The organism is Neobacillus drentensis NBRC 102427, from assembly GCF_001591445.1.
GTDB lineage: Bacteria > Bacillota > Bacilli > Bacillales > Cytobacillaceae > Neobacillus > Neobacillus drentensis.
Map to the genome: position 1 here is coordinate 1 of NZ_BCUX01000034.1, position 50,884 is coordinate 50,884.

A 50,884-nucleotide genomic window follows, 5' to 3' on the forward strand; every position below is an offset into this window, starting at 1 on the left:
ATTCCGCCAAACTTGTTAGTTATTCCGCCAAACGTGGACTGGATTCCGCCAAACTCCCCTATTATTCCGCGAACCGGATTTCCAGCCCCAATTCTGTGAACATTCCTTGACTTTTTCCAACAACTCCACTATAGTTACCTAGGTAACTAATTTCAAAGGATATTGAGGTGTGCTACATACATGAATAGCCACGAATTATTTCATACTCTGCATCAGCTCTCACGCCATCTTACCAATACGCTTAATGAAGCATTAAAACCTTTAGGCTTGTACGGATCACAATGGTCCGTCATTTTTGTTTTAAAATCAAAAGGCTCTTTAACCCAAAAAGAACTTTGTGAATACTTATTTGTTGAGGCTCCCCCGATGACCCGTACCATTCAACGTCTTGTTAAACAAGGTTACGTACTTCAGGTCCCAGGTAAAGACAAACGAGAGAAGCTGATTCAATTAACAGATGTGGCATTAAAGATGTTTCCCCTATGGGAAAAAACAGTCATTGAAACGAATCAATCATTAATGAAGCATTTTCCAGAAACCTCACAGGAAAAGCTTTTTCATTTGCAAAAAAGTTGGTTGCAACAACTGTTATAAAGGAGCGGATTATATGAATAAACCAAAACTATGGACGAAAAGTTTTATAAGCATTTCTTTAAGTAACTTCTTTCTATTTTTAACCTTTTATGTTTTACTCGTCACCTTGCCTATTTACGCGATACAGGAATTCGACAGCAATGCATCAGAAGCGGGATTGATGACCACTGTCTTTTTAATATCTGCGATTATCTCCCGCCCGCTTGCAGGTCAATGGCTTGAAAAAGCCGGCCATAGAAAGGTGCTGCTTGCCTCACTGATTATTTTTGCAGGTGCATCCTTGTTATACTTTTTCCCAAAAACAATCATTGGTTTTCTAGCCATTCGTTTATTACACGGGATTGGTTTTGGGATGGCGACTACGGCTGTAGGGGCAATCGTTGCTGACCTGATTCCAATTTCGCGCCGTGGTGAAGGCATGGGCTATTTTATTATGTCGACAAATATGGCGATGGTGCTAGGGCCATTTATCGGCTTAACCGCCATGCAACAGTGGGGAGCGAAAACCCTATTTATCATCAGTGTCGTTGTCGCGATTGGTGCTCTAATTACAGGTCTAAGCGTACATGTTAAAGAAACCGAGCAAGCAGATCACCCGGTTGTCCACTCTGCTTTTTCATTTAAGAACTTAATCGAAGTTTCCGCTATTCCGATTGCGGTTGTCGGATGTTTTCTTGCAATCGTCTATTCGGCCCTACTTTCTTTCGTTTCCGTATTTGCAACGGAAATACACTTGAGCGAAGTGGCTAGTCTATTCTTTGTGGTCTATGCGATTGTTTTATTGATTTCAAGACCTTTTACTGGAAAATGGTTTGATCAATATGGTCCGAACGTGATCGTTTTTCCATCCATCGTATTGTTTGCTATTGGGATGTTTCTTTTAAGTCAAAGTAGTGGAGCAGTCATATTTCTTGTTTCAGCAGGGATGATTGGTTTAGGCTGGGGAACGCTGTTTCCTACCTTTCAAACGATCGCCATTCAGGATGCTGCGCCTAGAAAAAGAGGGTTAGCAACGGCTACCTTCCTCTCAATCTATGATATTGGGATTGCATTAGGCTCGTTTGTTGTCGGCTTAGCAGCCGCAAAAATGAATTATAGTACTCTCTATTTCTTATGTTCCTTCTATGTTCTTTTCGGCATTGTTCTCTATTATTTCCTTCATACACGGAAACAAGCTTCTTCTAAAGAACATCAAAGATCCGCGGAATTAAATAATTTACACTCTTAATAAAGTTTTTCCCCCAAATAAACTAAAGAACCATCATTCCCATTAGGGAAATGATGGATTTTTTTATTTAGTCAGTTAGTTTAACTGGAAATTCGGTTTAAACGTTAGCTCAATTTTAAGCAAATACATGTCTTGTTCCTTGTCTTCGTCTTGCAAGACGATCGTCCAGTTCTTAGATATCATTTCACGGAGTGTCTGAAGATTTTCACCTGTCATTTTAACAGTGTTTAAAAACTCTCCTGTATCAACGAAATCTTCGCCTTCCTTCATTCCAAACTTAATGGATAACAAGGATTTAAGTGCACCTTTTGTCAAAAAAGAAAATTCATACCCGGACTTGATGGCCTGGTGGCATTTCACTTTATTTCCGTTATAATAGTCGACCATCGCTTTCCATGTAGGAATTCCTTCCCCGATACTTTCAAGTAGTTCTTCATCCCCTTTATTTAAAAGAGCTACGATGGTTGAGTTATTGAATCCTTTTGCTTTCATCATTTCAAGCATAAGAGCATAATTTAACGCTAGCTTTACCTTTTCCATTTTATCTGTCCGCCTTTTTTAATATAAGTGACATGCCACGAGATGCTCACCATCAACTTTTCTTAGCTGCGGGTCTACTTCTGCACAGATTGGTTTAGCAAATGGACAGCGCGACCGAAAGCGGCAGCCAGTATCCATCTCAATTGGACTTGGAAGCTCCCCTGTTATTATTTCTCGCTTGCTATTCTGCGCCTTGATTGGGTCCGGTATTGGAATCGCAGACAATAGTGCTTTCGTATATGGATGCAACGGTTTATCGTATAGCTCCTCACTCTTGGAGATCTCGACTATTTTACCGAGATACATGACACCAATCCGGTCAGAGATGTGGCGGACCATGGATAAATCATGTGCCACGAATAAATAAGTAAGGTTCATCTCACTCTGTAAATCTTCTAACATATTAATTACTTGTGCTTGGATGGAAACATCCAGTGCAGATATGGCCTCATCACATAAAATGAAATCAGGATTAATGGATAACGCCCGGGCAATACCAATTCTTTGACGCTGTCCTCCACTAAATTCATGCGGGAATTTTTCCAAATCGTCCTTTTTCAGGCCCACTTTTTCAAGCATATCGATAATGACTTCTCTTCTTTCATTTTTGGAAAGAGAGGTATGAATTTCCAAGGGTTCATCGATGATTTCTTCCACATTCATATAGGGGTTTAGTGATGAGTACGGATCCTGAAAGATCATCTGCATTCTTTTACGATACGGTTGGAGTTCTTTACTCGTTAAGTTGGCGATATTTTTGCCATCAAAAAGAATCTCTCCTCCTGTCGGGTCGTACAAACGATTAAGAGTTCTCCCCAATGTGGATTTTCCACACCCGGATTCTCCGACAAGACCAAAGGTTTCCCCTTTATATATATGGAACGAAACATCATCAACAGCCTTCACAACTTGTTTATTCTTGCTGAACATAGAAGTTTTTAATGGAAAGTATTTTTTTAGATTTTTTACTTCAATGAGTTTTTGCTGTGTCTCAGTCATCTAGTCGATCCTCCTCCCCTGCTAAGAAGCACATACTTTTCTGGGTTGCTGAGAAGTTTTTGTATTCCGGTACCTCCATGAAACATTTTTCCATAGCGTGCTCGCAACGTTCGGCAAATGGACAACCGCTCTTTATACTTTGAAGTGATGGAGCCGTACCTTTTATAGGCTTTAATCTCGTTTTCTCCCCGTCTACTCTTGGAATGGAATTCAACAATGCTTTTGTATACGGATGTTTGGGTGAATAAAATATTTCATGCGCGAGCCCCTCTTCCATCACCATTCCTGCATACATAACCAAAATGCGGCTGCATATAGTCGCCACAACACCAAGATCATGTGTAATGAACACTACCGACATATTGTTTTCCTGCTGCAGCTTTTTTAACAGTTCTAGAATTTGTGCTTGAATGGTGACGTCAAGGGCAGTCGTTGGTTCATCAGCAATTAATAGCTTAGGATTACAAGCTAACGCCATTGCAATCAATACCCGTTGTCTCATTCCACCTGAAAATTCATGGGGGTATTGATTAACTCTTGTTTCAGGAGAAGGAATTCCTACCATTCTCAGCAGTTCAACAGCCTCAAGTTTAGCTTCTTTCTTGTTCATACCTCTAACTCTTATTAGTAATTCAACAAGATGATCTCCTGCTTTTTTTAATGGATTTAGAGCTGTCATTGGATCTTGAAAAATCATCGCGATATCGCGACCCCTTATGGCCCTTTTTTCTTTTTTAGATAGGCTTTCGAAATTCTTCCCATCTAAAATAATTTCTCCTGCATCGACTTTTGCGTTACTCGGGATAATGCCTAGAATCGATTTAACCAAGATACTTTTTCCGCTCCCCGATTCACCGACAATCCCCAGTATTTCACCCTTTTGAACAGTAAAGTCTATGCCACGGACCACCTCTGTTTTCGAGTTGCCGTTGTAAAAGCTTGTACGGAGGTTTTTAACATCTAGCAAACTATTTTTATCCTTTACGTTATCGCTCATTACTTCTGGCCTCCTATTTATTTCCCACTGGTCTTTGGCTCGACTACTGCCCGAAGAATATCACCTAGTCTATTAAAAGAATAAACGGTTAGTACGATGAGAAGTCCGGGAAGTATTGCCATATATGGTGCATTGCCTAAATTTCCTTGTGCATTTTGAAGCATGCTGCCCCATGAAGATAATGGCTGTTGAATCCCGAGCCCAAGAAAGCTTAAGGCTGACTCCATTAATATTGCATTGGCAATACTTACCGTAGATGCCACGATGAAAGTAGGAAAAACGGCAGGAATAATATGTTTCAAAATTACTTTTCCTAATGATTGTCCCGATGATTTAGCATATAAAACATATTCTCTTTCTTTTATCGAGAGGGTCTCAGCACGAACTAACCTAGCCGTGCTCATCCATGTGAAAAAACCAATAACAAGAATAATGGCTTTTAAACCCGGTGTAAGATAAATGCTTACAACTGTCACTAGAATCATCCATGGAATGGAAGAAATCACATCAACGGTTCTCATTAGAAAGTTATCAACTCGGCCGCCAAAATAGCCGCTTATTGTCCCTATTAATACTCCAATACTTGTAGAAATAAGCATCGCTAAAATCCCAACTGCAAGGGAAATCCGCCCACCGTATAAGGCTCTTGTTAGATAATCTCTACCAAGCTCGTCGGTACCAAACCAATGCTTCGCACTTGGTCCTTCAAGAACACTTGTTACATCGACCTTATCAGGTGGATATGGAGACAAAAAGGCGAAAATCGATATAAATAAGATAAGAGTAAGGAAAATAAGGGCAATGGCCGCCGTTTTATTACGTTTAAGCTCTTTTTTAAACTGTTGCATTCTTCTATTTTTCTTCCCGGCCAACTTCTACTCCCCCATTCCCTTAATTCTTGGGTCGACAATACTATATAAAATGTCGGAAACCAAATTCCCAATAATGACAAGACTTGCTGAAAGCAGCATGATGGCCATGACCACTGGATAATCAAACCCTTGAATCGCTTTTACAAAATACGTACCAATTCCCGGCCATCCAAAAACTGTTTCTGTTACGACTGCACCAGTTACTAACATTGGAAGGCTCATTCCTACAATAGTTATGATAGGTAGCAGGACGTTCCTCAGTACATGTTTAAATACAATCGAAGTTGGATTGGCACCATATGCCTGTTGAACCATGACATAATCTTCAGATAGCTGCCCAATTGCAGATGAACGGACATAGCGAACCAGCTCCGGTATGAATGAGAGCATTAATACCGTACATGGCAACACCATATGACTGAGAAGATCGAAAAAAGATTCTTCGTTCCCGATGGTGTGCATCCCGAGGATTGGAAAAATATTTAGACGATGGCCAAAAATAAACACAAGTATCATTGCCATCCAAAAACTAGGAATGGCAATCCCAAATGAACTTAAGCCATCAATGATTTTATCCGCTAATTTCCCTTTGTTAGCACCAGCTAATAATCCAAGAATTATCGAAAAAAACAAGGCAAGGATGTAAGCGGGAAGAACTAATAGAATAGTATTTGGTATTCTAGCTGAAAGATCATTTGTTATACTTTCATGCGTGACAATGGAATACCCCCATTCACCGCCTATTATCCCTTTAACCCAATAAAAATATTGCAAATAGGCAGGCCTGTCTAATCCATATCTGGCTTTTATCAGTTCAACGGTTTCCTTCGTCATGTTCGGTGTCGTCATTGCATCCACCGCATCATATGGAGCCAATTGGATAAGGGTAAAGCAAATGATTGATATAATGAATAGCAAAGGGATCGCCTGTAAAATCCTTTTAAAAATATACTTTAACAAAAATAACCCCACTCCTTACGCTTCTCTTATAGAGGACATGTCTACCGGAAACGAATTCTACTCTACCATTCAATTACTTTTGGTGGTAAAAAATAAAGATAAACAGTGGACTGTTTATCTTTATCTTAAAATAAGCAATTTTATTAATAGGATAGCTTCGACATATCCTCGAATGTGTAAACAGGTACTAGACCCGCTTCTTCGATGCCTTTGACTCTTGAATCAATTGCAAGAATTCGTTTGTTTTCTGTTAGTGGATAGAAAGCAGCATCTTCGATAATGAGCTTTTGAATTTCTTCATAAATAGCTTTACGCTTAGCTTCGTCTTTCTCAACACGGCCTTGATTAAATAATTCATCCACTTTTGGATTGCTGTAATGCATGTAGTTTGCTTCGCCGTTCGTTACAAACAAGGAATTAAAAGTGTCCGGGTCAATTCCCATGATGTAACCGCTAAGATACATATCAAAGTCAGTTTGAACGCTTTGAAGTTTCTTGCTTAACGCAGTAGCATCCATTCCTACCAATTCAACCGAAATGCCTGCAGCTTTTAAGTTTTGTTGAATGACAGCGGCTTGCTTTTGCTGGATTGGATTATTGGCAATAAACGCAAGTTTTAATTTTAGATTGGAAACTCCTGCTTTTGAAAGTAAGTCCTTAGCTTTTTTTGTATCAAATGTATGTTTTTCTACTTTGTCAGTGAAATATGTTGCTTTCTTTGGCAAGAATGAATAAGCAGGCTTAGAATAATCAGTAGAAATATAGCTTGCTGTATTGATTTCATCACGATTTACTCCGAAAGCAATTGCCTGTCTAACTTCTTTTTCCTGCACTGCTTTTGAGCTTAAGTTAAAAGCCAGGTAACCAATTCGACCTTCATCATAAGGTTTAAGGGTTACATTTGAACCTTTTAATTTGTTTGAATCTGATGGCTGAATGGCTAAAGCATTAATTTCTCCTTTTTGGAGAGCCATTGTCGCTGTATTAGGATCCATAATAATACGATAAACTACCTTTGCAATCTTTGGTGCACCTAAGAAATAATCGTCATTCTTTTCAAAAGTAACACTTTCCCCAGCCTTATATTCTTTTAATTTATAAGGACCAGTACCGACTGGAGTAGCATTCTTTGTGCTATTCGCAATGTTTGTTTCCCCGTCGTAAACATGTTTCGGCATGATGAAAATATTACCTAATGCTTCCAATGCCCCCATGCTAACTGTTGGTAACGTGAACTTTACTGTATAATCATCTACTTTTTCGACTTTAACCGGTTGATTATTAAATAATAGCTGGCTTCTTGCCCAACCACCATTTTCTTCTTTTAACATTTGCTCATAAGTGAATACCACATCATCGGCAGTAAATGGCTGGCCATCATGCCACTTTACGTCTTTTCTTAATTTTGCTGTATACGTTAAGAAATCTTCTGATGGTGTCATACTTTCGGCTAAGAAGTACTTTACATTATCTTTTCCGTTATACATATATAATGGAGAATAAAGAGTTTTAATTTCCATTAAACCATAACGGTCACCAGTTGTGATGACGTTAACGGCGTTCCCGGGATCTCCGTCTATTCCATAAACAAAGGTATCCGGTTTATTGGCAGCTTCATTTTTAGAGCTTGACTTATCTGTCGACTTTGAAGAACAGCCGGCAAGAACTAGAAAGCTACTTAATAAGATAGCTACAAGAATATTTACATTTTTACGAACCATTTTGTCTTCCCCCTACGCTAAAAATTTTATTAAAGAGTAATAGAATAATAGCAGTTTAATAGAATACGTTTAATTCCTACTAATCTTATATGTATTACCGTAAACCATTTTACATGATACCCTCACAATAGTAAATAATAAATGCTTACCATACCTTCCATTAACTTCAGTATATGAACGATTCGACACTGGATTGTAAAAAGTCAGTTATTATTTAGCGGCAACCTGCAATAACTTCATAAACTTCTGTCTCTCTAAATATAATCTTTGCGCTTCCTCAAGTGAAACCTCAGTGAAGCTAACAGTGGTGTCAGGCACCGCTTGAGCAAGCAGCGGGATATCTACTGATATAACCGTACCTATTCTTGTGTAACCGCCGGTTGTTTGCCGGTCTGCCATAAGGATGATGGGCTGGCCGCTGGCAGGTACTTGGATTCCTCCAAGCGGAATCGGATCGGAGATGATATCCGATCCTAGCTGGTGCTCGAGCTTGGGTCCCTTCAATCGATACCCCATTCTATTCGATTGTGGGGTCACGATGTATTCTTCGGAGAGAAATTGCTTGATGCTCTTTTCAGTAAACATCTGTTGATGGGGACCAAGGATCACCCTGATAGTAAGCTGTTTATTAAATTGCGGAATTAACTCGGGATGCAGCTCTTTCCACGGCTTCCTAATCACCGGCTTCCCGTATAAAAGATCAGATTTTTGTAATGGACGCCCTTCATACCCTCCAAAGCCTCCATTTAAAGAAGTAGATTTGCTTTTTAAAACAACAGGAACATCGATTCCACCCGCAATGGCAAGATAGGCCCTGGCACCTTGCTTATAGGAACCCATAGAAAGGATCTCCCCTTTTTTTAAAGGAAAACTCTTCCACATCAGGACTTCCCTTCCATCCACTTTCGTGGAAAACTCACCCCCACAAATGGCTATGACCATGTCACTGCCTGCTTCTAAAACAGGTCCTAAAAAGGATGCTTCTAGTACAGCCTCCCCTTGATCATTCCCTACAAGTATATTAGCCAACTGCATTGAGTAAGGGTCCATCGCACCTGAAGGACTGATTCCGAATTGTTGATAGCCATATCTCCCTAAATCCTGAACAGTCGTAAGCAATCCCGGCTTTATCACTTTAAAAATAGCTGTTCTCATCGTTCACGCCAGCTTTTTCGTAGAGTAATATTTCCTTGCTCCAAAGCCTTCCTTAATTCCTTTACGAACTCGACTGCCTTCGGCTCATCGCCATGCACACAAATTGTATCGGCCTGAATATCGATATTTGTTCCGTTGACCGCTTCCACTTTTCCCTCATTAATCATCCGAATCGCTCTTTGAATTGCCTGGCCGGTATCATGGATGATTGCGTTTTTTTCTGTTCTTGATGTCAGTGTCCCGTCAGTTTGATACGTACGGTCAGCAAATACTTCCTCCGCTACCAGGAGACCTTTGTGGCTCCCTGCTTTTACCAACTCACTCCCGGCAAGGCCAAAAAGGACAAGATTTGAATCGAGGTCAACAATCGCCTGGGTAATCGCATCAGCCATTTCTCTATTCTTCGCCGTCATATTATACAAGGCACCGTGTGGCTTTACATGTGAAAGTGTCGTTCCGCTGGCTTTGGTCACAGCTTGTAATGCCCCGATTTGATAAATAACAAGATTGTAAATTTCACGAGGTGAAAGATTCATCTCTCGACGGCCGAATCCGGCTAGATCAGGAAAGCCTGGATGAGCACCAATTTTAACGCCATACTTTTGTGCAAGCCTTACCGTCTCGAACATGACATTATGGTCACCGGCGTGATATCCGCAGGCAATATTTGCGGAAGAAATGTATTTTAATACTTCTTTATCGTTTCCAAGGGTATATGCTCCATAACTCTCGCCTAGGTCACTATTTAAATCCACAACAAACATCCGTTCAACCCCCTTCTTTTAAATAGGTAGATAATTTGTATTTCTTTTCGTCGACTAAATTCTTTATCCTTTGATATTCATTCCAATTGATAGAGAAAAATTTAATATAATTTCCAGCTGAGATTAAATTTGGATTGGGTTCGTCTAGATCAAATAGTTTAACAGGCGTGATGCCAATGATGCGCCAGCCTGACGGAACCTCAGATGGGTAGATCCCCGTTTGGTCTCCACCAATTCCAACCGAGCCTGCTGGAACTTTAGGCCGAGGATGTTCAAGCCGCGGAACAGATAACTGCTGGGATAGTCCGCCGAGATAGGGAAAGCCCGGAACAAATCCAATCATATAAATTAAGTATTCCTTATTGGCATGAAGATTGATGACCTCTTCCTCACTCATTTGGTGATACTGTGCAATAAAAGGGAGGTCCTGGCCCGTTTTTCCGCCATAATAAATGGGAATCTCGTAAACGATGGGTCGAAGAATATTTACATCACCTGAGGTGTTACAAATATTCTCCATTTCCGCTACTAATTTAGTGTAGCTAATCAATTCTGGCCGATAATAAATGGCAACCGAATTATAGGCTGGCACGCATTCCACAATTCCGTTAATTTTTGAAAAATGAAGCCTGGAAGTAAAGGATTGAACTCGCTTGTGAATCGTTTCGTTAATTCCCTCACCAAAACAGACCCGAATCGCTAAATCACCTAACGGCTGAATATCCATAACCACTCGCGCTCCTATTTCTTGATTACTGCTTATTCTAGCGTAATTTGTTTATTCGAAAAGTTCAAATATTATTAACATTTATGGGCAGTTGATTTTACATATGTTTCTATTTAAGCTAAGCTTATTCTAGCTTTAATTTTATTAAAAATGGAGGTTTTTGATATGTTTGATGTGTTAATAGTTGGTGCAGGTCCTACTGGAGCAAGTGCAGCCCTTTTTACAGCAAAAGCTGGGAAAAAGACAGTGGTAATTGATAATGATAAAAGTGTTACCAAACGGGCTTGGATTGAAAACCATTATGGAGTGGCAGAAATTACTGGACCAGATCTAGTTGAAACTGGGAAAAAACAAGCAAGCAAATTTGGCGCAGAGATCGTCCAAGCGACTGTGTCAACTATCAGTAAAACTGAAGGTGGTTTTAAAGTAGAAACGGATCAAGGTGAATATGAAGCTAAACATGTAATCCTTGCAACAGGCATGTCAGCTGATCTTGCAGAAACAGCTGGTTTAACAACAAAGCCAGGTACTGAGCCAAGAGTCAAGACAGTTCTTGACGTTGATGCTTCAGGAAAAACAAATATTGACGGGATTTGGGCTGCCGGGACAGTTGCTGGTGTAAGTATGCATACCATCATTACCGCTGGCGACGGGGCTAAAGTGGCTATAAACGTGATTAGTGAACTAAACGGCGAACGCTATGTTGATCATGATGTTTTAAAGGCTTAACAACTTACATACATTAAGGGAAATCAAAATGCCTGTTAGGTTTTAAAGAAAGGGACTCAAGTTGACTTGAGCCCCTGTTCGTGTCTTTAGAAAGTTCGGCTTTTTATTTAAAAATTGACAGTCGTTATCCTTCCTTTTAAAATTGGCTTAGCATTGAATATCAATTATAAAAAATAACACTTTTAAAGACTAAGGGGAAATTCTATGATCAAAAAAGACACGAATCTTAAACCAGTCGTCGCTGGTTTACTGTTGGCGATTTTAATGGCAGCTATGGACAATACAATCGTAGCTACAGCGATGGCGACGATTGTTTCAGACTTAGGCGGTTTTGATAAATTTATCTGGGTCACCTCTGCCTATATGGTAGCAGTTATGGCCGGAATGCCTATTTTCGGGAAGCTTTCCGATATGTACGGACGAAAACGCTTTTTCATTTTTGGACTTATCGTCTTCTTAATTGGCTCGGCATTATGCGGGATTGCTCAAAGCATCGTTCAATTAAGTATTTTCAGGGCCATTCAAGGTATAGGCGGCGGGGCTCTGATGCCAATTGCCTTTACGATTGTATTCGATATTTTCCCGCCCGAAAACCGCGGAAAAATGACGGGCTTGTTAGGGGCAGTTTTCGGTGCATCCAGTGTGTTAGGACCGTTACTTGGCGCCTATATCACTGATTATCTCAGTTGGCATTGGGTTTTTTATGTAAATGTACCGATTGGAATTGTTTCGATCTTTTTAATCGTTCGATATTATCATGAATCCTTGCAGCATTCCAAGCAAAGGGTTGACTGGCTAGGGGCGACTACACTGGTCATATCAGTTGTTAGTTTAATGTTTGCGCTCGAACTCGGTGGGAAAGAATACGCTTGGGATTCGACTCCAATTATTGGTTTGTTTGCAAGTTTCTTCGTCTTTTTTGTTGCCTTTTTCATTGCCGAAATTAAGGCTGCTGAACCGATTTTACCGCTCTGGTTGTTCAAAAGACGGTTATTTGCCACCTCGCAAATCTTGTCGTTTTTATATGGGGGAACGTTTATTATCTTAACTGTGTTTATCCCAATCTTCGTTCAAGCGGTCTACGGCGGGTCGGCTAAGAATGCGGGATTGATCTTGACCCCAATGATGCTCGGGTCCGTTGCCGGGAGTTCTGTGGGCGGGATTTTCTTAACGAAGACTTCCTATCGTAATTTAATGATCGTTTCAATTATTTCATACGTTGTTGGCATGTACTTGCTTGGCACGTTGACGGTGGATACCGCTCGCTGGCTGCTGACGATTTACATGATTTTAGTTGGTTTTGGGGTTGGTTTTTCCTTTTCTTTATTGCCGACAGCATCTATGCACAATTTAGAGCCGCAATACCGCGGGACGGCCAACTCGACGAACTCATTTTTACGGTCTTTTGGAATGACACTTGGAGTAACAATTTTTGGAAGCCTGCAAAATAATTTGTTTACCGATAAACTCAAAGATGCGTTCAAAGGCATGCAGGGGGCGGGAAATTTTAAAATGGGCGATCCGCGCCAAATTTTCCAAGCAAGTGAGCGCTCGAAAATTCCAGATTTTATTTTAGATAAGATTGTTCATGCAATGTCCGTTTCGATTACCCATACCTTTTTGCTGACATTAATTCCAATCGGGATTGCGGCGATTACGATCTTTTTTATGGGCAATGCACGGGTAGAAGTTAGTAAGAAACCTGCGAAAAGCTAAAAAGCGGAGCAATCGTATAGAGGCGGTTCTTCTCAAAACCAATAAGCACTTGGGCGGTTATGTCCCAAGTGCTTATTTTTGTTTTCTTATTCTGCAAACTTACCGGCCATGTAGTCACGGTAGGCCTGGCGAATTTCTTCCTCGGTGTTCATGACAAAAGGTCCCCTAGCAACGATTGGCTCATGAAGTGGTTCACCGGCATATAACAATACTCGCAGCTGATCCTTGGCGGTAATAGTAACTTCACTGGTTTGTCCCGCCTCACCTTTTTCGAGCAGCAGCACATGGCCTTTTTCGGCCTCTGTTTTATTTTTTCCAAATTGACCTTTTCCTTCTAAAATATACATGAAGCCATGATAGTCCCCTGGCAGGTCCTGGCTAACTGTTGCACTTGTTTCTAGGTTGATTTCAACCATTGTCACAGGTACATAGTTTTTGGTAGTGGATTGGATACCGCCTGATGAACCAGAAAAAATTCTGATTAGAGCCCCCTCTTCTTCCCGTACCGGCATATCTTGGGCACGGAGATTTTGATAGCGCGGCTCTGCCATTTTGTGCTCCCGCGGAAGGTTGACCCATAGCTGCAAGGAGTGGACGGTCTCCCCTTCTGCCGGGTCCTCAATATGAATCACACCTTTTCCAGCAGTCATCCACTGCACATCACCTGGTTCAAGTTCACCACGGCCCGCTTTATTATCCTGGTGCTCCAGTTTGCCCTCAATGACATAGGTTACCGTTTCAATGCCGCGATGTGGATGGAAATCAAAGGTACCTTTTTTAAAAAAATCCTCTGCCAGGAATAGGAAGGGATCTGACTCTATCATTTTATTTGGGTCTAGGACCATTCCTGCCTTATGTATCGGACTATGCTGTTGATGCTGTACGGTCCAAACGCGCTCAATACCCCTTTGAAACATTTGTATACTCCTTCTCTCAATAGATATGCTGAATTCAAAATAATGGTATCGTTATTTTCTTAGTTTATCAAATCTGATGCTTTGGTTTCTTGCTAAAATCAGTGTTAAATACTATTCGCTGATAGAATGCCCTAATTCGCTGATAGACGGTAAAAATTCGCTGATAGAATTATTTTCAGAAATATTTTACAAGAATCGATAAAATTCGGCAGGAATTTCAATCTTCTTATTAGAATTTATTCTTAAAACGATAGGAGTGATAATTTTGATCATAAAAGAAAGGACAAAGCCATTAATTATGCTTATTTTGGAGGCATTATTGCGGCGTCTACCCTCCAATCACCAAAAGTACCAACAAATTTTAGATGAGCTTGGAAGGAGGCAGGCCGGCTACCTTGGTGAGAAATCACTCGATTATTATTATCGTGACCTTCCACAGCATAAATATATGATTCTCCACGATTTAAACCTTCCTGATGGTGATTACAACTGCCAAATCGATACCCTTCTCCTAACACCTGAATTTGCCCTCGCGATCGATGTGAAAAATATGGCTGGAAAGTTACTATTCGATACTGACAATGAACAGTTTATACAAATCAACAATGGTATTGAAAAAGGTTACCCTTATCCGATTGCACAGGGAGAGAGACATCAAAAGTACTTACAGAAACTTCTTGCTGCAAATCACTTCCCGCCCGTTCCAGTTGAATATTTAGTGGTGATTAGTAATAGCTATACTACATACGCTGTGTCAGGTAAAAATGCCCACAAAGTGAAACCTCGAATATGTAAGTCCGATGTCTTCTTAAACAAAATTTCCCTTTTCGAGAAACAGTATTCGAAACCGCTTCTGACTGCCAAAGAGCTCCGGAAACTCTGCCGTCTCCTCGTGAAAATGAATACCATTCCAACAAGTTATGTATTAAATAAATATGGTATTCAGAAATATGACCTGTTGCCCGGTGTCCTCTGTCATATCCACTCTAATCATTCCCTAATCCGTAAGAACCAAAAATGGTACTGTGCTGCCTGCGATACTTTTTCTAAAGATGCACATATTTACGCACTGAACGATTATTTTCTGCTGATTGGCCCGACGATAACAAATCAGCAGTTTCGGGAAATTGCTCATATAAAATCAATAAATGTAGCAAAAAGATTATTACATTCTGAAAAACTTAATTTTTCTGGAGTAAACAGGTACAGAATCTACTTCCCAAAAAACTTTCCATGGTAAAATTTATATTCGCCAATAGAAATGCAAAATTCGCCAATAGAACCTTATTATTCGCCAATAGAACTGCTAAATCCGCCAATAGAACCTCAAAATTCGCCAATAGACCTCGAAAACCACATATTTGGTTGTTTAGATTACGTATTTAAAGCCAAAAGGACACCTAATTTAGGTGTCCTCAACCAAAAATTTACGAAAAGTGAGCTTTTTACAAATTTACACTTCAATATCCTTGCCTTCTTCAACTACATGGAACAATAAATGGGCTAAATGATGAATTGGACCGTATTCTTCTTGGTCCTCATCATCAGGTTCCTCATTAAACTCCATGTCATTTAAGAATAATGCTACAAATTCATAAAAGTCTTTCAACTGAAAGGAGTAGCAGCCAATGGGGTCCTCATTGTCTTCCTCATACTGCAATACCATGTAGGAGAGGTCGCCGTCCTCATCTTCTGCATCAAAAAATACAAAAAGACCGATGTTTGTGTCAAGCTCGAATAAATGCCTTGTTCCACCTTCTGTTGCTTTCGTAAAATCTTCCTGGCTTAGTTTTTGAATCTGCATGCTATCTACATTATCTTCTTGATGGAATCCGACAACAAATGATTTCATGATTTCCTCCTTCAAACAATTACCTAATAAAAACACATGCCTTTAGCATGCCCTGCAACTGGCATGTTTCATTCCTTTAATTCTCAAAATAGATTAATCACACTGTTTTTCTGCCCCTTCGTTTAGGAGTGTATTTTCACCTGGAGCGAAATGAACAGACTGTAAACTCATTTTCGGCTCAAGTCCAAAAAGATCTTTTTCAGATTTACTTTTATTGCTTTCACTCAAGGACTTTTCCTTTTCCATTCTAAGCACCTCTTTCGAAAGTGATAATTTCCTAGTATTGTCTGCCTTATATTTGATTAACATTCCAATCCGCAAAAAAAAAAATCCCTGATATGTTCAGGAATTTTTTGATTACAATCAGCCTATTGGCGGTTGAATGGGATGGTTGGACGGAGCCGTGTAGGCAACATCATTGCTTGGGGTGTTCACCTTTACATCCTTTGATGAAGCAAAAAGAGCGATCAGCGAGATTGAAAACACAAGGACAACAAACTTTTTCATATAAATTTCCTCCTTTAGTTTAAGTTAATTTCTTTAAATAAGTAACTGCATCAATAATCATGCCCTGTTGATTGTAATAATCTGCAAGCATTTTATAAAAACGGGTGAGGTCATCCGTATGTTCATTTGCCTCTTCAAAATAAGGGATTACCTTCGATTCCAAATATTTAAACGCTTTTACCGGAGAGGCCATATGGAGGAGATAAAAGTCTGTCAAGAGTCGATATTTTTTTGCACACAAATCTTTAGACAATAAGTTAACCTCTTGGAAACACTCTTTTGATTTTTCGATTGAGTTAAGTGAATGATGCAACTCGCCAATTGCGTATAAAGTGACAAGATAGTGCTGATTTTTGGCCGGCTGCAGAGCCAAACTTTTTTCATAAAAATACAGTGCTTCCTTTACATTCTTCATTTTAAATTGCAAATGGCCCATATTATGATAGATCTGTGGAAGTAATTTTTCTTCCTTTAATAATTCTGCGTTGCGGATTAAATGGTGAAAACACTCCTGTGCCTCTTCATAGATATTAGAGTGAGTATAATTAATCCCTAGCAGCATCAGGGTGTGGAGAATTCTAATGAAGTTATGCTGATTCATGAATGTTTGCAAAGCCATTTTACCAAAATGGATAGCATGTCCTGATTGCTCAAGTGAGCTTTTTACAAGTGAGCGATGATAAAGAAATTCTCCACTTGCGGTTTCATGATTATTTTCTGTATGTAAAACATCGAGGATATCATCGGCAGTTTGATATTGCCCCTTCCACATTAAGAATATCGCATGATAGTAGCGAAATAAATAATCTTCATGTTGGGAAAAATTTTTCTTTTGCTTATATAAAAGTGCCCGCTGATCATCTGCTTCATCAACATGGCCTTTAAAAATTAAATATCGAAATTTATATAGTTCATAGATATAAATATATTGAGAGAATGGGATCAGATGTTCAATTTGAACCAGTTGTTGATAATTTTCTTCAATTTCATCCCTTAGGTAAAAATTAATCTTATCGTCTAGACTCCTAAGTAACATGTTGATTTCCCCTTCTTTTTCCTCCATCTCTTCCAGGTCTATATTTAAGCGCCTTAGTAAAAGGGAAATCGTCTTTTCGTTTGCTTCTTTTGAATTGTTCTCAATCTTACTTAAATGAGGGACAGAACAAATTCCTTTGGAAAGTTCTGCTTGTGTGATACCTCTTTGAGTTCGATAGAATTTAATCAGTGCTCCAAATTCCATATTGCCACCCAGCCATACCTTTCCTTTTTTTCCTATTTTACAACAATATACGGATTTCTTATAGATACTTTTCAGATTATTAGAAAAATAGTGCAAATAGTACCATTATAACTTGGGAAAGTTTTTAAAAGAGCAAAAAAAACCAGCCCATAAAAGGACTGGTAATCTAGAAATATTTCTTTTTCCAAAAAATGAATGCAGTTAAACTTGTTAAAAAGGCAGAGATTACTAGCGGTATTGCATAGGAATGGGTGGCGTGCTGGAAAGGGATATCCACGTTCATCCCATAAAAACTCGCCACCATCGTTGGGAAGGATAGAATAATTGTAATCGAAGTTAAAAACTTCATCACAATGTTTAAGTTATTTGAGATAATCGATGCAAAGGCATTCATCATCCCCGATAGGATCGAGCGATAGGTTTCAGCCATTTCAATCGCCTGTGTTTTTTCAATAATAACGTCTTCTAATAAGTCCTTGTCTTCTTCATACATTTTTAAATAGTTGAAGCGCAAAATTTTATCGAGGACAACCTTATTGGATTTTAATGAGGTCGTAAAATAAACTAAACTTTTCTCTAAAGCAAGAAAGGCGAACAATTCTTTATTCTTCAATGATTGATGAACGACACGTTCAATTTCATTTGTCTTCTTGTTAATTTGCTTTAAGTAACGAAGATAATACGAGGAAATGACGAACAGAATTTGCAGCGCAAACCGCGTCTTTTTAAACGTAAAAAACTCTTTTACTCTGTTTTTTCGAAATTCCTCTAAAATTGGTGTATCCTTTAAGGAAACCGTAATGATACATTCATCGGTAAGAATGATGCCGATTGGAATCGTTTCATAGCCGGCAAAGCCATTTTCATCATGAACGATATAAGGAAAATCGACAATGATATAGACTCGGCCATCATCTCGTTCAATCCTCGGACGTTCTTCATCATCCAGGGCATCTTTGATGATATCCACATCGATTTGAGCATCCATGGATACCTTGTTAATTTCATCTTGTGTTGGGGCGTACATATTGACCCAGCAGCCTTTTGAGATTACTTCTACCTGTTCTAAAACTTTTGTCTCTGTACTTTTAAAAATTTCCAGCATGACATAACCTCCTCACTCACTTTGTTCGAGGAAGCCAACAACCTTTTCCAGAGTTGATATTCTTGATATTCATTTCAATCCATTCAAAGATAACATTGACTTCCCCTCGCCTACTACTTGGGTCCGGGTCTACGGAATAACTCAAAAATATCAACTCCCTTTAACTTTTATAGTACCTATCCTATCATAAACCGAAATCACTTAAAGTACAAAGGAGTTTTTATGAATTATTCATCTTCCGCAAAATAGGGGTTCAAATGGATTAAGACTTCCTGGATGTTATCAAACTTATCCATAAGTTTTAGTTTAATTAATTTTGCGAGGTCATGCCCTTGCTTGATTGTTTTAAAATGATTGATTGAGATACGTAAATCCACTAATACATAATGACCCAGCTCTCTTGCTCTTATCCGGTCAATTCGTTTTACCTCTTCAAATTCCTTAACCAGAGCAATATATTCCTGAAGTGTCTCTGTATCAATATTTCGCTCAAGTAAGATATCAAATGCCTCTGTTAACATTTCCTTGGCGATTTTGAAAATTAAATAGGCGACAAAAATACTGGCTGCTTTATCCCCGTAGAGCAAGAAATGAATATCGAATCGGTTCCCGGCGATCGAAATAAGAACCCCGATGGCAGCTGCAATCGATGCGACAATATCTGCTTTATGGTCAAAAGCAATCGCTTCAATCGCCTTACTCTTATTCTGTTTTGCAACTTTTAATGAACTTCGGTACAGCATAACTTTGGTTGCAAACGAAAAGAGGGCGACCCACATCGCCAATAAGCTCGGTGATTCCACTTCATGAAAGAAACCGCTAATGCCTTCATAAACCACATAAATGGCAACAAGAAAAAGCAATATACCGATAATGCCTGAAACGATGACTTCGGCCTTCCCATGTCCATAAGGATGTTCCTTATCGGCAGGCTTATTGGCGATTTTTATCACTAACAGCACAATGATAGATGCAAAGACATCTGCAGCAGAATGGATCCCGTCTGCAAAGACCGCGTCACTATTCCCATACAAACCGATGACGATCTTCCCTAAGGTAAGAATAATGTTACTAATTACACTTATCCAGGCCACTTTTTTAGCCAGAGTTTCTCTCATTTCCATAAATAAGTAAACCACCTTTAAAAATACCTTTAGAAATCATAGCAAATGTAACCTTGATGGGTCTAGAGAAAAAGTCTTGCTCACCCCAAGCTATGTTGGCGGAATTCAAAATATCTAAATATTTATCCTTCGTGGCCCTCATTTTCTTCTTTCACCATTTCAACTTCTTCGATTACGGAGATTTTATTAATTTGGTCATGAAGAAAATGAAAGGCTTCGTCGAGTTTTTCCCGAGATGGAAACTCATTTTTTTCGTTCATTATATTTGCCTCCTGATGAGATTTATTTTTTATTAGGAGTAATCCTGTGAAAAAAAGAAAAAAATACCCTTGTATCAAACAAAAAAAGGGAGGAATAAAAGATGGACAATAAGAATCAGAAAGCTAATCCAAAGAAAGAAGTAGCAGGGAGCTTCTACCATCCAAGTTATTACAAAGAGTCGGATACCTTATCTGCCGGGCTTGCAACCACACATGAGCAAGCAAGTGACGCGTATACTGAAGGTGAAATTGGTGCGGTTATTGATGATGTAAACGGTGAAGATGTCCAGATTCCGCAAAAAGGCTATGAGAAATAATTGAAAATTAGAGAAAACAGCTCTCACACGAAAGCTGTTTTCTTTTTTTAGGCTCTGTTAATTTGCCTGTTGATTTCCGTTCCAGGCACTTCGCTTTCCGCGGGCGGTCCGGGGAGCCTCCTCGGCGCTAAGCGCCTGCGGGGTGCGGGGTCTCCCCTGCCCCGTCCTCCCGCAGGAGTCTTCGTGCCTTCTACTCCAATCAACAGGGTGCCAAAATCAACAATAAGCTTTCTTGCTTTAAATCATTTATCATCATGATCCACGTAGGGGTCGTGTTCGAAAGCGGGTAAATCCCCAAAACTGGTCATGATTCCTTCCTCGTCAAGGGCGTCCTCGTATTTTTCATGCTGAGGATTTGGATAGACTTTAATATTATTTCCATACATGTCATTGCCAACAAAATTTTCATAATCCTCGACATAGCCAATGTTTTCGTCTGCTTCAGAATAGATATCACTATAACTATCCTGTGGGAACGCTAAATCAGAGGGAGTTTCGGATGTGCCCCAGGAGGCAACTGTCTGCCAAGAATCTTCCGCATCAAAAGCCACGTTCTCATTCTTTTCATCCATAGCAAATTTACCAAATGGAGGCATGAGGACCCCTTCTTCGACTGGTCGTTTATGCGAAGTAACCTGATCGGGACTGTGCTCGATACAATAGGTTGTATTTGGCAAGGCCTCTAAACGTTCAAGTGGAATTTCCTTTCCACATACCTCACAGTTTCCATACGTTCCCTTTTCCATCGCTTCTAACGCGTGATTAATATTCCTAAGTTCAAATTGATAATGTTCATTTAAGGCAATATCTTTCTCACGTTCATATAACTCGGTTCCTTCGTCAGCTGGGTGGTTATCATAGCTGGATAACTCCCCCATCGACTCATGAAAATGACCTCTTTCTAAACCTAAGTGATCATTTTGCTCTAAACGTCCTTCCAGTTCACTCTTTTCCTGCAACAATTGTAACCGTAACTCAGCTAACTGCTGTGTCGATAACATGTGATAAACCCCTTTCATTGAAAAGCGCAATATCTATTCACATTTATGTTATTTCTATTTATAGTTCCCTTATATTTTCATTAACTTCGTGGTTGATTATGTAATGAAAATTTAATTCCATCAAAAACCTATCTCATGCAATGATTTTTAACTGAATAAGAATTGATGAGGCGAGTATCTTAAGAAATATCAAATAGGAGAAATGAGGAGATATTTTGGTTAATGAAAACTTTGATACATTCAGAAAAGAGCAAAAGGAACATCAAGCGGTATATTTAGGTGGTAACAAAACAAAAAAGCCAGGTCTTAATGATCCAGAATATAATAATCAAGATAATACCGACAAATCGCCGGGGGCGACAGGACGAGATATTTAGCGTAAAAGGAGAATGTCAATGAGTAAATCCAAATCCGGTGGGGAAGAGAACAGCAACATGAAATGGTGGCAGCTTTCTTTATTCGGAGTGGGCTGTACCATTGGGACAGGCTTTTTCCTTGGCTCCGGGTTAGCGATTAAAATGACCGGTCCCTCAATATTAATCGCGTTTTTGATCGCTGCCCTTGGGACTTATTTTGTCTATGATGCTCTTTCAAAAATGACATCAAAAGAGCCATTAAAAGGCGGCTTTAGGTCGTATGCGAAGAAAGCCTATGGAAAATGGGCTGGTTTTAGCAGCGGTTGGGTCTACTGGTCCTCAGAAGTGCTGATCATGGGAAGCCAAATGACGGCATTATCCATTTTTTCTCGATTCTGGTTACCGAAAGTTCCATTGTGGATATTCGCCACAATTTATGCGGTTCTTGGATTAGCGGTTATTTTAATTGGAGTAAAGGTATTAAATAAACTTGAAAATATTCTTGCGATTTTAAAAATCTCAGCGATACTAATGTTTATCGTAATTGCCTTGCTGGCGATTTTCGGAGTCATTGTTGGAGACCGAGCCATTCAGTACCCGAATAGTAAAAGCGAAATTCTTCCACACGGTTTCAAGGGCTTGTGGTCAGCTGTCATCTTTGCATTTTATGCTTTTGGCGGGATTGAAATTCTAGGATTAATGGCAACCAATTTAAACGATCCTAAAGAAGCACCAAAAGCAGGAAAAGTGATGTTGTTTACACTGATGATTATCTATGTGGTTTCCATCGGCCTTGCAGTTATGATTGTTTCATGGAATCAATTTAACACAAAGGAAAGTACGTTTGTTGTGGCCTTAAATGCCTACCATCTGTCCTTTGTTCCGCATTTCTTTAATGCAACATTAATTATTGCAGGGTTTTCGACGATGACGGCTTCTCTTTACGGTGTTACAAGCGTTCTTGTTACGCTGGGAGAAGAAGGTGATGCCCCTGCAAGTTTTTCAAAACAAGGGAAATTAAAAGTTCCCCTTCCCGCATTGTTTGTAACAATGTTGGGAATTTCTGCTTCGATTGTGTCCGCGTTAGTGCTGCCCGATCAAATTTACGAGTGGATTACCACAGGTGCTGCATTAATGCTTCTTTATAACTGGCTCTTTATTCTGGCATCGTCCAGAAAAATCTTAGAGTTAAAGCTGAAGGAAAAAATTATGTATTCGATTGGAGCTCTATTTATTTTAATTGCTGTCAGCGGGACACTTTTTCACAAAACAAGCAGACCTGGCTTTTTCATTAGCATAGCCTTTCTTGGCATTATTGGGGTGATTACCTTAATCATGCAGTTAAAGTGGAAAAAGTCTAAGAAGAAGGTACTTAGTCCATGGCCTACCGCATAAAGAAAATCCAGCGATTCTTCGCTGGTTTTTGTTTTTAAAATAAAACATTAAAAGCTTGCATTCCAAAATAAATTCCAAAGCCAATTAAAGAAATTCCAGACAAACAGGATATCCCTACAAGTAATTGAGGTGTTAAAAATTTTCGAAAGTTGCTGGATACACTTGCCATGACAATATCCCAAATCAATAACCCAATAAAAATCGCACTGCTGTATAACACTAATTGACTAGTATTATAGGTTGCGGCTGTTTTCGCAAGGACAGAACCATAAATACCTAACCAAAAAAGAATCGTTAACGGATTGGATATCGACATAAGGAATCCTGAAAAGAACGATTTGACGAGTGGCTCCTTTCCTCTGGAATGCTCTAAATTTATTTTTCCTGCATTCATGAAAGTTTCAATCCCTGTGTACATCAGTACAAAACAGCCAAAAAACCAGAGAAAAGTCTGCATAAAGTCTGTCTCAAGAAATTGGACAACTCCTATGTAAACCACAAACATATAAACGCCATCTGCGACAACTGCCCCTACCCCAATTAGCCACGAGTTCATAAAGCCACTTCTTATTCCCCTGTCAATTTGTGCAGCATTAATCGGCCCAATAGGAGCAGCCAGCGATAGCCCTAACAGTAGATAGCTCAAAAATATATTCATCTCTATCTCTCCCCAATAAATGAATAGAAGCCTGTCTATAATTTTTATTCAGAGAAATAGGTTTGTACTACAGAAAAATAAAATGAGCTTACAATTCAGGAAAACTATGAATTAGTTGTTGGTTTCAGATATTTGTCTAAGGTCAAGATTATACAACTCATCCTCTACTGTCTGATTAAGCAAATGATGTCTTGGTTTTGGCAGATTAAAGGAATCAATATCAACAATATACTTTGGCCGCTGTTTTGATTCTTTATAAATTTTCCCTACATACTCTCCAATCAATCCGATTGCAATTAACTGCAAGCCGCCAATAAGCCAGATTGAAGTAATCAGCGACGTCCATCCCGTCTCGGTATTCCCAAAAAACTTTAGTGTTAAAAAGTAGACCCCAAAGAATAGACTCAGGAAAAAAGAAACCAATCCGATGATTAGAACAAAGCGAATTGGTGATACGGAAAAGGAGGTTATTCCGTCAAAAGCAAAGGCGAGCATCTTTTTTAAAGGATATTTCGTTTCACCCGCATGCCTTTCAAGCCTGTCATAATAAACCACATCCGAGCGAAAGCCGAGGAGAGGAACAATCCCCCGTAAAAATAAATTGACTTCGCTAAACCGTTCTAACTCTTGCACTGCTCTTTTACTCATTAATCGGAAGTCTGCATGATTATAAACAAGGTCAACCCCCATCTTTTCCATGATTTTGTAAAATCCTTGGGCAGTACTTCGTTTAAAAAGAGTATCCGTATCACGCCCCTTGCGAACGCCGTAAACAATTTCATTACCATCATGAAACTTCAGGACAAACTCACGGATTACTTTGATATCATCCTGTAAATCTGCATCAATCGATACAACGCAATCAGAGAGCTCCATTGCTGTAAAAAGGCCAGCAAGTAAGGCATTTTGGTGACCGACATTTCTGGATAACTTTAAGCCCCGAACATATTCATTTCTTAATCCTTCTTTATATATTAATTCCCATGTACGGTCCTGACTTCCGTCATCAACAAACAAGATTTTGCTTTGTTTAGAAACAAGCCTCTCGTTAATGAGCTCATTCAACAATTGCTGTAGTTGAACAATGGTTACAGGTAAAACTTCTTCCTCGTTATAGCAAGGTACAACAATTGTAAGAACTTGTTCCATCATCTGTTAAACCCCCGCTGTCTACAAAGTCGTGTATAAATAGATTTTCCATGCTGATGTCTTTGATTCGAATACTTTAACTAACAATAATCGATTTTCACTGGCATTATCGATAGGCAGAGCCGAAAAAATATAACGGCCGCCCATGTCTTTAAAGACATCCGTATTCAACATTAAATTTTTCAAATGACGTTTAGAATCCTTTTTGATCATATAATGTTTTCCAAGCTGTGCGCTAAAAATGTAGCAACGGCCGCCCCATTTATCAAAATATCTGCGAACCTCTTTATTTTTTGCCAATTCTTTTTCAATTATTTTCCGAAACTGATGTTTATATGTTAATGGATAGAAATTATTATAGGTATCAAGTGTGTAAAAACCGTTATATTGAGAGATGGCTGGGTGTATTCCAATACTAGCAATACGATATTCTTCCTTCGGAAGCCCGATATATCCCTCTATTTCAAGGAACATTTCCTCAGCAAAAAATTCTTTGACAGTGGGTTTTTTTTGATAAATGATTTCATCATTAAATATTCCCAAAAAGAGGAGTTGCAGGGCGGCACACCACTTAGCTGTTCTAGCCCATTTCTTTCCTTGAAGAGAAAGAACCTTTAACGAGAGAGCAAAGCATGCATAAATAACCATCGGTCGTAAAAAGTGATAACGAGCGAAATTAAAGGTTCTCAGAAAATGGAATCGCTTTATTAAAGGTAACCATCCTTCATAAAACCAAAAAGCATACCAGATAGATAACAAGATATTTAATAAGAATAAAAAAACAAATAGCTTTTCCTGCCTCCAAAGCTTTTTCACGAAGACAATAAAAATTGCTGTACAGGTTACGGGTAAAATAAATAGTGTATGAAGTGTCATCACATGGGTGTGTCCAAATAGATAATTTTTTCCAACAAGCCTTACGGATCTCCAAAAAGGCAGGGTTGCACTTAAATATTCATCCCGACTATTTGGTTCATCTATTAATAGAAATGAAAAAATGAGTCGATATTCAACTAGCATAAAAATGAGTGTCATATAGATAAGTGCGAACAAAAAGCGAAGGTTCCATACCTTCTTTCTGAAACAATCAGTTACCCACAAGAACCCCATGGCAGTTATAAAAAAGAAAAATCCTAAAACAATACTTGCATAAAAAGGTAGTAGGGTGAGCACCAAATAATCCTTCCAGGCTCCCTCCCCGCTGCGAATGTTAAGAAGTGCCCAAAGTGCAAGCGGCATTCCCAATGTACTCAGCATCCCAGAAGGCCAAAATGGAGTTAGGGCAAATGCAAGAGCGGTGCCAATTTGTATAAACAGCCACTTCTCACCAGGTAAAAAGTGTTTTTTTAAAAGCCAATACATTCCAAAGAAAGCGACTATTCTTGTTAGGGCTTGGCTTATACCATAGGCAATCATGGTTGGGAAAAGTGCGTACAGCCAGACAATGATACTGTATTCAGTTCCAATGGCATTTCTCGATAATTGTCCATTTATGATTTGGGGAATAGTCGCATTAACTGAGCCAAACATTTCTCCACTTCTCGCTAAGACCTTATACCACGCCAAGTTTGAATCCAGATTATCATGAACACGAATATGTGCATTTTCCTGAAGAATAAATAGTGGAGAAAGATAGACCGCTATGACAATCAAAGCTAAGATGATGAATCTTTGCTCTTTTTTTGTTTCAATAAACACATTTCTTCACCTCATTGGTCAAAACTAAAAAAGGTAAATTCCGTTTTAAAGTTTGCATTTAGGTACAATATTATTCCCTCTACAAAAAAATAAACCTTCCGGAGGATGAGCTGCTCCGGAAGGTTTTATGTGTTCGACATGAATTATTGTTTTCCAAAATTATTAAAGACATTTAATAGAGAATCAAGTTTCTGGCTGCATTGTACCACATGTGGATTCGAATAACCGTATAGATGCGCTAATTGAACCATTTCTGACCTTGTTTTTTCAATATTTGATAGCAGCGTAATCAAAACAGTCGTCATGAAACTAACCCTCTTCCTTGTTGTAACTGTATTAATATTGATAACCATAATTTATAAGTTTTAGGCATTAAAAACAAGTAGATTCATGAAAAATTTTCGTATCTTTTGTGAACATTGGCCTATTTTCAAAAATATCATCTAGGCCTATTAGATCGATTCATTTTCGTCAATAATAGTAATAACTGTTTCAGCACCATCTCTAAATGATGGAGCTAAACACGAGAAAAGAGGTGTCCGTGTGCCGAACAGAGTTTATATCAGCTTTTTGCGCTTGCCGCTCCTCGTTCGAATTCTAGTCATTGCGCTGCTCGTATTTCTCTCATTTGGAATATCCATTCATTTATTAGAACCCGATACTTTTCCTACCATTTTTGATGGGATATGGTGGGCCATTATTACTGCTTCGACCGTAGGATATGGAGATTATGCCCCTCATTCCATCTTGGGGAGACTAACCGCAGTAATATTAATCCTGTTAGGTGTTGGAATTGTTTCCTCTTATTTTGGAACATTGGCAGCAGCTGCCGTTACTAAGCAAGACGCCTTTTCGGAAGGAAGAATTCCTTATAAAGGTGAGGGTCATATCATCATTATCGGATGGAATGAACGATCAAAGGAACTAATAAGTAAACTAACAAATTCAAAATATGTACAAATGATTGTTTTAATAGATGAAACATTGGAAGCAAACCCTGTAAAATCAAGGTCTGTCCATTTTATACAGGGCAAAGGTCATGTGGATGAGACGATTATCAAAAGTGATATCCAAAATGCGGAGAAGGTGCTGATTACTGCTGATAGAGGGAACGATGAACTCCAAGCAGATATGAATAGTATTCTAACCTTACTCACAATAAAAGGGATTTGTCCTCAAGTAAAATGTATCGTTGAAATCTTAACGGCAGAGCAAGTGAATAACGCCTTAAGAGCCGGTGCAGATGAAGTCATTCAATCGAATAAATTGACATCTGTTTTTATGGTAAACAGTCTGCATTCGAATGGAGATGGGCTTCTTTCAAATATTGTCCATGAGTTACAAGACAGTCGATTGTCTTCCTATAGAGCTAAGGAAGAGGAGATTGGAAGGACATTCAACGATGTTTGCCATATCTTATTAAAAAAAAGGTTCCTTTTGATTGGGATTCAAAGAGGGGATGAAACATTTCTGAATCCATCCCACTCCTTGCAAATTGAGGAAAATGATCACTTATTAATTTTTAAATAGTCTAATCAACTAGGAGCAGGATTTCCAATTCCTGTGCCAATGCTTTCCCTTCTTCAATATATTGCGGAGGAAAGCTAGCATCTTTATCAACAGGCTCCTGAAACTGATTGAAGGTACCTGAAAAGGTGCCTGTACTTGCTTCATCATCTAGTTCTGCCTCAAATACGTGTGACAATAGAAACGGTCTTCCTAACTTAACTGTGCAATTGTTTTCATCAAGCTGTCCGTCAACCGCTTGAAAGGGCAAGCGTATGAACTGATAGCCTTCGTCTTCACTACCATTTATTTTATAATCAAACGCGCCATGGTCATAATCCCAGTTCCCGCCAATCGTATAGCCGATTGGTTTTAGTTTTTGTTCAAGCTCATACAAATCAAACTGTTTACCTTCTACCTTTGATGGTAATTCAATCATCTAAATTTACCTCCTCATCATCGATACGATTAGTTTCTCCAAATCAAGTAATTTTCAATAAAAAAAAGAGAGCTGATTTTATCTCATCAGCTCTCTATCTTTTTTGTTGATTATAATCTTTTTTCTAATTCTGCCTTTTTCTCTTCAAATCCTGGTTTGCCTAAGAGGGCAAACATATTTACTTTGTAGGCTTCAACACCCGGTTGATCAAAAGGATTTACTCCTAGTAAGTAACCGCTCATCGCACAGGCTTTCTCAAAGAAATAGACAAGGTAGCCTAGTGTATACTCATCCATTGCTGGGATATTAACAATTAAATTTGGAACGCCGCCGTCTGTGTGGGCGAGCATGGTCCCTTGAAATGCCTTATTATTAACAAAGTCAATCGTTTGACCAGCTAGGTAATTCAGACCGTCTAAGTCATTTTCGAAGGCTTCAATTTTCAACTCGTGCCGTGGCTTTTCAACCTTAATGATCGTTTCAAACAAGTCACGACGACCTTCTTGAACATATTGTCCAAGCGAATGAAGGTCTGTTGAGAAATTTGCAGAAGATGGATATATACCTTTTTGGTCTTTCCCTTCACTTTCTCCAAATAATTGCTTCCACCACTCCGAAAAATACTGTAATCCTGGCTCATAATTAATGAGCATTTCAATCGTTTTGCCTTTATTGTATAGGACATTTCGAACAGCAGCGTATTGGTAGGCAGCATTATCTTCAAGCTCGGAATGACCAAAGTCCGCTTGTGCTTGCTGAGCGCCCTCCATAATTTTTTCAATGTTTGCTCCGCTTACCGCGATGGGAAGTAGCCCGACTGCAGTTAGAACAGAATAACGGCCGCCAATATCATCAGCGATGACAAATGTCTCGTAGCCCTCTTCGGTTGCTAATGTTTTCAGAGCACCTCTTGCTTTGTCCGTCGTCGCATAAATACGTTTGCGCGCTTCTTCTTGACCGTATTTCTCTTCAAGCAACTTGCGGAAAATACGAAAAGCAATCGCTGGTTCGGTGGTTGTACCCGATTTAGAAATGACATTAACAGAGAAGTCCTTTCCATCAAGGACGTCGATTAGATCCTGCATATAGGTTGAGCTGATATTATTACCGACAAAAATAACTTGAGGTGTCTTTCGTTGTTCTTTCGTTAATACATTGTAGAAACTGTGTTGAAGCATTTCAATTGCTGCCCGTGCACCAAGGTACGAACCGCCGATGCCAATCACAAGAAGGACATCAGAATCCGCCTTGATTTTTTCAGCAGATTTCTGGATGCGTGAAAACTCTTCCTTGTCATAATTGGTTGGGAGGTCAATCCAGCCTAAAAAGTCATTGCCTGCACCAGTTTGCTCATGTAATGAATGATGAGCAACCTTTACAGCATCACGTAAATATGTAAGTTCATGTTCTCCAAAGAAGGTTAAAGCTTTTGAGTAATCAAAACGAACGTGTGTCATACATGATCCTCCATAAATTTTATTTTACAATAATCACTTTAACGAATGACGAGCTGATTATCAAGGCAGGTCTCCATTTGAAAGCGTACCCATTTTCGACAAATTTCTTCATCTTCACAATCGGTAAATTATAGTGATGCCCGATAAATGGATAAAACATCATCACGATTTAACTTTCTAAAATTCCCAAATTCTCCGTTTTCCATCGCTCGGTCAGCCATTAAATCTAGCTTCGAATCGTCTATGTCATAATCTGCTAACCGTGACGGTGCTTCGATGCTATTCCAGAATTCACGTAACTTTTGAATCCCTTCGAGCCCCACTTCTTCGGCACTCCTGCCGTTATCATTCACACCAAACACTCGAACAGCAAGCTGCTTAAAGCGTTCCGGCTTCACCGCTAGGTTATGCTGCATCCAGTGTGGGAATAGAATGGCAAGCCCGCCGCCATGTGGAATGTCATAAACTGCTGATACAGCATGTTCAAGATTGTGAGTAGCCCAATCCCCGCGGTATCCCATATTCAAGATACCATTGAGGGCCATTGTCCCGCAGTAGAGGATAGTTGCCCGATGTTGATAGCTTTCTAAGTCAGAAAGCAACTGAGGGGCCGTTTCCATCACTGTAATGAGCAGTGATTCACACATGCGGTCTTGAAAGTCCGTATTTTCTTCCAAATGAAAATAGTGTTCTAGGACATGGGTCATCATATCGACCATTCCATATACCGTTTGATTTCTAGGGACCGAAAACGTATTAACGGGGTCTAAGATAGAGAATTTAGGGTAAGTTACCGGGCTTCCCCAGCCATACTTTTCGTTTGTCTCCCAATTCGTGATAACCGAACCGGAATTCATTTCTGAGCCCGTTGCCGCAAGGGTCAAGACCGTTCCAAAAGGTAGTGCATCTTTTGCAAACGCCTTTTTTACGACTAGATCCCATGCATCCCCTTCATATTTTGCTCCAGCCGCAATTAGCTTTGTACAGTCAATCACACTGCCGCCGCCAACAGCCAACAAGAAGTCAATTCCTTCTTGTTTACAAATGTCTACCCCTTTACGTGCGGTAGTAATCCGTGGATTCGGTTCCACTCCTGGAAGTTCAAAAACCTCTGCACCGATTTCTGATAAAATGCTGATAACATTTTCATACAAACCGCTTCGTTTTATACTTCCGCCGCCATAGACGAGCAACACTTTTTTTCCATAACGGGGAACTTCTGTTTTTAATTGCTCAAGTTCACCTTTACCAAAAATTGATTTAGTCGGATTCCAAAAAGTAAAATTCTCCAATTGACTACACCATCCTTTTCACCTTTACATTATTAGTTATTATGGTTCATTTTGCAAAGAAACCTAACTGAATATCAATAAAAAATTCCTTGCATCATCGAATCGATGCAAGGAATTTCTTTAGACCCAGCCTCTCAATAAGGATGCCTCCGCCATTTTTCTTACCCCCACCATATATGCGGCTAATCGCATATTGACGTTGCTAGTTTGTGCAAGATTATAAATATCATGGAACGATTTAGTCAGCTTAGTACGCAACTTGACCTCTACCTCATCCTCACTCCAATAATAACCCTGTTTATTTTGAACCCATTCAAAATAGGAGACTGTAACACTTCCTGCCCCTGCTAAAACATCTGGAACGAGCAGGATCCCACGATCGGTGAGAATATTTGTTGCCTCAAGCGTCGTTGGCCCATTTGCTGCCTCGACAACAATTCTTGCTTTGATATTATGGGCATTGTCAGCTGTTATTTGATTCGAAATCGCTGCAGGCACAAGGATATCACAATCCTGCTCCAGCAACTCTTTGTTGGTGATGGTCCCTTCAAAAAGCGAGGTCACCGTGCCAAAGCTGTCCCTGCGTTCTAACAGGTAATTAATATTTAACCCATCAGGATCGTAGAGTGCACCATAAACATCGGATATTCCAACCACGATCGCTCCTGCTTCATTCATAAATTTGGCGATATAACTGCCTGCATTTCCAAATCCTTGGACAATCACACGGGCGCCCTTTATATTAAATCCACATCTTTTGGCTGCTTCTTCAATACAAATGGTTACACCCCGTGCTCCTGCCTTTTCCCTGCCTTCAGAACCTCCAAGCACAAGTGGCTTACCTGTAATAAAACCGGAAGAGTCATACTGGCGGAGACGGCTGTATTCATCCATCATCCATGCCATAATCTGAGAATTTGTATACATATCGGGTCCAGGGATATCTTTTGTTGGTCCAACTATTTGACTAATTGCACGAACGTAGCCTCGGCTTAATCGTTCAAGTTCCCCGAATGACATTGTCCGGGGGTTACAAAGAATTGCTCCCTTTCCCCCTCCAAAGGGCAAGTCAACGATTCCGCACTTTAAGGTCATCCACATTGCCAGTGCCTTTACCTCATTAGCTGTTACCTGAGGATGAAAGCGGACACCACCCATGGTTGGACCAACCGCATCATTATGCTGGGCCCTAAATCCGTTAAAAATTTTAGTCGAACCATCATCCATCCGCACTGGAATTCTGACATTGGACATTCGTAACGGTTCTTTTAATAGTTCGAACATTTCTTGGTTATAGCCCATTTTTTTTAATGCATCATGAATAACAATCTGAGTTGATGTAACAAGGTCCAATTTCTCTCTATCCTGCTCATCTCCGCTATTTGTTACATCATAAATCCCCATTTTTGCACCCCTAGTTATTATTAACTACGCTCCTAGTACGTTGTTTATCCTCTCTATTGCCCAATTCAATTCCTCTTTACTGATAATCAACGGCGGTGCAAACCGAATCACCGTGTCATGTGTTTCTTTACAGAGTAGACCTTGGTCTTTTAATTGTTCACAATATTTGCGTGCAGGCGCGGTTAGTTCAACACCTATAAATAAGCCGCGACCGCGAACATCTTTTATTAAGGGATTTTTAATTTCTTTTAATTTATTGAGAAAATACTCGCCAAGTTCAAGGGACCTTTTCGCAAGTTTTTCATCAATTAACACATCAAGCGCAGCGATCGAAACCGCACATGCTAATGGATTTCCCCCGAAGGTAGAACCGTGCGAACCTGGATTGAATACACCTAATATCTCTTTATTTGCAACCACACAGGAAATTGGGAATACTCCGCCGCCGAGTGCTTTACCGAGGATATACATGTCAGGAGTAATTCCTTCCCACTCACAAGCAAACATTTTCCCAGTCCGGGCCAAACCTGCTTGAATTTCATCAGCAATAAACAGAATATTGTTCTCCTTACATAAATCAAAGGCCGCCTTCATAAAGCCTTCAGGTGGAATGACAATCCCAGCCTCTCCTTGGATTGGTTCAATTAGAAAAGCGGCTGTATTAGGTGTAATCGCACCTTTTAACGCCTCTAAATCACCATAAGGGATAAGTTTGATCCCTGGAAGCATCGGTCCAAATCCGCGTTTATATTCATCATCTGACGATAAACTGACAGCAGTCATCGTCCTGCCATGGAAATTTCCTACACAAGCAATAATTTCTGCTTGGTTTTCAGCCACACCTTTTACATCATAACTCCAGCGGCGGGCCGTCTTCACAGCCGTCTCTACGGCTTCCGCACCTGTGTTCATAGGCAGAACCATTTCCTTCTTTGTTAATTGACAAACCTTTTCATACCACGGTCCAAGCTGGTCATTGTGAAAAGCTCGAGAAGTTAACGTAACCTTATCTGCTTGATCCTTAAGGGCTTGAATAATTTTGGGATGACGATGTCCTTGATTTACCGCAGAATAGGCACTAAGCATGTCCATGTATTTATTACCTTCCGGATCTTCTACCCAAACACCCTCCGCACGGGTGATGACAATTGGCAATGGATGGTAGTTATTTGCACCGTATTTCTCTGTTTTTGCGATCAATTCGTTTGTATTAACATTCGTACTCATAAAGACATTCCCTCCGTTTCGACACAAAATTGTGTACGCATAGTTCTATTGTAGCCGAGCATGAAAAAAGAATGAATACTTCTTCAAAACTTTATTAATGAAATAGTCTATATTTTTGTATAATTTATGGCGTAAAAAAAAAAGCCTGGACCAATCGCTAATCATAGCAATCAGTCTAGACCTTTTTGGAAATTATTTTTTGATTAAATCTTCACGTTGTGACTGGTCGATCCATTCTTGAAGCTTATCTTTTAAAGTATTAAAGCCTTGTTGGCCTTCCACTTCAGGGATAATTGCAGCTGCTTGGCGTTTACGAGGCTTCTTTGCCTTTGGAGCTGCCTGTTGAACAGGTGCTTCTTCCGTAGCACGAATCGACAGACCAATCTTGCCTGCACCTTCATCTACAGATAATACTTTAACCTTAATCTCATCGCCTACTTTAAGGTGGTCATTAATATCTTTAACATAACCATGTGTAATTTCAGAGATATGGACAAGGCCCTGGGTATTATCGTCAAGCGCGACAAACGCACCATATGGTTGAATTCCTGTAACTTTACCTGTTAAAATACTTCCAGCTTCGATCTTTTCTGACATGAAAACACTCCTAATTAAATAATTATTTTATCCACTCTATACGCATTATAATATTATATCATAAAGTATGACTTTAAACAAAAAATATTATAAATAAATTTGAATCCCGCCTATTCGAATCAGAAATGTCTGAAAATCTTAACATAATGTTCAAGTTGTACAGGCGAAAAATTTACCAAACGTGATACACTAATAGTGAGGAAATCTATTTTTAAAGGAGAGGTGAACCAGTTGAATACAATCGGCCAAACCATTAAAAATGCACGTGAAATGCTCAACATGTCTCAGGAGGAACTGGCACAAAAAGTCAGAGTTGGAACACAAACCATTGAGAAGTACGAATCCGGAGAGCAAATTCCAAGTAACCAGACACTGTTAAAGTTATCTACTGTTTTAGAACTGCCTGCTGTAGAATTATTACAGCAGTAACTGACGGGCTTGTAAATTTTTTCATAACTGTATAAAAAAGGGTAATACTGGAAAAGCTTAATTTCATAAGGCTTTCTAGTATTCCCCCTTTTTGAAGTGGACATCCATTATTGGAATGTCCCTTTTTTTTGCTGTAAATTTTTAAATAGAGCAAGAATCATTTGCCTTAATGGATAATAATTCTTTTGAAACTTTCAAACATTTTTCGATTGGTATTACTTTTTCAAATGAAAATTCATAAATACTTTGTATTTTTTTTGCTAATTTATCACAGTCATCCAATTCATGAATTGCTTGAATCGTATCAGCGATTTCTGTTTCATATCCTCCGTGGGTCAATTGGAATGGATCCCACTCATTTAAAACGTCCACATATTGCAAATTTATTTGCAGCTCTTTTCTCATATTCTTTAACCCCTAATTTTTCGCTTTACACTAGTATATCATAGTGCGTCCTTTTACTTATTTGAGGACATACTCTGCTAACACACTTTGAAGTTCGTAAATGTTGAGGTTCTTATTAAATTGTTTTTGTAATGGCAGCGCATTTCCGGAAATCCATATTTTCAGTTCTGCATCTAAATCAAAGTTACCAGCTGTTTCAATGCTGAAGTGAGTAATATTTCGATAGGGAATGGAATGATATTCAACCTTTTTTCCCGTTAAACCCTGTTTATCCACTAATATTAAACGTTTATTCGTAAAAATAAACATATCACGAATTAACTTATACGCTTTATCGATTGTTTCATTTTGGGAAAGGACTTTCCCAAACTCCCTTTCTACTTCGGCAGCACTTACCTCAGATGCATTACCCATTAAACCATCTAAAAATCCCACTAGCTACATCCCCTCAGAGTATGAATTTTCTTTACGTTCATCCTTATCCTTTGTTAAATAAGCACTTTTATATTCTCCAGGGTCAACCCGGTATTAATGTGCTGTTTCAACTAAATACTGCAACATTTGCTCCCCTGACATCAGAGCGTCACCGCCACCTTGGGCAAAAGCGTCGTTTCCACCCCCCTTTCCATTAATGAGAGGAAGAGCAGCGGAGACTACCTTTTTCATGTTTTCAGTTCCAGCTGTTCCCCTTGCACAAACGACCTGCAGTCGATTCTCATTTTGTGACACGAAGTAGACCATTGCAGTATCATCTTCAGTAGTAATAATCCGGGCTAGTTTCTGCAGCTCTTGAATGGTACGGTTTTGAAATACTTCACAAACGAGTTTCCTTTCATTCACTTTACTTCTTCCTAGTAATCTCTTCGCCTCATATTGAAGCAGGTCTTCCTGTGCTTGTTCAAGGTTTTTTTCTAATGATTTATTAGTTTCAAGGAGGCGAAGAACAACTTGTTCCATTTCCTTTTCCGGAGCATTAAGTATTTTTGTTAATTCTAAAAGCACCTGTTGCTTTTGCTGAAACTGCTTCAATACTCGTTTGCCACAAACAAATTGGACACGCACTTTTTTCTTTTGTCTTTCCCAATCCAATACTTTTACCGAACTAACCTCGCCAGTAGCCTTTGGATGTGTCCCCCCGCAGCCGTTATAATCAAAGTCTGGAATGATAACCAGCCGAATGTCGTCTTTGACCTTTGTCTCTTTCCGTAACGGATATTGCGACAATTCTTCTTCCGTCACCCATTTAACCTCAATTGGTCGGTTCTCAAGGATGATTTGGTTAGCCAGTCCCTCTGCTTTTTGAACTTGGTGCTCGGTAAGAACTTCCGTCTCTAAATCAATCGTAACGATTTCTGCACCTAAATGGAAACCGATAGTCCTGTACTCAAATAACTGATCAAACGCCGCCGATAAAAGATGCTGTCCAGTGTGCTGCTGCATATGGTCAAATCGTCTCTCCCAATCAATCGTACCTGCTATTTCCTTATTGGTGTCTAGAATTGGTCCTTCGAGGTAATGACGAATTTCCCCATCGATTTCTTCAACATTGATGACGTGTTGATCAGCAAGGGTTCCTATGTCGTGCGGCTGTCCGCCACCGGTTGGATAAAAGGCGGTTTGTTCCAAACAAACATACCAATTGCCAGTAGAATCTTGAGCTTGTTTAATCACCTTTGCCTTAAAAGTTTTTATGTATGCATCTTGATAATACAGCTTGTTCTCCATTTTTGTATGTACGCTCCTATATTTATTTATAAACTTATTGTCTTGAAAAAAGGAAAATAAAGCAAGGGAAAACAAAACTGTCCCCTCGGTAGGAAGGAACAGTTAGTCTCTAACTTTCATATATCTTAGTTGTTACTATTTTTCTTTACGTTGTCCAAAAGAAGGTGGTTTTTGCACAGTTTGCTGTTGTCCGCCCATCATTTGTGGAAATCCTGGTTGTTGGCCGCCCATCATTTGCGGGAAGCCACCCGTGCCTTGCGGAAATCCTGATTGCTGTCCGCCCATCATTTGCGGAAATCCGCCCATGCCTTGTGGGAATCCTGATTGTTGCCCGCCCATCATTTGCGGATAGCCGTGGTATGGGTACCCATGTTGCTGATGACCGCCCATCATATGTGGATAGCCTGGTTGTTGGTATCCCCCCATTTGCGGGTAGCCTGGTTGCTGAAATCCTCCCATTTGCGGGTAACCAGGTTGCTGAAATCCTCCCATTTGTGGGTAACCTGGTTGTCCCGGAAATCCTCCAAAGAATTGTCTTTTTTCCATTTAATTCGCCTCCTAAATAGTCTTCATGCTAGTGTATGTCCACTTTTAGGATTCGTTTAGATTCCTACCTATATAGGAAATATATTCTTGGCAATTCAATTAATCTTGTGCTTTCTGTTGACCTGGCTTTTTATTTTTGGAGATATCACCACAGGCAATCCGTTTGCCAGAGTCCCCTGCTGGTTGTGTCATGCCATCATCTTTTCCTTCGTCAATCACAATCGAAGTTCCTGTTTTTGTAAACAAGGAGGTTTTTCCACTTTTTAAGGTGACATTAGGTGCGATTAAATCTATCTTAACAGACCCATCATCCCCGGCGATTAAATTTGGCAAATCGCCGGCATGAGCACCTTTGGGATGAAGAAGTCCATGTTCCTTATTGTCAGGGTTAAAATGGTTGCCCGCTGATTTAAAATCTGGGGCCTTACATTTTCCGCCATCATGAATATGAATTGCATGCTCCCCTGCAGGGAGGCCTTTTAAATCACCGGTTAGCTTCACGCCCTTAGATTGCTCAGCTACCTTTACTTTCCCGAGCGAATCTCCCACGCTATTAAACATTTCCACATCCACTTTTTTGATTTCTTCTTCCATACAACCTGCCAGAAGGAGCAGTGGAATCATTAACCAGCTTTTCTTCATATGTATACCCCCACACTAGACAATTTGCGCTTAGTATGGACATTTAGCACTTCCTTTATCCTCTCTAAGCATAAAGAAAAGGAACAGTTGGATGTTAACTGTTCCCTTGGGGTGGCTGCTGATTTTTTAATTGTTCTTCTAATTGTTTTGCTTTCTGGGCTTCTCGTTTAGAGACGACAATGATTAATCTCATTGTTAGTAAAGCTCCAATTAAAAAGATCACAAAGGTAATCGCAGCAGGAATATATTCTGATTTATCTTCCGGAAAGTATAAAAACAAGGAAAGTACCAAGGAATGAAACATTTTTCTTCTCCCTTTCTATAAAGGAAATGCTCTAATAGTTAATTATAGCAACAATTAATGTTTCGTTCCAGTTTATGAATTCGAGAATCAGGGCTTTATTTTAAAATCTTAATATCTTTAATGGTAATATCTTTTTCAGGTTTATCTTGGGCACCAACTGATGTACTGGCAATTTTATCAACAATATCCATGCCATCAATCACTTGGCCAAACACAGTATGACGATGATCAAGCCATGGAGTTCCACCATTTTTATTATAGGCGTCTATTATTTCCTTTGGATAGCCAGCCTTGGCCATTTCTTCCTTCATTGCTGGATCAAGTGAGCTGCTTTGAACGATAAAAAACTGACTGCCATTTGTGTTGGCACCGGAATTGGCCATGGATAACGCTCCGCGCAGATTATACAGATTTTTTGAAAATTCATCTTCAAAAGGCTTTCCGTAAATGCTTTCCCCGCCAGTTCCATTCCCACTTGGGTCACCGCCCTGAATCATGAAATCCTTAATGACTCTGTGAAAAATCAGCCCATCATAATAGCCTTCCTCGCTGTGTTTTACAAAGTTTTCAACAGCTTTTGGTGCATACTCAGGGAATAATTTAATTTTAATAGTACCCATCGACGTTTCCATTTCTATCAGCTTTTCATCTTTGGAAACCTCGGTTGAAAGTTGAGGATAAACACCATTTTCCACTTGTTGGTCCCCTTCCGCCTTTTCCGTTTTGGGTGTAGTAGTCTTCGTTGTGGTTTCTTCTTTCTTAGTGCTTGTCCCACAAGCAGCCAAAACTAAAACAATCGTCAATAACGTAAAAAGGATTTTCATATTCTTCCTCATATATCATTCCTCCATTTTTTTACTTTAACCGAAATTATTTATTTCGCACATTGTTTTTAATTTACTATGTTTCATATTAAAATGGAAGAGGAAACGCGAAAGGGAGTGTTGATGGTGTCGGAATTAAAAATCGGAGAGATTGTTACTGCAATTTATAAAACAGGAAAATATATTGGAGAAATAACGGAGGTACGACCTCAAGCCTATTTAGTAAGAGTTCTTGCAGTGCTTAAACACCCGATGCAAGGAGATTTACATAACCCGAAGGATGCAGACGTGCTTATTTTTCATGAGAGAAAAGCTCTCAGTTATCGTGAGCAAGCTAATATTCCTTTTAAGATGGTCAAGCCTTTTGAAAGTGAAGTTCCTGACTATACGGACTCCTTAAAAGAGTCGTTAGCCAAAATGAAACAGGAACTGGCAGAGTCGCCTTCAGAATGGGCTGAAATGAGCCTTAAGGCATTAGAGTCGCTTGAAAAAGATTACAAAATATAAAATGCTAAAGGCCAAATCAGTTTGAATGATTTGGCCTTTTATGCGAATTCGTTTAATAATTTTGAGAAATCGATCCGGTCACCAATGGTTGTTGGTTCTGGTTTTTCTAAATAACGTTTATCCTTTTCAACCAGCTTGAATATATTAAAGGTAGTCAACGCATCATCCAGGGCTCGGTGATGCCTGCCTGTCCCTTCTTTGCCATATTCCTGCACTGCTTTCCAGAGACCGGTTTGATTTTGATCCCCAAAGAAGCGTTTATATTCCATGGAAAGATCTAATTCAGCTGCATTTAACGGAAATTCAACCCCTGCCTTTAAGCAATTATGCCGAAGTACCTTCATATCCATATTCCCCCATGTAACAATGGTTGTTTCATAATTAAGCTGATTGAACTCCTCCAATTTTTTAACCAGTTCAAAAATTGATAACCCCTTGTCTACTTGCTGCTGAGTAATATGTAAAAAGGATTTACAGCGTTCCGTTAGTCTTGGGAATTTCAGTGGAGTCACAAAGGATGAGAATTGTTCTGTTACTTGGTCATCAACAACCGCAACAATTCCAACCTCGATTATTTCTGCATAAAAGTCCTTCATGCGAACATTGCGTTCAGGCATTGTAAACTCAAAATCGATAAACAAATATTGCCGCTTTGCTCTCAACCATTTCACCACCTTTACGTTTCCTTTTATTACATTATATAAAGAAACCTGTACAAAAAATTGTGCTTTTTTTCTATTTTTTTATTTCTTATATTATAACATGAAATTAAAGTTAATTTTTTAAATTTTTCATCAATAGTACCTTAAAAAGCATGGGAATGACTCCATCCTTATTTAAGTCTTTTTATCTTTTTAATTTAATAACGGCCATCGTACATCTGGACACACAAACAAGGCGGTCTTGCTCGTCTGTAATTTTTATATCCCACACCTGAGTGGTTTTCCCCTGATGAAGGACAATACCAATCGCAGTTACGATCCCCTCCGTTTTGGGACGGACATGATTCGCATTAATCTCTTGCCCGGCAACTGCCTCTAGTTCCTTATCAACCAACTCATACGCCCCTACACTCGCAACCGTTTCCGCTAAGGCGACAGAGGCCCCTCCGTGTAGGATTCCAAAAGGCTGGCGAGTCCTTTCATCTACAGGCATGGTTGCGATAACCTTTCCTTTTTCAATGTGGGTAATCTCAATCCCGAGGGATTGAAGCAGTGTATTTTCAATCATTCCTATACCTCCTCTATGTAATGTTGTCTTTTTATTCTATTCGCTTTATTTATTAATTTTCCTTTAAAAAATCGCACAACATAAAAAAACAGCCCAAGAGCTGTTTCTCTTTTATTAATAGTAATACGGGGCTCCGAAACCAGGTGCTCCAAAACCAGGAGCTCCGAAACCAGGGGCTCCAAAACCGGGGGCTCCAAAACCGGGGGCTCCAAAACCCGGATACCCAAATCCAGGGTATCCGAATCCTCCGTAAAATGGACGTGCTGCAAATGAGGCACCTAGTCCGCCTCCTAATAAACCTCCTAAAAAGCTAAGCCCACCTATTGCCAATGGCAATCCAAAACCTATAAACCTTTGATCTTGTACTGGGTAGGGACTTCGATAAGGGTACATATAACCATACCTCCTTTTGCTCTATACTTGCCTACTCTATTTCATATGCGAAAAGGAGGAGGTTGGAGTGGGCTAGAATTAGCCTAAAAAACCCCCGGAGACACTCCGGAGGCTTCGCTATTTTTCAATTGGTTCAAACCGTTCTACAAATAAGGCAAGCGTCCGGGTCATAACGCCTGTCGCTCCTGCAGGACCTAAATCATATGCTTTGGACGAAGTTGCTGTCCCAGCGATGTCTAAGTGTACCCACGGGGTTCCTTCGGCAAATTCACCGATAAACGCACCGGCAACCAGGGCATGGCCTTCACTGCCGGGCGAATTATTTAAGTCAGCTACTTTACTGTTTCTTACCCGCTCGATCTCCGTTTCAAATAATGGCAATTGCCACATCTGCTCGCCAGCTTCGACAGAAGCCTCCAATACCTGTTGATATAATTGATCATGGTTGGTCATGGCTCCAGTTGTGTGGAGACCAAGTGCTGTGATCACCCCACCTGTTAAGGTGGCAACATCTACTAGATAATCCGCACCATGATGCTTGGCATAGGTAACTGCATCCGCTAACACAAGGCGGCCTTCCGCATCTGTATTTAACACCTCAATGGTTTTCCCGCTCATCGATGTAATCACGTCATCCGGCTTAAAGGCATGACCGCTAATCATATTATCTGTGGATGGGATGACCGCGACCACGTTTTGCTCTGGCTGGGTCTCACCGATGATTTCCATTGCGCCAAGCACGGCTGCAGCTCCGCCCATGTCCGTTTTCATCCCAACAATACCTGCTTTGGTTTTAATCGAGTAACCGCCTGTATCAAAAGTAATTCCTTTTCCAACGAGGCCGATGACATCCTTCCATTCGTCTTTCCCCTGATATTTAAGGACAATCATTTTTGGCGGCTCAGTCGACCCTTGGTTAACGGCAAGGAATGCACCCATTCCAAGCTTTTCAATCTCTGCTTTATCAAGAATTTCTACTTCGAAATCATACCTTTCAGCAAGTTCCTGGGCATAATTGGCCATGCGTGTTGCTGTTAACAAATTGCCTGGGATATTAACGAGTGTTCGTGCAGAATTAGTTGCTTCTCCAAAAGCAAATCCCACAGTAAGTGACGCATGGACTTCCGCTTCCTCATAAGCACCAGAATAAATCGTAACTTGCTCGAGTTTTTTCTCAGGTACATTCGATTTTTGTTTGTAGCCTTCAAATTGGTAAGTGGAAAGGGAGAGTGCTTCACTTAACGCATGTGAGGCATCTAAGCCACTTACTTCCTCTGTGGTGAAGGAATCCAAATAAACAGCTGTTTCCTCAAGCTTGCTCTTTTGCACTTCTTTAAATAGCCTGCCAAACGCCTCTTTAAGTTTATCAAAGGTTAAATCCTTTTCTTTTCCAAGACCTACAAACCAAATTCGTTTGGCGCCAATTTTACCGAAGCTATGTACTTTACTGATACTTTTTAACTTTGCCGAGATATCCCCAGATTTCACCAAATCTGTAAGTTGTCCTTCAAACCCCTGATCAAGACTCATCAAAAGGCCTGAAAATTTTTCCGGTTTATCAAAAAGACCTATAATTAAACCCTCATGCTCAGTAGATAGGTTTAATTCCTTTTTCACATCAAACAAATTACTTCACCTCCATCATATTCGAATTTAATTATAACCAATAAACCTATTTATTTCGACTAACTAACCATTTAAAATGAACATTTTGTCAAAATAAAAAACAGGCATGCAGCCTGCTTCTATCGCTTCTCGGTACTAATATACTGCCCGCGAAATACTTGCATCGCTTTATCTTCATTTAATGCTTTAAGTGTTTGCTCGGTTAGTTTCCCATTACCTTTTTGAACAACATAAATGTCTAACTTCTTTTTCCCCCATTTATTATAAACATCGTCTACCGTTTCATAATAAAGGTCTAATTCATTTCCTTTTATGGCCCCGCCCTTGTCAGCAACAACGCCATACCCGTATCCCGGAATAAAGAGAATTGTTCCGATTGGGAAAACAGTTAAATCCGCTGCGACAGTTGAAAATAAATCACGTTTGACTTTTACGCCTGAGTAGGTAATCCCATATTCCGGGTGACCTTCACTCTTACCTGTTGATTCAACACCGGCAGTATACCCAGTGGCTGTAACATTTAGCTTAGGATATTTAGACCAATCAATTTCGTCTTCTAAGGAACGTACGGTTCCGGATACCGTTTTAGTGGTTGAAATAACAGTGGCAAATTGCTTCATCAGCGACTCGGCATTTACTCCAGAAATAGATTGGAAGGTCGCTAATATTGCCATCAAGAAAAGACACAACATAGCAAATCGCCTAGTCCAATTTTTAATTTTTTTCATAAAAATTTTTCACTCCTCCCAAAATATTCATTCCCAAGCTGATGGAAATTATTCAAAAAAAGAGGAAGGAAAATTTTTCATTAAAATTTTATATTAAAAAAAGACCTTTACCCGGGAGTAAAAGTCTTAAAACATCTGATATCCATTTTTCCGTAGCAGCTTTATCGTAAAACCAGCAGCTACCGCACCAGCCAGTCCACTAATTAATATAAGAATATCTGCAGTTGCTAAGGAAGAAAACCTTTGGCCCAATTCGTTAAAGGCCATTTTGCTATTTGTAAAATATTCACTAAAACTTACTTTATCAACAATAAAAATTGCCACAATCGGATAAACTACTGCCATAACCCATGACATTCTGAGAAGCATATTTAGGATAAATCCAATTCCAAAAAATAATACAAAGAATAATAAAATCGATATGATTAAGACAACAATGCTCATTTGCATCCGAGATTCCCCCTTATACATCAACATTTAGTGTACTTAATGTCGAAAAGAGAGTCAATATTTACGAATTATTTTTACATTCCAAAACTTTCCGGATGCAGCGCTCCGCCTTTTTTCCACAAAAAAAAGCCCTCCGAATAGTATCGAAGAAGCGGTAAATGAATAAAACAGCTTATTCTTTTTTCTTACCAGTTCCTTCGCAGCAAGTACAGGTTTCCGATCCCCCAAGTACCAGCTGAAAATAGCCTTTCCCGGAACAGTAATCACAAGTTTTTGAGTCCAAACTCTTAATTGTCATTTTAAATCATCTCCTTAATAATTAACTTAATTTTCTGATAATATATCAAGAATCAGCTAAAATGGAAAGGCCTGAATTTAGGCAAATTCCCCCAAGAAAACGGATACACATTAAGAATTCTTTCATTTACTAAGCGTCACATAAATTTTCTAAAAATTAAAAAAATAATTTATATGCCGTATACCCAAACTGATCACCAGGATTTAGGTCACTAATTCCTGGCTTCGAGAAGGAAACATTATTTTTTATCAGATATTGGAGCACAACCGATGAGTCTTTCTCGAGAAGCAGTTCTTCCGGTGCCATAAATCTCGCTTCAAACAGTTCGTTTTCTTGATGAATAACCTCGCCCTCTTCTATCGGCTCCAGCAGGAAATGGAGCAAATTATCACTGATTTCACCTTTAATAACACCAGTTCTCAGTCCCATGAACCCCTTTACCTGACATTTAATACCGGTTTCTTCCCAGACTTCCCTAATGACCGCTTCATCTGCAGTTTCTCCCGCCTCTACAAACCCTGCCGGCAAGGACCATTGACCTTTTAAACCGCCATATCGTTTCTTGACGACAAGCCATTGTCCATCTTTAGACTTTACCAACCCGGCAACAGCTAACCAAACCTTCCCACGTTTTTCGCGACTGCTCATTTAAACTCCCCCTCACAGAATTCATTATTTTAATCATATCAAAAAGGGACAGATTTCTCTGTCCCTTTAGGTTAACAAATTTTTTAGAATACGTTAAACTTCCCTTTTTTCAATACCAGGCCAGTGCCACCAATCATGTAAAGAGAACGATTATCGACTACTTTTTTCATAAAGGATGCTTTTGCACCGGTAATTTTTTTACCAAATACAACTCCGATTGCATCATCTTCACCAAGCGAGCAAACTGTCCCTTTATTATCGAAGTGGAAAGTTTCAAGCTCCGATTTATTACGAACTAATGCTGCGATATTGCGGGCACAAACTTCCCCTTGCTGCATGGCAATTTGTGCGGTCGGAGGATACGGACGATTGATTTCCTCATTAATCATTAGTGCGCTGTCACCAATCATGAAGATATCCTCAAAGCCGGGAACGCGTAGGTCCGGCTGGATTTTCACTCTTCCTCGCATTGCTTCGAAACCTGATTTTTCTACAATCGAGTTTCCACGAATTCCGGCAGCCCAAACTACAGTACCAGCCTTAATTTCACGTGGTTCCTCCTCGCCTTTTGCAACAAAAATTCCTTCTTCGGTAGCTTCCTTAATGGCAGTGCCAATAAAGAATTCCACACCTTTTCTTTCCAATTGCGAAACGGCGTAATTCACTAATTCTGGTTCAAAACCAGGGAGGACAGTTGGTGCAGCCTCAACACAAATAATTTTTACTTTATGAAAATCCACATCATATTCTTGGCATAATTCCGGGATTCTATTGGTTAATTCACCTAAGAACTCAATTCCTGTAAATCCGGCACCACCAACAACAATAGTCAAACGGTTGTCGTTCTTTTCTTCTTCCATATTGTATGTGGCAAATTGATATTCAATATGTTCACGTAATTGACGGGAAGAATTTACATTAGAGATTCCAAATGCATATTCTTTTAATCCTTTAATACCGAACGTTTCTGGTTCGCCGCCAAGGGCGATCACAAGGTAGTCATAGCTGACTTCGCCTTTTTCTAGGATAACTTTCTTTTCCTCTTTGTTGATTTCTACGACTGTATCTTGTACAAAATCGACTTTACTGCGGTCAATTACACCACTAATATCATAACGGACACGATCATGATGCAACGTGCCTGCTGAAGCTTCATGGAGCCATGTAGTTTCATAATGGTAATCATTTTTATTCACTAATACAATATCCGCTTCATTAACACCGATTAATTTTTGTAAGCGAACTGTTGTCATTAGTCCACCGTAACCAGCACCAAGAATAACAATTTTAGGCTTTCTCAAAGTGATCACTTCCACCTTTTATTTTATTTGAATAAACCCTCTTTTTCTTAGCTTCCACTGCTTTAACCTTTTTTATTTTGAATAATAGAAAAATGTATGTGAGATAATTCACGTATGAGTCTAAAAAAAACGAACTTCATTGGTATGGATATAGATTATCGCAGAAGTTAGTACGCTAAGAGTGTAAATAGTTCCAATGAGTGTCACAAATTTTTGCTATTTATGTCACAAAAATTTAACAATCTATCCTCCATACATCTTATGCTACTTTTAGAGGATTATCAAGCGATATTTATAAATTATTTAACTTTAATAGATAAGTAATTTGCATCTCGCTCATCATTTTGTTTTTGTTTTAAATATTGCTTCTGTTGCGAATATTAGCTCATAAAGATGTGAGAATTTTTTATTTTATGATATTATAGTGATTGGAGTTTCTAACTACGAGTTGGGGGGTTACGGGGTGCAAGAAAATCAAAAAGTTTATGACATAACGATCATCGGTGGCGGTCCTACCGGTCTATTTACTGCCTTTTACGGTGGAATGAGACAAGCATCAGTCAAAATCATTGAGAGTTTGCCACAGTTAGGCGGGCAATTATCAGCGCTTTACCCGGAAAAGTATATTTATGATGTGGCTGGATTCCCAAAAATCCGCGCTCAAGAATTGATAAATAATTTAAAAGAACAGATGCGCAAATTTGAACCTACTATTGCCCTTGAGCAATCAGTTGAAAAGTTAGAAAAGCAAGCGGATGGTACGTTTAAATTAACAACAAATAAAGAAGTCCACTTTTCAAAAACGATAATTATTACCGCTGGAAATGGCGCTTTCCAACCGCGTCGGTTAGAGCTAGAAAGTGCTGCCCAATATGAGCGCAAAAATCTCTATTACTTTATTGAGGATTTAAATCAGTTTGCAGACCAAAAGGTAGTCGTTTTTGGCGGCGGAGACTCTGCCGTTGACTGGGCGTTAATGCTTGAGCCTATTGCTGAAAAAGTTTCCATTGTTCACCGCAGAGATAAATTCCGTGCTCACGAACATAGTGTGGAAAACTTATATAACTCAAAAGCAGATGTAAAGACACCTTATGTTCCTGCTGAACTGATTGGCGATGAAAGCGGAATTAAGCAGGTTGTCCTTGAAACGGTCAATGGTGAAGAGAAAGTAACACTCGATGTGGATGCTGTTATTTGTAACTATGGTTTTGTCTCATCGCTTGGACCAATTAAGGAATGGGGTCTAGAGATCGAAAAGAACTCGATTATCGTCAATTCAAAAATGGAAACCAATATTCCGGGCATTTATGCTGCTGGCGATATTTGTACCTATGATGGAAAAGTGAAATTAATTGCTTGTGGTTTTGGTGAAGCACCAACTGCAGTAAACAACGCAAAAGCCTTCATTGACCCAAAAGCAAAGATTCAGCCTTTACACAGCTCATCGATGTTTAATAAATAAGAAAAAAGCGTCCATTTGCAGGACGCTTTTTTCTTATTTATTATTTTAGCATTCTTCCGGTGTACCAGTTGCCGTAGCCGTTTTAAATGAAGAACCACAGCCGCACGACGCGATGGCATTCGGATTGTCAATCGTAAAGCCGCCGCCCATCATGGATTCTTTAAAATCAATCTTTGTCCCTTGTAAAATGGGTGCACTCTCTTTATCAACTAGCACTCGAATCCCAAATTGTTCAAATGTGAGATCATCTTCGTTTACTGTATGTTCAAAACCCATCCCATAAGATAAACCGCTGCAGCCACCGCCTTTTACGCTGACACGTAACAGTGCACCTTCTTCTTCGTTATGCTTCATCATTTCTTTAATATGCAACGATGCTGCTTCTGTTAAAATAACCACTTCATTACTCATTATGATCCCCTCCTTAATTGAGGCTTTTCATTAATTATATACACGAATTGTTAACTACTCAAATAATACGATTCCCTCATAATAACATATGAATATATAAAAATAAGGAAGCGGCAACGCTCCCTCATTTTAAAACATCGGATTCTCTTCCAAATATTGATAAATGTTATCTACGAGTTCATCGGCAGTTTTCCCTGTGACAATTTCGCCATTTACTAGAGCATATAAGGTAGTTGCACATTTTCCGCAATATCCAAGACATCCATATTCTATAATATCCAAGTTAGGATCTTTTTCTAATTTTTCAAGTGCTTTTTGTGCACCATTTGCAAGATTGCTAATACAAAATTCGATGATGGGTTGAATCATTACTTTCACCTCTCCACAACTAATTATCCTACTCCATTTCATCTACTTCGTCAATTAACATGTTCGCTGTATCATTGTCAAGAAAGCCTCTATAAATGTTGTTATTTTGACACATTTTAGATATACTCGTATGTGGGAAATAAACGAAATAATTATTCTACTTATTTTATTGCTCACTAGGAAGCATTTATATGATAACGGGATATTCAAAGGGGAAATACTTATGAAAAACCTTGTAATTCTAGGTGGTGGATATGGTGGAATGAAGATCTTAAACGAACTTCTTCCCAACCATTTACCAGACGATGTGAAGATAACTCTTGTGGACCGTGTACCCTACCATTGCTTAAAAACAGAGTACTACGCCTTAGCCGCAGGAACGATTTCAGATAAAGAGATTCGAGTTGATTTCCCGGTACACGATCGCTTAGAAGTAAAATATGGGGAAGTCATCGCGGTGGAAACATCAGATAGAAAAGTGGTTATGAGAGATTTGGAGCCTATTGCCTACGATGAGCTAATTATCGGTCTTGGCTGTGAGGACAAGTACCATGATGTACCCGGCGCAGATCAGTTCACTTACAGTATTCAGAGTATCGAAAAGTCGCGTCTCACCTACTCCGTCTTAAACAATCTGGGACCTGAGTCGGTTGTTGGTATCGTTGGGGCAGGACTTAGCGGTGTAGAGTTAGCAAGTGAATTAAGTGAAAGCCGAGAGGACCTTAACATCAAATTATTTGATAGGGGCCAGCATATTCTATCATCTTTCCCGGAACGATTAAGCAAATATGTTGAAAATTGGTTTAAAAAGAACACTGTCGAAATTATCAACAATTCCAATATTACTAAGGTAGAAGAAAATGTATTATACAATCACGAAGAGCCGATCCATTGCGATGTTATTGTCTGGACCGCAGGAATTCAGGCCAATAAAGTTGTCCGGGATATGGACGGGGAAAAAGATGGAATGGGCAGACTTGTCCTTACCCCACTCCATCATTTGCCGAATGATGAACATATCTTTATACTCGGGGATTGCGCAAGTCTTCCCCATGCACCGAGTGCTCAATTAGCAGAGGGCCAAGCGGAACAAATTGTTGAAGTACTCAAAAGACGTTGGAATGGTGAAGAGCCGCCTGCTTCCTTCCCACAAATCAAACTAAAGGGAATTCTTGGTTCCCTGGGGAAAAAGCATGGATTTGGGATGATGGCTGACCGGGCCATCACAGGACGAGTCGCGCGTATGTTAAAAACGGGGATTTTATGGATGTACAAATATCATAATGGGTGAACGAACAAGAAGAAGCATTCCTTTGTGGAGTGCTTCTTCTTGTTTGTTAATTAGCCTTATAACCGTGTTTTTCCAACTCTGCAAAAACAGTCTTTAAGCGAGGGTTTCCTTCACCAACGATTTTTTCCTTAATAACTACCACTGGATAAAACATGTCCTTTTCGATTACCTTTTTAGCAAAATCGAGTTTTTCACTTTCCCCAGTCGGCTGGTAAATATCAACATAAGTTATTTTAAAGGGTTGGTCCGGAAATTTCCTGGCAATCGCTGCCTCCAGCCATTCAAACGTTTCTTTGGAGGAAGGTAAATTAACACAACTTGGGCATAATTGCTCGGCTCCATAAACGACAATCTCTACTTCTTGATTATTCATTTTTTCATTCCTGCCTTTTTTAATTCAGCTTATCTCATTTTTACTATAAAAACCAAGAAAATGTCTTTAAATGTGTGTTTTCCTAATTTCTGATAATGGATTTTTAACGCCGATGACATTATAATATAAGTTATAGGAAGGGAGTCGATTAATTTGGCAGAGCAAGAAATTTTTGAACAAGTTCAAGAAGTACTAGATAAATTACGTCCATTTCTTCTTCGCGACGGCGGAGATTGTGAATTAGTAGATGTTGAGGAGGGTATTGTGAAACTTCGCCTGCTAGGTGCATGTGGAAGCTGCCCAAGTTCAACCATCACACTAAAAGCCGGTATTGAAAGGGCTCTTTTAGAAGAAGTTCCTGGCATCGTTGAGGTAGAACAAGTATTTTAAAACGAAAAGCGGAAGCACCCGTTTAGCGG

At 39.5% G+C, this 50,884-nt stretch carries 61 protein-coding genes; 14 read left to right on the plus strand and 47 right to left on the minus strand.

All coding sequences use genetic code 11. The features are described from left to right. Positions 1-180: 180 nt before the first annotated feature. Both BDR01S_RS16450 and BDR01S_RS16455 read left to right on the plus strand, forming a co-directional pair. Positions 181-594 carry a MarR family winged helix-turn-helix transcriptional regulator gene (locus BDR01S_RS16450; RefSeq protein ID WP_066258452.1) on the plus strand — a complete coding sequence of 138 codons (414 nt, stop codon included), beginning with the start codon at positions 181-183 and terminating at the stop codon, positions 592-594. Positions 595-607: 13 nt separating this feature from the next. After that, a complete protein-coding gene (locus BDR01S_RS16455) occupies positions 608-1,822 on the plus strand; it encodes an MFS transporter (RefSeq protein WP_066258454.1) in 1,215 nt (404 codons plus the stop codon). Positions 1,823-1,897: 75 nt separating this feature from the next. Here BDR01S_RS16455 and BDR01S_RS16460 read toward each other — a convergent pair whose 3' ends face one another. The 9 genes from BDR01S_RS16460 to pxpB all read right to left on the minus strand — a co-directional run bounded on the left by BDR01S_RS16460 (position 1,898) and on the right by pxpB (position 10,557). After that, complete coding sequence (locus BDR01S_RS16460; protein WP_066258456.1) at positions 1,898-2,362, minus strand: hypothetical protein; 465 nt, start codon at positions 2,360-2,362, stop codon at positions 1,898-1,900. A gap of 18 nt (positions 2,363-2,380) precedes the next feature. Continuing rightward, positions 2,381-3,361, minus strand: a complete 981-nt coding sequence (locus tag BDR01S_RS16465) for an ABC transporter ATP-binding protein (protein ID WP_066258458.1) — start codon at positions 3,359-3,361, stop codon at positions 2,381-2,383. After that, positions 3,354-4,358: an ABC transporter ATP-binding protein gene (locus tag BDR01S_RS16470; protein ID WP_066258460.1), complete on the minus strand. Its 1,005-nt coding sequence runs from the start codon at positions 4,356-4,358 to the stop codon at positions 3,354-3,356. The genes BDR01S_RS16465 and BDR01S_RS16470 overlap by 8 nt, the downstream gene beginning before the upstream one ends. A 17-nt stretch (positions 4,359-4,375) precedes the next feature. After that, a complete protein-coding gene (locus BDR01S_RS16475; RefSeq protein WP_066260345.1) occupies positions 4,376-5,206 on the minus strand; it encodes an ABC transporter permease in 831 nt (276 codons plus the stop codon). Positions 5,207-5,233: 27 nt separating this feature from the next. Continuing rightward, a complete protein-coding gene (locus tag BDR01S_RS16480) occupies positions 5,234-6,190 on the minus strand; it encodes an ABC transporter permease (protein ID WP_066258462.1) in 957 nt (318 codons plus the stop codon). A gap of 143 nt (positions 6,191-6,333) precedes the next feature. After that, the gene (locus BDR01S_RS16485) at positions 6,334-7,911 is read right to left on the minus strand and encodes an ABC transporter substrate-binding protein (protein ID WP_066258464.1); all 1,578 of its coding nucleotides are present in this window, start codon (positions 7,909-7,911) and stop codon (positions 6,334-6,336) included. Between the two features lie 210 nt (positions 7,912-8,121). Continuing rightward, entirely contained in the window at positions 8,122-9,066 is a 945-nt protein-coding gene (locus BDR01S_RS16490; protein WP_066258466.1) for a 5-oxoprolinase subunit C family protein, read from the minus strand. After that, positions 9,063-9,830 carry a LamB/YcsF family protein gene (locus tag BDR01S_RS16495; protein WP_066258468.1) on the minus strand — a complete coding sequence of 256 codons (768 nt, stop codon included), beginning with the start codon at positions 9,828-9,830 and terminating at the stop codon, positions 9,063-9,065. The genes BDR01S_RS16490 and BDR01S_RS16495 overlap by 4 nt, the downstream gene beginning before the upstream one ends. Positions 9,831-9,834: 4 nt before the next feature. Beyond that, positions 9,835-10,557 carry a 5-oxoprolinase subunit PxpB gene (pxpB, locus tag BDR01S_RS16500; protein WP_066258470.1) on the minus strand — a complete coding sequence of 241 codons (723 nt, stop codon included), beginning with the start codon at positions 10,555-10,557 and terminating at the stop codon, positions 9,835-9,837. A 165-nt stretch (positions 10,558-10,722) separates the two neighbouring features. On the opposite strand from pxpB, the gene BDR01S_RS16505 reads away from it, so the two are divergent. Further along, on the plus strand, positions 10,723-11,286 hold the full coding sequence (locus tag BDR01S_RS16505) for an NAD(P)/FAD-dependent oxidoreductase (protein ID WP_066258472.1): 564 nt from the start codon (positions 10,723-10,725) through the stop codon (positions 11,284-11,286). Positions 11,287-11,490: 204 nt separating this feature from the next. Beyond that, complete coding sequence (locus tag BDR01S_RS16510; RefSeq protein ID WP_066258474.1) at positions 11,491-13,002, plus strand: MDR family MFS transporter; 1,512 nt, start codon at positions 11,491-11,493, stop codon at positions 13,000-13,002. 86 nt (positions 13,003-13,088) lie between these two features. On the opposite strand, the gene BDR01S_RS16515 is transcribed toward BDR01S_RS16510, so the two are convergent. Next, on the minus strand, positions 13,089-13,919 hold the full coding sequence (locus tag BDR01S_RS16515; RefSeq protein ID WP_066258476.1) for a pirin family protein: 831 nt from the start codon (positions 13,917-13,919) through the stop codon (positions 13,089-13,091). Positions 13,920-14,184: 265 nt separating this feature from the next. Here BDR01S_RS16515 and BDR01S_RS16520 point away from each other — a divergent pair, with 265 nt between their 5' ends. Beyond that, positions 14,185-15,159 carry a nuclease-related domain-containing protein gene (locus BDR01S_RS16520; RefSeq protein WP_066258477.1) on the plus strand — a complete coding sequence of 325 codons (975 nt, stop codon included), beginning with the start codon at positions 14,185-14,187 and terminating at the stop codon, positions 15,157-15,159. Positions 15,160-15,372: 213 nt separating this feature from the next. On the opposite strand, the gene BDR01S_RS16525 is transcribed toward BDR01S_RS16520, so the two are convergent. The 7 genes from BDR01S_RS16525 to BDR01S_RS25420 all read right to left on the minus strand — a co-directional run bounded on the left by BDR01S_RS16525 (position 15,373) and on the right by BDR01S_RS25420 (position 20,007). Beyond that, positions 15,373-15,771 carry a cytosolic protein gene (locus BDR01S_RS16525; protein ID WP_066258483.1) on the minus strand — a complete coding sequence of 133 codons (399 nt, stop codon included), beginning with the start codon at positions 15,769-15,771 and terminating at the stop codon, positions 15,373-15,375. Between the two features lie 93 nt (positions 15,772-15,864). Next, the gene (locus tag BDR01S_RS25825) at positions 15,865-16,017 is read right to left on the minus strand and encodes a hypothetical protein (RefSeq protein WP_169801453.1); all 153 of its coding nucleotides are present in this window, start codon (positions 16,015-16,017) and stop codon (positions 15,865-15,867) included. 117 nt (positions 16,018-16,134) lie between these two features. Next, on the minus strand, positions 16,135-16,278 hold the full coding sequence (locus BDR01S_RS25415; RefSeq protein ID WP_157406195.1) for a hypothetical protein: 144 nt from the start codon (positions 16,276-16,278) through the stop codon (positions 16,135-16,137). A gap of 19 nt (positions 16,279-16,297) precedes the next feature. Further along, complete coding sequence (locus tag BDR01S_RS16530) at positions 16,298-17,518, minus strand: helix-turn-helix domain-containing protein (RefSeq protein WP_066258486.1); 1,221 nt, start codon at positions 17,516-17,518, stop codon at positions 16,298-16,300. A gap of 166 nt (positions 17,519-17,684) precedes the next feature. After that, positions 17,685-18,623: a magnesium transporter CorA family protein gene (locus BDR01S_RS16535; RefSeq protein WP_066258487.1), complete on the minus strand. Its 939-nt coding sequence runs from the start codon at positions 18,621-18,623 to the stop codon at positions 17,685-17,687. Positions 18,624-18,850: 227 nt separating this feature from the next. Further along, the gene (locus tag BDR01S_RS16540; protein ID WP_066258489.1) at positions 18,851-19,747 is read right to left on the minus strand and encodes a cation diffusion facilitator family transporter; all 897 of its coding nucleotides are present in this window, start codon (positions 19,745-19,747) and stop codon (positions 18,851-18,853) included. A gap of 122 nt (positions 19,748-19,869) precedes the next feature. After that, positions 19,870-20,007 carry a hypothetical protein gene (locus BDR01S_RS25420; protein WP_157406196.1) on the minus strand — a complete coding sequence of 46 codons (138 nt, stop codon included), beginning with the start codon at positions 20,005-20,007 and terminating at the stop codon, positions 19,870-19,872. 101 nt (positions 20,008-20,108) lie between these two features. Here BDR01S_RS25420 and BDR01S_RS16545 point away from each other — a divergent pair, with 101 nt between their 5' ends. Then, complete coding sequence (locus BDR01S_RS16545) at positions 20,109-20,324, plus strand: YozQ family protein (protein WP_066258490.1); 216 nt, start codon at positions 20,109-20,111, stop codon at positions 20,322-20,324. Between the two features lie 242 nt (positions 20,325-20,566). Here the strand turns inward: BDR01S_RS16545 and BDR01S_RS16550 are convergent, their stop codons facing one another. Next, positions 20,567-21,325 (minus strand): yteA family sporulation protein, encoded by a 759-nt coding sequence (locus BDR01S_RS16550; RefSeq protein WP_066258491.1) that lies wholly within the window; start codon positions 21,323-21,325, stop codon positions 20,567-20,569. 215 nt (positions 21,326-21,540) lie between these two features. Between BDR01S_RS16550 and BDR01S_RS25425 the strand changes: the two genes are divergently transcribed. Beyond that, positions 21,541-21,702, plus strand: a complete 162-nt coding sequence (locus BDR01S_RS25425) for a hypothetical protein (protein ID WP_157406197.1) — start codon at positions 21,541-21,543, stop codon at positions 21,700-21,702. 12 nt (positions 21,703-21,714) lie between these two features. After that, complete coding sequence (locus BDR01S_RS16555; RefSeq protein WP_066258493.1) at positions 21,715-23,076, plus strand: amino acid permease; 1,362 nt, start codon at positions 21,715-21,717, stop codon at positions 23,074-23,076. A 34-nt stretch (positions 23,077-23,110) separates the two neighbouring features. Here BDR01S_RS16555 and BDR01S_RS16560 read toward each other — a convergent pair whose 3' ends face one another. The 4 genes from BDR01S_RS16560 to BDR01S_RS24980 form a co-directional block, all read right to left on the minus strand. Then, on the minus strand, positions 23,111-23,734 hold the full coding sequence (locus BDR01S_RS16560) for a LysE family transporter (protein WP_066258497.1): 624 nt from the start codon (positions 23,732-23,734) through the stop codon (positions 23,111-23,113). 111 nt (positions 23,735-23,845) lie between these two features. Continuing rightward, positions 23,846-24,886 carry a glycosyltransferase family 2 protein gene (locus tag BDR01S_RS16565; RefSeq protein ID WP_066258499.1) on the minus strand — a complete coding sequence of 347 codons (1,041 nt, stop codon included), beginning with the start codon at positions 24,884-24,886 and terminating at the stop codon, positions 23,846-23,848. A gap of 18 nt (positions 24,887-24,904) precedes the next feature. After that, on the minus strand, positions 24,905-26,581 hold the full coding sequence (locus BDR01S_RS16570) for a DUF6044 family protein (RefSeq protein WP_066258501.1): 1,677 nt from the start codon (positions 26,579-26,581) through the stop codon (positions 24,905-24,907). A 143-nt stretch (positions 26,582-26,724) separates the two neighbouring features. Beyond that, on the minus strand, positions 26,725-26,886 hold the full coding sequence (locus BDR01S_RS24980) for an aspartyl-phosphate phosphatase Spo0E family protein (RefSeq protein ID WP_157406198.1): 162 nt from the start codon (positions 26,884-26,886) through the stop codon (positions 26,725-26,727). A gap of 238 nt (positions 26,887-27,124) precedes the next feature. Here BDR01S_RS24980 and BDR01S_RS16575 point away from each other — a divergent pair, with 238 nt between their 5' ends. Then, on the plus strand, positions 27,125-28,111 hold the full coding sequence (locus tag BDR01S_RS16575; RefSeq protein ID WP_066258502.1) for a potassium channel family protein: 987 nt from the start codon (positions 27,125-27,127) through the stop codon (positions 28,109-28,111). 1 nt (position 28,112) lies between these two features. Here the strand turns inward: BDR01S_RS16575 and BDR01S_RS16580 are convergent, their stop codons facing one another. From BDR01S_RS16580 to yugI, 6 genes are all read right to left on the minus strand, one after another. After that, positions 28,113-28,526, minus strand: coding sequence for a YugN-like family protein (locus tag BDR01S_RS16580; protein WP_066258505.1), 414 nt, complete (start codon positions 28,524-28,526; stop codon positions 28,113-28,115). Positions 28,527-28,636: 110 nt separating this feature from the next. After that, positions 28,637-29,983 carry a glucose-6-phosphate isomerase gene (locus tag BDR01S_RS16585; RefSeq protein WP_066258507.1) on the minus strand — a complete coding sequence of 449 codons (1,347 nt, stop codon included), beginning with the start codon at positions 29,981-29,983 and terminating at the stop codon, positions 28,637-28,639. A 128-nt stretch (positions 29,984-30,111) separates the two neighbouring features. Then, a complete protein-coding gene (locus BDR01S_RS16590; RefSeq protein WP_066258508.1) occupies positions 30,112-31,275 on the minus strand; it encodes an iron-containing alcohol dehydrogenase in 1,164 nt (387 codons plus the stop codon). A gap of 120 nt (positions 31,276-31,395) precedes the next feature. Next, positions 31,396-32,679 (minus strand): Glu/Leu/Phe/Val family dehydrogenase, encoded by a 1,284-nt coding sequence (locus tag BDR01S_RS16595; protein WP_066258511.1) that lies wholly within the window; start codon positions 32,677-32,679, stop codon positions 31,396-31,398. Between the two features lie 24 nt (positions 32,680-32,703). Beyond that, positions 32,704-33,906 (minus strand): ornithine--oxo-acid transaminase, encoded by a 1,203-nt coding sequence (locus BDR01S_RS16600; RefSeq protein WP_066258513.1) that lies wholly within the window; start codon positions 33,904-33,906, stop codon positions 32,704-32,706. 192 nt (positions 33,907-34,098) lie between these two features. Beyond that, on the minus strand, positions 34,099-34,503 hold the full coding sequence (yugI, locus tag BDR01S_RS16605; protein ID WP_066258515.1) for a S1 domain-containing post-transcriptional regulator GSP13: 405 nt from the start codon (positions 34,501-34,503) through the stop codon (positions 34,099-34,101). A 231-nt stretch (positions 34,504-34,734) separates the two neighbouring features. On the opposite strand from yugI, the gene BDR01S_RS16610 reads away from it, so the two are divergent. Next, positions 34,735-34,932 carry a helix-turn-helix domain-containing protein gene (locus tag BDR01S_RS16610; protein ID WP_066258517.1) on the plus strand — a complete coding sequence of 66 codons (198 nt, stop codon included), beginning with the start codon at positions 34,735-34,737 and terminating at the stop codon, positions 34,930-34,932. Positions 34,933-35,073: 141 nt separating this feature from the next. Here the strand turns inward: BDR01S_RS16610 and BDR01S_RS16615 are convergent, their stop codons facing one another. The 7 genes from BDR01S_RS16615 to BDR01S_RS16645 form a co-directional block, all read right to left on the minus strand. Then, a complete protein-coding gene (locus BDR01S_RS16615) occupies positions 35,074-35,337 on the minus strand; it encodes a DUF1871 family protein (RefSeq protein WP_066258519.1) in 264 nt (87 codons plus the stop codon). Between the two features lie 57 nt (positions 35,338-35,394). Then, positions 35,395-35,772: a PH domain-containing protein gene (locus BDR01S_RS16620; protein ID WP_066258521.1), complete on the minus strand. Its 378-nt coding sequence runs from the start codon at positions 35,770-35,772 to the stop codon at positions 35,395-35,397. A gap of 93 nt (positions 35,773-35,865) precedes the next feature. Then, positions 35,866-37,062 carry an alanyl-tRNA editing protein gene (locus BDR01S_RS16625; RefSeq protein WP_066260348.1) on the minus strand — a complete coding sequence of 399 codons (1,197 nt, stop codon included), beginning with the start codon at positions 37,060-37,062 and terminating at the stop codon, positions 35,866-35,868. A gap of 135 nt (positions 37,063-37,197) precedes the next feature. Continuing rightward, on the minus strand, positions 37,198-37,608 hold the full coding sequence (locus BDR01S_RS16630; protein ID WP_066258523.1) for a hypothetical protein: 411 nt from the start codon (positions 37,606-37,608) through the stop codon (positions 37,198-37,200). Positions 37,609-37,707: 99 nt separating this feature from the next. Further along, positions 37,708-38,250, minus strand: coding sequence for a superoxide dismutase family protein (locus BDR01S_RS16635; protein ID WP_066258526.1), 543 nt, complete (start codon positions 38,248-38,250; stop codon positions 37,708-37,710). 94 nt (positions 38,251-38,344) lie between these two features. Further along, complete coding sequence (locus BDR01S_RS16640; protein WP_066258528.1) at positions 38,345-38,554, minus strand: hypothetical protein; 210 nt, start codon at positions 38,552-38,554, stop codon at positions 38,345-38,347. 95 nt (positions 38,555-38,649) lie between these two features. Then, on the minus strand, positions 38,650-39,390 hold the full coding sequence (locus BDR01S_RS16645; RefSeq protein ID WP_066258531.1) for a peptidylprolyl isomerase: 741 nt from the start codon (positions 39,388-39,390) through the stop codon (positions 38,650-38,652). A gap of 111 nt (positions 39,391-39,501) precedes the next feature. On the opposite strand from BDR01S_RS16645, the gene kapB reads away from it, so the two are divergent. Further along, positions 39,502-39,885, plus strand: coding sequence for a kinase-associated lipoprotein KapB (kapB, locus tag BDR01S_RS16650; protein WP_174523459.1), 384 nt, complete (start codon positions 39,502-39,504; stop codon positions 39,883-39,885). A gap of 38 nt (positions 39,886-39,923) precedes the next feature. On the opposite strand, the gene kapD is transcribed toward kapB, so the two are convergent. From kapD to BDR01S_RS16695, 9 genes are all read right to left on the minus strand, one after another. Further along, entirely contained in the window at positions 39,924-40,547 is a 624-nt protein-coding gene (gene kapD / locus BDR01S_RS16655; protein WP_082797467.1) for a 3'-5' exonuclease KapD, read from the minus strand. Between the two features lie 184 nt (positions 40,548-40,731). Continuing rightward, positions 40,732-41,115: a hotdog fold thioesterase gene (locus tag BDR01S_RS16660; RefSeq protein WP_066258535.1), complete on the minus strand. Its 384-nt coding sequence runs from the start codon at positions 41,113-41,115 to the stop codon at positions 40,732-40,734. Positions 41,116-41,229: 114 nt separating this feature from the next. Next, positions 41,230-41,508 carry a hypothetical protein gene (locus BDR01S_RS16665; RefSeq protein ID WP_066258537.1) on the minus strand — a complete coding sequence of 93 codons (279 nt, stop codon included), beginning with the start codon at positions 41,506-41,508 and terminating at the stop codon, positions 41,230-41,232. 117 nt (positions 41,509-41,625) lie between these two features. Continuing rightward, positions 41,626-43,134 carry a leucyl aminopeptidase gene (locus tag BDR01S_RS16670; protein ID WP_066258538.1) on the minus strand — a complete coding sequence of 503 codons (1,509 nt, stop codon included), beginning with the start codon at positions 43,132-43,134 and terminating at the stop codon, positions 41,626-41,628. A gap of 119 nt (positions 43,135-43,253) precedes the next feature. Continuing rightward, complete coding sequence (gene spsC / locus BDR01S_RS16675) at positions 43,254-43,754, minus strand: stationary phase survival protein SpsC (protein WP_439951484.1); 501 nt, start codon at positions 43,752-43,754, stop codon at positions 43,254-43,256. Positions 43,755-43,988: 234 nt separating this feature from the next. Then, positions 43,989-44,312, minus strand: coding sequence for a YuiB family protein (locus BDR01S_RS16680; protein ID WP_066258540.1), 324 nt, complete (start codon positions 44,310-44,312; stop codon positions 43,989-43,991). A 172-nt stretch (positions 44,313-44,484) separates the two neighbouring features. After that, a complete protein-coding gene (locus BDR01S_RS25830) occupies positions 44,485-44,610 on the minus strand; it encodes a YuiA family protein (RefSeq protein ID WP_169801454.1) in 126 nt (41 codons plus the stop codon). A 156-nt stretch (positions 44,611-44,766) separates the two neighbouring features. Continuing rightward, the gene (locus BDR01S_RS16690; protein ID WP_066258546.1) at positions 44,767-45,258 is read right to left on the minus strand and encodes an NUDIX domain-containing protein; all 492 of its coding nucleotides are present in this window, start codon (positions 45,256-45,258) and stop codon (positions 44,767-44,769) included. A gap of 83 nt (positions 45,259-45,341) precedes the next feature. Next, positions 45,342-46,559, minus strand: a complete 1,218-nt coding sequence (locus BDR01S_RS16695; RefSeq protein WP_066258548.1) for an NAD(P)/FAD-dependent oxidoreductase — start codon at positions 46,557-46,559, stop codon at positions 45,342-45,344. Between the two features lie 463 nt (positions 46,560-47,022). On the opposite strand from BDR01S_RS16695, the gene BDR01S_RS16700 reads away from it, so the two are divergent. Next, the gene (locus tag BDR01S_RS16700; RefSeq protein WP_066258552.1) at positions 47,023-48,021 is read left to right on the plus strand and encodes an NAD(P)/FAD-dependent oxidoreductase; all 999 of its coding nucleotides are present in this window, start codon (positions 47,023-47,025) and stop codon (positions 48,019-48,021) included. Positions 48,022-48,066: 45 nt separating this feature from the next. On the opposite strand, the gene BDR01S_RS16705 is transcribed toward BDR01S_RS16700, so the two are convergent. Then, entirely contained in the window at positions 48,067-48,432 is a 366-nt protein-coding gene (locus BDR01S_RS16705) for a HesB/IscA family protein (RefSeq protein WP_066258554.1), read from the minus strand. 129 nt (positions 48,433-48,561) lie between these two features. Continuing rightward, on the minus strand, positions 48,562-48,801 hold the full coding sequence (locus BDR01S_RS16710) for a YuzB family protein (RefSeq protein ID WP_066258557.1): 240 nt from the start codon (positions 48,799-48,801) through the stop codon (positions 48,562-48,564). A 223-nt stretch (positions 48,802-49,024) separates the two neighbouring features. On the opposite strand from BDR01S_RS16710, the gene BDR01S_RS16715 reads away from it, so the two are divergent. Beyond that, a complete protein-coding gene (locus BDR01S_RS16715; RefSeq protein ID WP_066258559.1) occupies positions 49,025-50,092 on the plus strand; it encodes an NAD(P)/FAD-dependent oxidoreductase in 1,068 nt (355 codons plus the stop codon). A 46-nt stretch (positions 50,093-50,138) separates the two neighbouring features. Here the strand turns inward: BDR01S_RS16715 and BDR01S_RS16720 are convergent, their stop codons facing one another. Further along, positions 50,139-50,465, minus strand: a complete 327-nt coding sequence (locus BDR01S_RS16720) for a YuzD family protein (RefSeq protein ID WP_066258562.1) — start codon at positions 50,463-50,465, stop codon at positions 50,139-50,141. 132 nt (positions 50,466-50,597) lie between these two features. On the opposite strand from BDR01S_RS16720, the gene BDR01S_RS16725 reads away from it, so the two are divergent. Beyond that, on the plus strand, positions 50,598-50,855 hold the full coding sequence (locus BDR01S_RS16725) for a NifU family protein (protein ID WP_235846593.1): 258 nt from the start codon (positions 50,598-50,600) through the stop codon (positions 50,853-50,855). The last annotated feature ends 29 nt before the right edge of the window (positions 50,856-50,884 follow it).

What these genes read in the sequence shown, in the direction of transcription:
- BDR01S_RS16625 (WP_066260348.1), bottom strand. Translation starts at nt 37,062, where the DNA reads ATGGAGAACAAGCTGTATTATCAAGATGCATACATAAAAACTTTTAAG.
- BDR01S_RS16550 (WP_066258491.1), bottom strand. Translation starts at nt 21,325, where the DNA reads ATGTTATCGACACAGCAGTTAGCTGAGTTACGGTTACAATTGTTGCAG.
- BDR01S_RS16595 (WP_066258511.1), bottom strand. Translation starts at nt 32,679, where the DNA reads ATGGGGATTTATGATGTAACAAATAGCGGAGATGAGCAGGATAGAGAG.
- BDR01S_RS16665 (WP_066258537.1), bottom strand. Translation starts at nt 41,508, where the DNA reads ATGTACCCTTATCGAAGTCCCTACCCAGTACAAGATCAAAGGTTTATA.
- BDR01S_RS16505 (WP_066258472.1), top strand. Translation starts at nt 10,723, where the DNA reads ATGTTTGATGTGTTAATAGTTGGTGCAGGTCCTACTGGAGCAAGTGCA.
- BDR01S_RS25415 (WP_157406195.1), bottom strand. Translation starts at nt 16,278, where the DNA reads ATGAAAAAGTTTGTTGTCCTTGTGTTTTCAATCTCGCTGATCGCTCTT.
- BDR01S_RS25825 (WP_169801453.1), bottom strand. Translation starts at nt 16,017, where the DNA reads ATGGAAAAGGAAAAGTCCTTGAGTGAAAGCAATAAAAGTAAATCTGAA.
- BDR01S_RS16560 (WP_066258497.1), bottom strand. Translation starts at nt 23,734, where the DNA reads ATGAATATATTTTTGAGCTATCTACTGTTAGGGCTATCGCTGGCTGCT.
- BDR01S_RS16525 (WP_066258483.1), bottom strand. Translation starts at nt 15,771, where the DNA reads ATGAAATCATTTGTTGTCGGATTCCATCAAGAAGATAATGTAGATAGC.
- BDR01S_RS16540 (WP_066258489.1), bottom strand. Translation starts at nt 19,747, where the DNA reads ATGGAAATGAGAGAAACTCTGGCTAAAAAAGTGGCCTGGATAAGTGTA.
- BDR01S_RS16635 (WP_066258526.1), bottom strand. Translation starts at nt 38,250, where the DNA reads ATGAAGAAAAGCTGGTTAATGATTCCACTGCTCCTTCTGGCAGGTTGT.
- BDR01S_RS16630 (WP_066258523.1), bottom strand. Translation starts at nt 37,608, where the DNA reads ATGGAAAAAAGACAATTCTTTGGAGGATTTCCGGGACAACCAGGTTAC.
- BDR01S_RS16510 (WP_066258474.1), top strand. Translation starts at nt 11,491, where the DNA reads ATGATCAAAAAAGACACGAATCTTAAACCAGTCGTCGCTGGTTTACTG.
- kapB (WP_174523459.1), top strand. Translation starts at nt 39,502, where the DNA reads ATGGTGTCGGAATTAAAAATCGGAGAGATTGTTACTGCAATTTATAAA.
- BDR01S_RS16485 (WP_066258464.1), bottom strand. Translation starts at nt 7,911, where the DNA reads ATGGTTCGTAAAAATGTAAATATTCTTGTAGCTATCTTATTAAGTAGC.
- BDR01S_RS16450 (WP_066258452.1), top strand. Translation starts at nt 181, where the DNA reads ATGAATAGCCACGAATTATTTCATACTCTGCATCAGCTCTCACGCCAT.
- BDR01S_RS16645 (WP_066258531.1), bottom strand. Translation starts at nt 39,390, where the DNA reads ATGAGGAAGAATATGAAAATCCTTTTTACGTTATTGACGATTGTTTTA.
- BDR01S_RS16660 (WP_066258535.1), bottom strand. Translation starts at nt 41,115, where the DNA reads ATGATTGAAAATACACTGCTTCAATCCCTCGGGATTGAGATTACCCAC.
- BDR01S_RS16705 (WP_066258554.1), bottom strand. Translation starts at nt 48,432, where the DNA reads ATGAGTAATGAAGTGGTTATTTTAACAGAAGCAGCATCGTTGCATATT.
- BDR01S_RS16460 (WP_066258456.1), bottom strand. Translation starts at nt 2,362, where the DNA reads ATGGAAAAGGTAAAGCTAGCGTTAAATTATGCTCTTATGCTTGAAATG.
- BDR01S_RS16640 (WP_066258528.1), bottom strand. Translation starts at nt 38,554, where the DNA reads ATGTTTCATTCCTTGGTACTTTCCTTGTTTTTATACTTTCCGGAAGAT.
- yugI (WP_066258515.1), bottom strand. Translation starts at nt 34,503, where the DNA reads ATGTCAGAAAAGATCGAAGCTGGAAGTATTTTAACAGGTAAAGTTACA.
- BDR01S_RS16495 (WP_066258468.1), bottom strand. Translation starts at nt 9,830, where the DNA reads ATGTTTGTTGTGGATTTAAATAGTGACCTAGGCGAGAGTTATGGAGCA.
- BDR01S_RS16580 (WP_066258505.1), bottom strand. Translation starts at nt 28,526, where the DNA reads ATGATTGAATTACCATCAAAGGTAGAAGGTAAACAGTTTGATTTGTAT.
- BDR01S_RS16470 (WP_066258460.1), bottom strand. Translation starts at nt 4,358, where the DNA reads ATGAGCGATAACGTAAAGGATAAAAATAGTTTGCTAGATGTTAAAAAC.
- BDR01S_RS16475 (WP_066260345.1), bottom strand. Translation starts at nt 5,206, where the DNA reads ATGCAACAGTTTAAAAAAGAGCTTAAACGTAATAAAACGGCGGCCATT.
- BDR01S_RS16680 (WP_066258540.1), bottom strand. Translation starts at nt 44,312, where the DNA reads ATGCAAATGAGCATTGTTGTCTTAATCATATCGATTTTATTATTCTTT.
- BDR01S_RS16615 (WP_066258519.1), bottom strand. Translation starts at nt 35,337, where the DNA reads ATGAGAAAAGAGCTGCAAATAAATTTGCAATATGTGGACGTTTTAAAT.
- BDR01S_RS16710 (WP_066258557.1), bottom strand. Translation starts at nt 48,801, where the DNA reads ATGATTCAACCCATCATCGAATTTTGTATTAGCAATCTTGCAAATGGT.
- BDR01S_RS16555 (WP_066258493.1), top strand. Translation starts at nt 21,715, where the DNA reads ATGTCAATGAGTAAATCCAAATCCGGTGGGGAAGAGAACAGCAACATG.
- BDR01S_RS16545 (WP_066258490.1), top strand. Translation starts at nt 20,109, where the DNA reads ATGGACAATAAGAATCAGAAAGCTAATCCAAAGAAAGAAGTAGCAGGG.
- BDR01S_RS16465 (WP_066258458.1), bottom strand. Translation starts at nt 3,361, where the DNA reads ATGACTGAGACACAGCAAAAACTCATTGAAGTAAAAAATCTAAAAAAA.
- BDR01S_RS16720 (WP_066258562.1), bottom strand. Translation starts at nt 50,465, where the DNA reads ATGAATAATCAAGAAGTAGAGATTGTCGTTTATGGAGCCGAGCAATTA.
- BDR01S_RS16490 (WP_066258466.1), bottom strand. Translation starts at nt 9,066, where the DNA reads ATGAGAACAGCTATTTTTAAAGTGATAAAGCCGGGATTGCTTACGACT.
- BDR01S_RS16585 (WP_066258507.1), bottom strand. Translation starts at nt 29,983, where the DNA reads ATGACACACGTTCGTTTTGATTACTCAAAAGCTTTAACCTTCTTTGGA.
- BDR01S_RS24980 (WP_157406198.1), bottom strand. Translation starts at nt 26,886, where the DNA reads ATGACGACTGTTTTGATTACGCTGCTATCAAATATTGAAAAAACAAGG.
- spsC (WP_439951484.1), bottom strand. Translation starts at nt 43,754, where the DNA reads ATGAAGCAATTTGCCACTGTTATTTCAACCACTAAAACGGTATCCGGA.
- BDR01S_RS16455 (WP_066258454.1), top strand. Translation starts at nt 608, where the DNA reads ATGAATAAACCAAAACTATGGACGAAAAGTTTTATAAGCATTTCTTTA.
- BDR01S_RS16600 (WP_066258513.1), bottom strand. Translation starts at nt 33,906, where the DNA reads ATGAGTACGAATGTTAATACAAACGAATTGATCGCAAAAACAGAGAAA.
- BDR01S_RS16530 (WP_066258486.1), bottom strand. Translation starts at nt 17,518, where the DNA reads ATGGAATTTGGAGCACTGATTAAATTCTATCGAACTCAAAGAGGTATC.
- BDR01S_RS16565 (WP_066258499.1), bottom strand. Translation starts at nt 24,886, where the DNA reads ATGATGGAACAAGTTCTTACAATTGTTGTACCTTGCTATAACGAGGAA.
- pxpB (WP_066258470.1), bottom strand. Translation starts at nt 10,557, where the DNA reads ATGGATATTCAGCCGTTAGGTGATTTAGCGATTCGGGTCTGTTTTGGT.
- BDR01S_RS25830 (WP_169801454.1), bottom strand. Translation starts at nt 44,610, where the DNA reads ATGACAATTAAGAGTTTGGACTCAAAAACTTGTGATTACTGTTCCGGG.
- BDR01S_RS16515 (WP_066258476.1), bottom strand. Translation starts at nt 13,919, where the DNA reads ATGTTTCAAAGGGGTATTGAGCGCGTTTGGACCGTACAGCATCAACAG.
- BDR01S_RS16715 (WP_066258559.1), top strand. Translation starts at nt 49,025, where the DNA reads ATGAAAAACCTTGTAATTCTAGGTGGTGGATATGGTGGAATGAAGATC.
- BDR01S_RS16535 (WP_066258487.1), bottom strand. Translation starts at nt 18,623, where the DNA reads ATGCTGGAAATTTTTAAAAGTACAGAGACAAAAGTTTTAGAACAGGTA.
- BDR01S_RS25420 (WP_157406196.1), bottom strand. Translation starts at nt 20,007, where the DNA reads ATGAACGAAAAAAATGAGTTTCCATCTCGGGAAAAACTCGACGAAGCC.
- BDR01S_RS16690 (WP_066258546.1), bottom strand. Translation starts at nt 45,258, where the DNA reads ATGAGCAGTCGCGAAAAACGTGGGAAGGTTTGGTTAGCTGTTGCCGGG.